A 57,339-nucleotide genomic window follows, 5' to 3' on the forward strand; every position below is an offset into this window, starting at 1 on the left:
TTTGTGAATGAGAGGCTCGCCGAAATGGCGGGCCTCTTTTGATGTGAGGGCGATTTTGCTGCTCGTGCAGACTGTCGCGCGCATAAGGGAAACTATCAAAGAATAATTGTTGGAATTCATTTTCTTAGCTTCTTTGAAAATGAGGATGTATTGTGTTCCATGCTGTGCTAATCGCAATTGCGAGTTGCTAATTTATTGACGCGTGATTACGTGTGCGGAGTTTGAAACAGGTAAGAAGGATCGAAGGACCATGCAATATTCGTTTATGACGAAGTTGGCTGCAGAATTTATTGGCACTGCTATTCTTATGATTTTTGGAAACGGTGCTGTTGCAAATGTTGAATTAAAAAATACTAAAGGACACCATGCTGGTTGGTTAAATATTGCCATGGGCTACGGTTTTGGCGTGATGTTCCCAGTGCTAATGTTCGGAGGAATTTCCGAAGCGCATATCAATCCTGCTATGACGATTGCGCAAGCTGCAAATGGAATGTTTGAGTGGCAAAACGTTGCGCCTTATATTGTAGCTCAGCTTTTGGGTGCGTTGGTTGGACAGCTTATTGTGTACGTAACGTATTTGCCGCACTACAACGAAACTGAGGAGCCTGGAGCTATTCTTGGCACTTTCTGCACTACGGACGCTTATAACAACAAGCTTAATTACTTCCTTAACGAATTCTTCGGCACGCTTGTGCTTGTTTTGGCAGCTCTTTGTTGCCTTAAGTCTCCATGGGGTGAGAAGAATTTGGCCGGTGCTTCAATCGTTGTTGGCTTCGTTGTTTGGGGTTTGGTGACTTCTATGGGCGGCCCAACTGGTCCTGCTTTGAATCCTGCGCGTGATCTTATGCCGCGTTTGCTTCACGCAATTTTGCCAATTCCACACAAGGGATCTTCTCGCTGGGGTGAAGCGTGGATCCCAGTTGTTGCTCCTACTGCTGGTGCAATCTTGGGCGTGCTTATGTACAAGTCGTTATTTGCATAAAGTAGTTGCCTTTAAATGTGATTGATTGCGGTTGATTGCGGTTGATTGCGATTGATTGCGGTTGTAAGAAGCGCGTAATGCTAGTATGAATGCGTTACGCGCTTTTGTTTTGCTTTTTTACTTATTAAGAAAGACGAAATCATGTTTTCTAAGTCAACTATTGCAATTGGTCGTTTTGCGCCGACTCCTTCCGGGCGTATGCATATTGGCAATATGGTAGCAATGTTGGCTGCTTGGCTTTCTGCAAAATCGCAGGGTGGCCACATGCTTTTGCGTTTGGAAGATCTTGATATTGCTCGCATGCCGAAGGATGCTAGCGCGCGAGTTATTGACGACTTGCATTGGGCTGGGCTTGATTGGGTTGGTGAGCCAACTTATCAGCATGAGCGCACTGCAATCTACCAGGAAGCTCTTGAATCGCTAGAATCTTTGCAAGATGCTGACGGAAATTCGTTAATCTACCCTTGTTTTTGCTCGCGTTCCGATATTCGCGCAATTGCAGCTCCGCAAGAAGGCGACGGTTTTATACGCTACCCGGGTACGTGCAGAAATCTTCGCAAAAACGCGCAAGGTTTGGCGCAAATTGAAAAGTGTTTGCAAAATAATCAGCAACATTCTTTGCGACTTGCGGTACCGCCTGCTGATTTGAGTCAAGCGAATGTGAGTTTTGAAGACGCGATTTTTGGGGAGCAATCTTTTAATATTGATCGCGATTTGGGAGATATGGTGATTCGCCGCGCAGATGGCGTTTTTTCTTACCAGCTTGCGGTTGTTGTTGACGACGTTTTGAGCGGAGTAAATGATATTGTGCGCGGACGTGATTTGCTTCGTTCGGCGGCGCTTCAAATTTGGATTGGTGAGCTGCTTGAAAAATCGGGATTTTTTGCGGCTCATGGTGTGCATTACGTGCGTACGCAATTTGCGCACTTGCCACTAATTGATAACGCACAAGGCGAGCGACTTGCCAAAAGTAAGCACTCGCTAGACGTTGGTGCGCTTCGTGAATCTGGCTGGAGTGCAGAGCACATGATTGGCTATTGCATGTATCTTTTGGGATACAAAAAGCCTGGTAAAAATCAGCCTGTAGATATGAGTGCCGACGATGCGCTTGCGTTGTTTGAAAGCGACGAAACGCCGTGGGATTCTGTTCGTGCAAACCTAGCCGACAAATCCGTGCCCTTCCTCGACTAAACTATGTATTTAGAATGATAGATTGGGGGCAATAAATGGCATATATGACGCAAAAAGATTTAGCGAATACTGAGGTCGATTGTGTTCGTGCGCGTCAAATTGCCGACGGCGTACACAGCGTGCAAGATGCCATTGCTCAAGTCGAATCGCATTATGGTCGCAAAGCTGGATCTGTTACACTACTTGCTGCAACTAAAACGCGCGATGTTGGCGAAATCATGGCAGCGCTTCGTGCCGGAGTGAGAGTAATTGGGGAAAATCGTCCGCAAGAAATAGTTGCAAAAGCCGAAATTTTACGTGCGGAAGCTGCTCGCGAGAATTTAAGCGTTGGTGTAAACGGCGAAATTCCGCTCTACTTAATCGGTCAGCTGCAAAGCAATAAAATAAACAAAGTTTTACCACTTGCAAATGGTATTCAGTCGGTTGACGGAATTGATCTTGCGCAAAAAATATCTGCTCGTGCGCAAAATTTGGGACTTTGCACAGACGTTATGTTGGAAGTGAACGTTTCGGGAGAAGCTGCAAAATCTGGATGCGCGCCAGAACGTGCGATTGACGAAGCACTCGCTATATCTAGCTTGCCGGCGCTTAATTTGCACGGATTTATGACGCTTGGAGCGCGAGTGGATGATGAAAAAATAGTAAGAAGAGGTTTTGCAAAGTTGAGAGAAATTAGAGATTGTGTAAGTGAACAACTCGCGCAAGATCATGATGGAAACTCTGCAAAATTAGAGCTTTCGATGGGAATGTCCGGCGATTTTGCGTGGGCGATTGCCGAAGGTTCAACAATGGTCCGAATCGGTTCGGCAATCTTTGGCCCGCGCGCATTTGTGTAGTATTAAGTTTTGTCTAGCTTCTGATTCTTATTTTTTACTTTTATTGCTGTTACGCGTGCATAATCACATTACGCAGAGACCCAATGCCATCTACGTGTACAATCGCTTCATCTCCAGCGCGTAAAGTTCCGGCTGGGTACGGAGTTCCTGTCAAAATCACATCTCCTGGAAGAAGTGTTGAGAAGCTTGAAATTGCAGCGATTTGCTCTGGGATACTGTGAATAAGTCGAGCTGTAGTGCCGTCAGCTTCCGGAACATTTTCGCCATTAAGCGTAAATGAAATATGTGCATCGCGCCAATTTAGCTCGGTTGTAATCCATGGGCCTAGTGGGCAAGAAGTGTCAAATCCTTTTGCGCGAGCCCACATTGGGTCACTTCCTGCGCAATCACGCAAAGTCACGTCATTTACGCAAGTAAAGCCAAGAACGTAGTTCATTGCGGTATCTACCGTCACATTTTTGGCGATTTTGCCCATGACGACAGCCACTTCTGGCTCGAAATTCATGTCGTTTGAGAAAGCAGGAATAACAATCGGATCGTCTGGACCGACTACAGAAGTACTTGGCTTTGTAAAAATAACCATATCTGCAGCAGTATGCGAAGTTGCCGCAGGAGAAGCGTCGCGCTCTTCAGCAGAACGCGCATCGTAGTTTTTTGCCAATCCGTAGACTTTTGAAGGAATTACCGGTGCAAGCAGGCGCACACCATCTGCGTCTAGCTTGTAGCGCTTGCCGGTTGGTTTAACTCCTTGAGGGCTTAATGGGTGGCCTTCCAGTGCTACTAAATAATCCTTGCCGTCTGTTTCGTCTTTTTGAACAAACGCGTATTGAGGAACTTCATTATAGGAAAAACGTGCAATTCTCATATTTTTAAGATTACGACATATTTGATACTTATTAATTTCTTGACTTTTATTTGAGACTTTAAATCTTTTAGATTTGATTTGGTAATTAACAAGTTCACGGCAGATAAGTTGCAAGCGGAAGGTGCATAAGGAAACGCCACAGATATCTTGAAAACAAAACTTGAGTGTAGTAGACTCAAGTTTTAGAAATTGACAGAATGTGATTTGAGTGCAATTGCAAAAAATTGCATAAGAATCACCTAAATCCGCTAGATAAGCGGTGCAAATAGGGGGTAGATATGGAACAAAAGTTTACAACCTTAGCGCAAGACGCATTAAGTGATGCTGTAGAAAGTGCAGCGGCAGCTGGCAATGCGCAAGTTGATACGTTACATTTGGCAGATGCATTACTTCGTCAAGAGCAGGGCGTGGTACGCGCGCTTATTGCGCAAACGGGGGCAGATGCGCAACAAATCGGTGCTGAAATTCGTAACGCATTAGTGGCATTGCCTTCATCTACTGGCTCTACTACGACTAAGCCAGATGCAAGTCGTCAGCTTTTGGCTGCGCTAAGCCAGGCAGAAAAAGAAATGCGCGCAATGGGAGACGAATACGTTTCCACTGAACATATGCTTGTTGGCATGGTTGCGAGTGCGCCGAATGCTGTTGCGGATATTTTCAAAAAGTACAATGTTAGCGCGAAGTCTCTGCGTGAAGCCGTACCAAAAGTACGCGGAGGCGCGAAAGTGACAAGTCCGGACGCGGAAGGCAACTACAAAGCTCTCGAAAAGTATTCTGTTGATATGACTGCGCGCGCTCGCGAAGGAAAGCTTGACCCTGTAATTGGTCGCGATCAGGAGATTCGTCGTGTAATTCAGATTCTTTCTCGCCGCACGAAGAACAATCCTGTGCTAATTGGCGAGCCGGGCGTTGGCAAAACGGCAGTTGTAGAAGGATTGGCTCAGCGAATCGTTGCAGGAGATGTGCCTACGACTTTGCAAAACAAGCGTCTTATCAGTCTCGATTTGGCTTCGATGGTTGCAGGTTCGAAGTATCGCGGCGAGTTCGAGGAACGCTTAAAGGCAGTGTTGAAGGAAATTCAACAATCAGACGGTCAAATTATTACGTTTATTGACGAAATTCACACTGTTGTTGGCGCTGGATCTGCAGAAGGTTCAATGGATGCTGGCAATATGCTTAAGCCAATGCTTGCGCGCGGTGAGCTGCGCTTGGTCGGCGCAACTACGCTTAACGAGTATCGCGAGCATATTGAAAAGGATTCGGCGCTTGAACGCAGATTCCAGCAAGTGTTTGTTGGCGAGCCATCTGTTGAAGATACGGTGACGATTTTGCGCGGACTTAAGCAACGTTACGAAGCACATCACAAGGTGACTATTAGTGACGATGCAATCGTAGCTGCAGCAACGCTTTCAAACCGCTATATTACCGGTCGTCAGCTTCCAGATAAGGCGATTGATTTGGTGGATGAAGCGGCAGCTCACTTGCGTATGGAGCTTGATTCTCAGCCAGAAGAGATCGACGAATTGCAGCGCAAAGTTACGCGTCTTGAAATGGAAGAAATGCAATTAAAGAAAGCGGAAGATGCTGCTGCTAAAGAACGCTTAGAAAAGTTGCAAGAAGAATTAGCAAACTCGCGCGAAAAGCTTACTGGATTGAAAGCACGTTGGGATGCGGAAAAGGCTGGTCACAACAAGGTTGGTGATTTGCGAGCGCAACTCGATGCTAAGCGCGTAGAAGCCGACAAATTCACGCGTGAAGGCAATTTGGAGCAAGCAAGCCGTATTTTGTATGGCGAAATCCCAAGCATTCAAAAAGCTTTGGAAGAAGCGGAGTCCGAGGCTGCTAACGCTAAGAGTGAAGCGAAAGAGCCGATGGTTCCAGACCAGGTTGATGCTGATTCTATTGCAGGAGTTGTTAGCGAATGGACTGGCATTCCTGTTGGTCGCTTGATGCAAGGCGAAAATGAGAAACTGCTAAACATGGAAAAGGAGCTTTCTAAGCGCGTTGTTGGCCAAAGCGAAGCAATTCAGGCTATAGCGGATGCTGTGCGCAGAAGCCGTGCTGGAATTGCAGACCCGAATCGCCCGACTGGTTCGTTCCTATTCTTGGGTCCTACTGGCGTTGGTAAGACGGAGCTTGCTAAGGCTCTTGCCGACTTCTTGTTTGACGACGAGCGTGCAATGGTTCGCATTGATATGAGCGAGTACATGGAAAAGGCTTCCGTTTCGCGTCTAATCGGTGCTGCTCCTGGTTACATTGGCTACGAGGAAGGCGGTCAGCTTACTGAAGCTGTGCGTAGGCGTCCGTATTCTGTAGTGCTTTTTGACGAAGTTGAGAAGGCGCATCCAGAAGTATTCGACGTTTTGTTGCAGGTTTTGGATGATGGTCGTTTGACTGACGGCCAGGGTAGAACGGTTGATTTTACGAATACGATTTTGATTATGACATCAAACTTGGGTTCGCAATTCCTTGTGCAAGAGGGCTTGGACGATGCTGCTAAACGCAAGGCTGTTATGAATGCTGTTCATGCTGAGTTTAAGCCAGAGTTCATTAACCGTTTGGATGAGCTTGTTATGTTCCATCCGTTGAGCCGCGAAGAGCTTGGTGGAATTGTGGATATTCAAGTTCGTCAAGTGGCTGCACGCTTGAGTGACCGCCGCATTATCTTGGATGTGAGTGACTCTGCTCGCGCTTGTCTTGCGGAGCATGGCTACGATCCAGTTTATGGTGCTCGTCCGTTGCGCAGATTGGTTCAAACAGAAATTGGCGACCAGCTTGCGCGATTGCTGCTTTCTGGAAAGGTGCATGATGGCGCTCGCGTAGTTGCGGATTGTGAGAATACTAGCGACCATGTGACCCTAAAGATTGCGTAGTGCCTGCATTCTTTAATGTAGTCAAATAAAACAAAGCGTGCTGTTTATTGGATTATTCCCCAGTAGACAGCGCGCTATTTTTTTATCTAAATAAAAAATATTTGTAGAATGAACTTGAAATAAAAAGGTGGAATTCCCCCTTAATTTTTCGAGTTACTGCTGATAATTGGCATTATCGAATATGCGTATCTTTTAAAATTTTAATTGGTTTTTGTAAAAATCTATTTTTTTTTATATGAATTATTATAAAATACGTGTACGCATTCAAGGCTGAATACGTTATGAAGCAGATTGAAAATGGAGATACGAATATGTTCGCAAAGGAAGGATTTGCAATAGTTGCGCGTTCTACTATTGTTTATGCTATGCCAATGTCAGCTTATGCTCAGATGAGTGGTTCTGTAGTTGGAATAGACAGAGAAAATATACGAAGTTGTAGGTAAGTAGTCTAGTTATTAAGTGGTGAGATATGCAAGAATCATATACGGGCTCAGGTGTGCAACTTGTTAATGTGAATTTTTCGTATGGGAAAAAACAAATTTTGCATAATCTTTCTATAGATTTATCTTTTGGCATATGTGGTCTTTTGGGGCCAAATGGTGCTGGGAAAACTACTCTGCTTAACGTTATAGCGACTATTTATGCTCCCTCTAGTGGAAAACTTTTTGTTCATGGCTTTGACGTAACTGATCGTGCGGAAATGGCTAAAGCTCGGTCAAATATTGGTTATTTGCCACAATCATTTGAACTTATGAATGCATCAAGTGTGTTAAAAAATGTTCAATATGCCGCATGGGCGCGAGGTTTATCGTGGAGCGCTGCGTATCAAGCTGCTTGGAATGCTCTCAAACAGGTTGGCTTGGAAAAACAAGCACATCGCATCGTTGCTAAAATATCAGGAGGTCAGCGTCAGCGTGCTGGTATTGCTTGTGTGATTGCTAGCCAGCCTGCAGTACTAATACTTGACGAGCCTACTGTTGGTTTAGATCCTGAGCAGCGTATTGATATTCGTAATTTTCTTAAGTCTTATTCGCAAAAGCATACTGTTATTGTCAGTACACATTTAGTAGAAGATTTAGCAGTAATTGCGGATCGGGTTATAGTTCTTAATGAAGGAATTATATTGCTTGATGGGAAAATGGATAATCTTCTTCAATATGCTAATCGTGAAGATCTTATGGTAACTCCATGGGAATCAGGGTATAGGCATTTGCTATCTAAATTTCATAAAAATTAGTAATAGCAGTAACTAGATATGTATAGTTTCTTATTTCGTTAATGTGGTAGCAAATAGGGATGTGATTAAATATGCGTCAATATTCTAACTTTTTAACTGAATTCAGATTTTTTACGAAAAGTCATAAGAAATGCACAATTATTTCACGTATTATGTACCCATTATCTCTAATAAGCAGTTGTATTTTTAGCTTATTTTTGATTGCATATCCTATTTTTTTGGGTGTGGCAAATTTTTTAGCGCATAATAATAATTATGCGCTTTGGTTAAGAATTGATGTCACGTGGATGCATTGTTTGTCTGATATTGTTGCTTGCATTTTTGGCGCATGGTGTTCATGTAAAGCTTGCTCGCCTAGATGTTTGGTTAATCCTGCGTGGTGTGCAGGAAAATCAGCCAGTCGTTACGCTATTCCTATACTAAAAGGCGCTATACTGTGCAGTTTGTTATATTGCGTAAGTATATTGCCAACAGTAATTCAGAGTGATGTAAATATTACAAATTTCCCGTATTTTCCACTATTATGTGGAGGCGTGACGCCAAGTGCATTTTTTGCAATTGGTTTTACTTTAGGAGTAATTATTGGCAATCGTTGGGCAATTGTATTCTCAGCTTTATTATCTTTTGCAATAATTTGGTGCTGTATTTATGGCGTCATTATAATGCGTAATGGCGCCATACCTCAAGGAGATATTTTTCCTAGATATTGGGGTAGCAGTTTATACGCAATACTTCCAGTGTCGGACGCTGATATTGGTGCTGAGCCTGGTTTGCGCATGAACCCATGGTTGGTGGGTTTGCGCACATTCTTTGTGTGTGTTGTTATCGTTTCATGCATTCTTTGTTGCGCGCATATTAGATATTTTTGGCAAAAGGGATCTTATTGGTGCATAAAAGCAATAAGTCTTTCTTTAATTATGCCAATAGTGTGCGCTTGTTGTATAGCTATGTGGGGTCCAAAACCTTGGATTCGCTCTGGACCTTTTGTGCCTCAGTGTACGACGTTTAAAGATACTGCTTTTTCTGTTTGTGTACATCCTGAAGAAGCTTATATTCGTAAACTTCGTGCTGTTAAACATTTGAAAACTGTTGCTTCTTGGTTTCCTAAGAATCAGAGAGATTCGCAAGGCAAAGGAATTGTGCTTGTGCTTGGAAATGCGTTTACTCCAACAAATACTGAAAAATCTTGGAATCTTACTAATAGTGGTTTAATAAAGTTACGTAATCTTAAAGCTACTGTTATTCAACAACAAACAGATACATTTGTTAGGCGTTCTGAGAAATATGGTGATATGACTGGTATCGCTCAAGAAGTGTTACAAAGATTTGTGCCTGCAAAATGTGCATCAAGTGCTATGAAAGAAGTATATGTAAAAAAGAATCTTGATTCAAACGCTTCTGTTACAGCATTTTTGCTTGCTCAGCTTCCTTCTCGTATAAGTAATGATGTGTATGGGTCATATGGATTTATTCCAGGTGAAGCAAACGATAAAGTGGCTATGAGTATTAATAATGCTGATGATGCTAAGCTGAAACAATTTGTAAAAAATCATGTTAAAGAACTTAATCAATGCCTCATAACTCCACAACAAGTCTTATCGGAACTTGGTGATAAGCATGAAAAATAATTTTCGCGCTTGGCTTGAAGGTAGGCATTATATTGTTGCAATCGTTGCAATTTTATTGTCCGTAGTCCTTCCCTCTTTAATGCTTGTTATATTCAGATCATTTGTAACGCAGTTGCCAGTTTATGTTGGTTATATTTGTTTGCCAGATTCTGCTAATGTGCATAATGCGGTAGAAGGTATAACGTTCCAATGTCAATCTGGTAGTAGTGCTGTTAATTTTGTTGTTACTCTGTATGAAGTTATTGTAGTTGGGCTTATTGCCGCGGCATTCGTTTGCCTTGCTCCGATTATGGTATCGTGGGAACGTTTCGTGATGAAAAGGCTGCGAATATATGCATTGAGTGCTGCTTTATTGTGTTTGTTTGTTTCATTCGGCGCTTCAGTGTTAATTGTTCGTATAATAGACCTGCAGATATTTAGTACATTGCAGATGATCTTAGGTAATGCGTGGATTGATATCGTGCTAATAAAGATTGGATTAGCCTGTTTTGGAAGGTTTTACGGCCTTGCATTTGGTGTCTTTTTAGCGGTGATGAATATTGCCACACAAGGTTTGCAAAGTAAAATTGGATTGATTTTGCGATGGTATCCTTCTGGAACTTTGCCTGTAATTCCTGGACAATCCATATTGTTATATGTCGTTGTTGTGCTTACTGTAATTGCAGTTTGCCTGTGGAGTGGCACGTGTGGACGTGGATTGCTTTATTTTGAACGTGCTTAAAAGACGTGTTTAATTATGTGTTAAAAGTCAACTCAATAGTGTTTAATAGAACGTATGTTCGATAATATTGTGATGTTTGTTTTAATGGTGGTTGCTGTTGTAATAACCGCCATTGTTGTGCTGGCTATTGTTAAGCACAACTCTGGAACGCAAGGCGCTAATGGCGTAAACCAGCGCGAATTTAACGAATTGCGCTCGCAGTATGAACAAGCGCGCGCTCAAGCTCAAGAAAATGGCAATCAAGCCATACGGTATCGCACGCAAGCAGAGCAGCTTGCTGAGCGATTAAAGTTTGTTGAAGCAGAACTTGCTAAGGCGCAGCAGGCAGAGCAATTGCGAGTGAATCGCGAAGAACAATTGCGAGCAGAGCGAGAAGAACGCGAACGGTTAAATCGTGAGAAAACTTTGAAAGAGCAAGGTAAAGTTTTGGAAGCGCTTGCTCCAGTAAAAGACAATCTCGAAGCATTGAAGAATAAAGTTTCGCAGATTGAAGAAGGGCGTAAGCAAGAAATGGGTGTGCTGAGCACTCAGCTTAAAGGCTTAAGTGAGCAGCAAACAAGGCTTGACCGCGAAACAAGTTCGCTTTCTGCAGCATTGCGAAATAATAAGGTTCGCGGAGCTTGGGGTGAGGCTCAACTAAAGAATATTGTGGAATCTGCGGGTTTGCTTGAGCATGTTGATTTTGATACGCAGGTTGTTGTAACGGGAGTAAATGGCGAACAGCAGAGGCCAGATATGGTTGTGCATCTGCCAGGAGGCAAAACAATTCCAGTTGATGCAAAAGTTCCGTATGCGGATTATCAGCGTGCTTGCGAAATCCCAGATAATGCAAGTGACGAAGAATTAGCTAGAAGGAGCGAGCTTCTAAAAGCGCATGCTAAGGCTTTGCGAGAGCACGTTAGAGTATTGGGAGCTAAAGCGTATTGGCAGGCTTTTGAAACAGCACCAGATTTTGTAGTTGCATTTATTCCAAACGAAGCGTTGCTTCAGGCGGCTCTTGAAGCGGATCCAACGCTTATGGATGATGCTTTTGCGCAAAAAGTAGCACTCACTTCGCCAGTTACTTTGTGGGCTGTGCTTAAGTCTGTTGCGTACGCATGGCAGCAGCAAAGTCTTACAGATGATGCAAAAGAACTTTTCGATTTATCTCGAGAATTGTACGATCGCTTTGCAGTTCTTGGAGAAAATGCTTCAAAACTTGGCGTATCTTTGGCAAGAACAGTTGCAGCTTACAATAAGTTTGCTTCTTCGCTTGAGTCGCGAGTGTTGGTAACAGCGCGTAAACTTCAGAAGTTAGACCAAAGTAAAGTTATTGCTTCAATAGATCTTATAGATTCTGATAAAGCTGATGTTAAAGAGCTGAGCGCTCCGGAAGTATCAGTAGAAGATCGTTAAGCATAAAAACATCAAAGCATCAAAAATTGAAGAACTCTAAACGCTAAGGAGTGTAATAATGACGGAATTACAAGAGGAACGCGCGGAACTTAAGCGCATGCTTTGTGCGGATATGAGTGCGAAACCATTTAGTGAACTGTTTTCTGTTACATTTGTTCAGCGCGGCTCTAAGCTGGTTGGTGATGTTCTTTTTGATGCAATTGAGAAAGCTGGGTATTCGTTAGAACGCGATGTTGACGCTATTGGTGCGTTAACTGCTGCTGCAGTGCCTATGGTTTTTGCGCTTATTCATGCTGCAGAACGTAAAGGAATTGCACTCGACGGCTTCGTTATGGATTTTGTTTTTCCTGCAACAAAAGGTCCGTCAGTTAAAGGCAAGCGAGTATTGTTACTTGACTCTTGGCTTTCTGAAAAATCGTATGTTCAAACTTCTTCGCTTGTGACTTTACGACACGGCAATGAATTAAGTCTTGATTTTGGCATTGTTAATCAGCAAGGCGCGCAAATTCTTGCTATAGTTGCATTAATTGGTGGTGTTGACGCCGACGAACAAGGCACAAGGCATCTTCAATTAGTAAATCCAATAAGTGAGGAGAGTACTAAAATGGCATTTGTTCAAGCTTTCGATGAAGAAGAATTACGTGCAGATGCAGATCACGACGATTGCTGCAATGACAACTGCTGTGGTGGTCATTGCGAGGTTAAATGCACGGGTGATTGTGCTCATGATGGTTGCACTGAGCCTTGCTGTGAAGACAATTGCTGCGGTGGCCATTGCAAAGTAGAGTGCACGGGTGATTGCGCTAACGATGGTTGCACTGAGCCATGTTGCGAGGATAACTGCTGTGGTGGTCACTGCAAGTCAGGTTGCACAGGTGACTGCGCAACTGACGGCTGCCAAGACTAGCTGCAATTACTAGCTGCCAATACTAAGTAAAAGTATTAAACGGAGCAAAACTCACACATGCACGAACCGAATCCAATTACTTTGGCTGCAAAAGCTTCCGATGAGCCAGAATTCCGACCTATAGGAGTTGGCTCGTGGGAAGAAGAGCATCCAGGTGAGCCTCGTCCAGATAATCCAGAATCGCCAAATTATGATGCGCGGTTTAGCGCTGAATTACTAGACGAAGGTGACCAGCGCAACGTCCTAGACCGCTACCGATACTGGAAAGTAGAAGCTATAAAAGCGGATCTCGATTCTAAAGGACGCCACGAGTTTGAAGTAGCTGTAGAAAATTGGACTCACGATTTCAACATAGGCTCTATGGTTCGCACCGCAAACGCATTTACTGCGAAAAAAGTGTATATTGTAGGGCCTCATAAATGGAATCGTAAAGGCTCGTTAATGACTGAGCTTTACCAATACGTTGAGTGCTGCCCAACTATTGAAACTCTAGTAACTAATTGGCGCGAAAATATAGCACGAGAAACAGAAGAAGCGCATCAACTTTTGCTTAAAGCGCAAGCAGAAGGCAATAAAGAAGCCGAAAAAATCGCAAATATTAAGGAACAAGACGCTAAAAACGCTCGCGTTATAGCGCTCGATATTATTCCAGGCGCAGTTGCTATGGAAAACTACAAGTTCCCTAAACGTTGCCTTATGCTTTTTGGTGCAGAAGGGCCGGGGCTTTCTAAAAAAGCGCTAGAAATGGCGGATGACGTTGTTTATATTTCGCAATTCGGCTCTGTTCGCTCACTAAATGCAGGAGCTGCTGCGGCTGTTTCCATGCACGCGTGGATTGCGCAACATGCAGCACCAAATTGCTGATACAAGCTACAAACAAGCAAATATAAACAAACAATCGCAAACAAACGATTGCATTACAAAACGTAGTAGTTTGTACTCATAAACACTTACATAAAATGTGTATTTTTTTTTAATAGTGATAATATTGTAATATGTTAGAATTCAAACATATTACAAAACGTTTTGGCGCAAAAACAGCGCTTGAAGACGTTTCTTTTGTCGCCGAAGACGGCAAAGTTACAGGCTTCTTAGGGCCTAATGGTGCTGGCAAATCTACCTCTATGCGTTGTGCGCTTGAGCTTATTCATCCTGATAACGGTATTGTTTTGGTTGACGGCAAGTCATATAAGCAGATCTCGTCTCCAATGACAGAAGTTGGAGCAGTACTTGATGCAAAGTCCGCTCATAGAGGTCGTACGGCTTACAATCACTTATACGCATTGGCTTTAACTCACGGAATATCAAAGAAACGTGTAGATGAAGTCATTGATATTACTGGTTTAACTAGCGTAAAAAAACGTAAGGCAGGCTCCTTCTCGCTTGGTATGAGCCAGCGTCTTTCTATTGCTGCAGCTCTTTTAGCAGATCCACACAATCTCATACTTGACGAGCCGATTAATGGTTTGGATCCAGAAGGCGTTAAGTGGGTTCGTGAATTATGCAGATATTACGCAAGCCAAGGTCGTGCAATACTTCTTAGCTCTCACCTAATGAGCGAGGTTGCTCTTACTGCAGATAACCTTGTGATTATTGCGCATGGCGAAATTTTGGAGCGTACAACAGTTAAAGATTTTGTTGATGCACATTCGCAGCACGCTGTGAGACTTGTGACACCTGAAGGCGAAAAACTAAAGCAAGTGCTTACACAAAATCATCCTGAATGCAGGATTTTGCCAGATAATCGCACTCCTCAAGATGCTCAAGGAGGCGAGCTTCTTAGAATAACAGGATGCGAGCTCAATCAGCTTGCTCGAGAAATTGCAGATAATCAGATTTTGGTATATCAGCTAAATCAAGAGCATGCGTCGCTTGAGGAAGCATATTTGGCTCTTACACACGGCCAAGAGCAGTACGTAACAAAAGCATTGCCAAATACTACTTCTGTGACTGGATCGCAATATGTATATGGAGGGAGCAGGAAATGAGTGGGCAAATTAATCAATCTGTTAATCAATCTGTTAATCCAGCAGCAAGCAGCTCTTATAAAACCGGAAGAAGCATGAACGCTCAGCACTTACGCCTTACATTTATGCACACGCTTAAATCTGAAATTGTTAAGCTGCGTGGACTTGCCTCAACATGGTGGTGCATGGCATTAACAATTGTTTTGCCAGTAATTTTTAGTTTTATTATCGCGCTTGTGCAGAAAGCAATGTCTAAAGCTGACATTAAGAATGGAGCAAGTCAAGGTAGATCAAGTGCTGCGATTACTGTTGGACCGAGCGGTAAAAGTGACCTTATTGCATCTCAAGAAAGCATTTTCCGCTTAGTTATTAGTTTTGCTTCTATATCTTTGATTGTTTTGGCGATTTTTGCAGTGCTTGCTATAACCGCGGAACATTCTACGACTTCAATTCAGGCTTCTCTTACGGCTGTACCTAAAAGGGGTGTGCTCTTTACGGCTAAGTTTATTGCTGTTGCAATCTACGTTTTTGTAGCCCAACTTATTGCAATGACAGTTTCGTTAGCTGCTGCAGAATTAGCTTTTGTAGGAGATAATGTTTCTGGATTATCTGGAAGCAACGTGTGGAAATTGCCTCTTATTCTGCTTCTTGGATCTCCTGCAATCATGGTTGTTGTGGCAGCAATGGCGTACGGTTTCGGCATGATTTGCAAGTCAACTGCTGGCGGAATTATGTGCGTTATTGGAGCCGTGATGATTTTGCCTACAGTTGTTAGCGTTATTATGATTGCGAGCAATTTCGCGAAGTGGACTTCAATACTTATGCAGATTTTGCCAGCCAATGCTGTGAGTCAATTCTTAGGAAGTTCTGCTAATTCGGGCCCACAACTTCCGCCAGACGCAGTTGTTTTCACATGGTGGCAATCAGGCTTAGTGGTTCTTGCTTGGGCCGTGATTATGTATGTAATCGGCCACTTAATTGAAAGTCATCGCGATATTTAAAAACAATTTAATTTCATCATGCTTATGCGTTATGAATCATAAAATTACATAAGCTTGATTATTAAGCTTGATTATTAATTGTTTTATAAAAATATAAAAGATATAAAGATATAAAAGATATAAAAATTGAGGTATCCTAAGAATTTCTTAAGATACCTCAACTTTTTTCTGGTTTTATTTTAGAACTATCTAGTAACTAATAAGTTACCAAAGAATCATTCCACTGCTAATTTTAAAACTATGAGTAGAAAAATCAAGAAGCATAAAGAATGTCTACCACAAAGTACAGTGTGGAGTTCGCAGGAATCGTTACTTTTCCTTGCGCATCCTTCTTGTCTTCCTTACCGTAACCATCTTCTGGTGGAATTACCAAAAGAACTCGGGATCCCACTTTCTTACCAGCTAAACCTTTAGTCCATCCTGGGATTACCTGTCCGTCGAGTGAGAAATCTGCAGGTGTTCCGCGTGTCCATGATGAATCAAACTGGTGTAGCTTGCCGTCCTTATCTGTAGTCCATCCAGAGTAATGAGCGCTGACTGTGCTTTTCGCGCTCACCTCTTTGCCAGTTCCTTCAATCAAAGTTTGAGAAACAAGCTTTCCGTCTGGCACGTAGTTATTTTTATCTAAGCTTGGGGCTCCAGATTTATCAAGAGTTACTTTCGGCAAATTTGCTGGAATATCGGTAACTGCTTTACCTTCTGCTTTAGTTAAAGATTTTTGAGTAGAAACAATCGTCAAAACTATTACGTAAGAAGGATTCTTACCCTCGCCTTTTATACCAAAAGCAATAGTGCTATTTATTTTTCTACCTTTAAGCAGAGCATAATATTGAGGACTCGTATAATTCTTTTTAATTACCAAAGAGCAATCTTGACCATTAGGCTTATCCCAAGTGCTCATTATTTTTTTGCCATCTTTAGCAGAATAAACAGTTCCCTGTGTGCAAACACGGTCGCCTTCGTTAATTGCTTTTCCGTTTCCCTTTTGCAAAATAGCATAGGAATTCTTCTCGAAATTAAGTGGAGTCTTTAAAGTAACCTCAGGCATTTTACCTAGGGTTCCTTTGGCCTCTACGCCTGACATCACGTGCATTCCTGCTGCGTCTGCCTTAGAATCGGATTGGCTATTATTATTCTCTCCGCAGGATGCTAATCCTGCACACATTACGACTGCGCTAAAAATTGCTACAGCGCGTGTAATCAAAGATTTTTGTATATTAGTTTTCTTCATAGGCTTCACACTACAGCGTGATATTGATTTTATGTAATAAATTTGATTCGTAATATGTTATGTCTACAAAATTTTAGAGAAAATAAATAAAATTAATTGAAGATATTTATATATTGAGTGAGTCGTGTAGCATAAATTAATACTTGCAAAATATGTGTAAAATATTGGTATTTTAAGTCTTAATATTGGGATTTTAAAACTTGAGATAAGTAATATAACAAGCAAAAAATACACATAATACGAAAAGATAGTAAAATAGAAACGATATGGCAATTTTGTAAAGCAATAACGAAAGAAAAGAGTATTTATGCAAAAAGTAACAATGCGCGCTAAGATCATGCGTGGGATTGTAGCTCCTCTTTTTGTTGCGCTTGCCATAGTGAGTATTGTTTTAGGCGTACTTAATTCAACTATCTGGAAGCCAGATCCAGTTATAAACGCATATGGTCACATAGTAGGTAAACGTTATATTATGACTGATCCTGGCGTTATGAATATGGTTGATAATCATGTGCGAATCGATGTTGCTGTAGAAGGTACGCATAAGCCTGTTTGTATTGCATCGGCTTTAGCGAAAGACGCGCGAGGATGGGTATCGGGGTATCCTGTTCAAAGAATTACGGGTTTGAAAGATTGGAATAAACTTTCTTCTATACCTCAAGATGCTGAGGGTGATAAGGATCCTAATTCAAATAATGATTCGTCATCAAATGTAAGTAAGAGCAAATCTGATTCTAAGGATTCTGCTTCAGATGCGTCTAATAAAAATAAGGATGTTTCCTTTGAGAATTCAGACTTGTGGGAGCAAAGATCTTGCCAAGCAGGTATAGCAAGATTATCTGTTAATCTTTCAGATTTTATTCAATCTCGTTCTGGCGTATATATGCATACTGAGTCAGGTAAGCGGGATGCAGATGGAGTCGAAGCCTCAATAAGCCAGAAAAGTGGACGTACAAATTCATCAGATAACACTAGTGCTTTGCGCTCGCAATTGTCTAAAAGAGTATTTCTTATTGATTTAGGAGATAACTCAAAGAATGCGTATATTGAAATGCGTTGGCGCAGGCATTCTGTTCCTAATTTTGCAACTCCTTTGTATTTTATTGGAGCTTTATTTATTGTTATGGCAGTGCTTTCTGCAACCTTATTCTCAATGGCGCCTCATAAAAGGCGTAATAAGCGCTTTGTTGCAAGCAGATCGGGAGCCTTGGAATCTGAAAATAAGCGTGAAGAAGTTAGTATTTCAGAAGCGTTTGCTGGTACTTTTGTTGAATTGTTTGGTTCGCGGCGAAAGAAGAAATCATCTGGTTCTCATGCGCGTCATGGTGCTCATGCTCGTAAGGGTAAGAGGAATAATGAAATTAGCGCGGATAAACAAGATGATTTGAAGTATTCAGTTGTGATTAGTGCTGATAATTCTTCTCTTAATAGTGAAAATAATGGTGCTAGTGGAGCTAGTGGAACTAGTGGGGCTAAAAAGTCTTCTGAGAACATTAATCCACATGATTTTAATGATGAAACGAAAGTTATAAGTAGGGATGAATTGCAATCTTACTTTGCTCGTTTTGCTCAGGAAACTTATGAGGATTCTAATACTGACTTTTCTGGGGAGGAAGAAACAGGTGAAAATGCTGTTATCGGTAAGGATGCTGTTCGTAAATTAGTTAATAATGCTGATTTATCTGTTATACAAAATGGCAATAACGGTAGCAATAATCTGAATGACGGCAATAGCGGTAATGGCGGCAATGGTGGAACCGACGATAACGACAATGATGAAGATAATGGCGATGCTTTAGACGATAAGTCTGAATCTGAGTCTGAATCTGATGATGTTTCTTCAAGGAATAAAAATAGCGTCAAAGATGGCTCGCAATACAGGTCAAAAAATAATTCCCGTAAGCGCGATAAGAAAATTCAGTGGCCTTCTAGAAAATACAATAGCTCAAGGCAAAATAACACTAGCGAAGATAAGCGCAACACTGGTGAAGATAAGCGCAATAATAGCGTGAATACAAGCAATACTAGTTCTTCAAATAATGATTCAGACAATCAGAATCAAAGGAATAATCGAAATAATCGACGTACTTTCGTTAAATACAGAAAAGATAATTACCGATTAAGAAATAAGCGTAGAAGCCGCAATTCATCAGAAAATGATGGGGAGTAGTTGAGTATGCGTAATAAAAAACAAGTTAATAACAATACATATGGAAATATATCTAAAAATATATCTAAAAATATTGTGAGTAAAGCGTTTTTTAGAACGGTTACTTCAGCTCTTGCTTCTTCATTAGTTTTGAGCCCAGTTTTATGCTTATCTGCGTGCGATGGTCAAGTTCCTAAGCCTGTAGAAAGTCAGACTTCTAAAGAGCAGCCTGATTTAACAATGATTAAGGAGAAAGACATACGTTTTCGTGTTTTGTGTGCTCTTGAGCGCGCAAACGATGAGAAAAATGTTGATGGCTTAGATGAATATTTAAGCGGACCTGCGCTAGATGTGCGTACAAGTGAATTAACAGTAGCTAAAAAAATAGGCAAGTTGGATCCTAAAACCACTATTCCTAGAGAAGTAGCTCAGACGATTGTTCCAACTAATTCTTCATGGCCACGCGATGTCATGACTATTACTACTACGACTAAAGATCAGCAATCTAAGAGACTTCTAGTATTTAGACAAGATCGTGCTCGTACGAATTACAAATTGTGGGCTGTTGCGCGATTATTCCCAGGCGTTCATTTGCCTAAATTTGCTGTACCTTCTATAGGCTCTTCAATGGGCAAAGAAAACGATTCGGGGTTGATTATGACTCCGCGTGATGCAGTTGCCGCATATGCTGATGTTTTGCAAAATAATGATAATAGTAAATTTGCTAAACGTTTTTCTAATGATTATTTACGTCAAAAGTTAACTGAGCTTTCAAAAACAGTTCAGGAAGGAATGGAACGTAATAAGGGCACGCAAAATCAAACTTTTACTCCTTCTGCAGACGTTATTAGCGTAATGCGTTCAACCGATGGCAGTGATTTAGTAGTTGCTAGGATTGATTCGGTATGGATTCGTAAAGCTGGGGAAGGAAGGGAATCGCGTCCTGCTTCAGATGAAGAAAAAGCGCTTTTCGGCAATTCTAATCCAAAAAGTACCATGCGGGTTACTTATGTGAATGTAATCGCGCTTGTTATACCTCCTGCTGGTTCAAATATGAAAATTACTCCTGTTGGTGCCGAGCGTCAGCCTATTAAGGTAGAAGCACTTTAGTTAAAAGTAAAATAGCTGTTATATGAAAACGAGGCAAATATGGTGAATGAGAATGCACAAGGTATGAATCCTGGCATGTTTTCGCTTGCTGGAGCAGTGGATTTAGAAGGTGTAAAACGTAGGGTTGAAGCTCAAGCAAAGCAGTCAGAAAAGTTGGCTGCTGGTGGAAGTGTTCCTAGTGCACCAAAAGCTGGTGGATATGTTATTGATGTAAACGATCAGTCGTTCCAAGCTATGGTGCAAACGTCTGTAAGTTTCCCTATTATTCTTTTGCTTTGGCAGTCAAATGATGAAGCTTGTTATGACGTTGCTTCTAAATTGGCAGATGCGGTTAATTCACTTGACGGCCGTATGCAACTTGCGCGAATTGATGTAGATGATTCTCCTTCAATTGCACAGGCTTTGCGCGCTCAAGATTTTCCTGCTGTGTATGGTTTAGTTGCTGGAAGGCCTATGCCGATTGTTCAAGGTTTGCCAACTGATGAGGAAATGCAGCAGATTTGCACTGTTATTTTGCCAAAGCTTGTGCAAGTTGCGGAACAATCAGGTGTTGCTGGAACGGCTCCGTATATGGATAATAATGCTTCGGATTCTGCTGATAATTCTGCTGATGCTTCTGGTAATGCTTCTGGTAATGCTGGAAATTCTGATAATTTTGGAAAATCGGAAGAATTTGCGAATTCAGAAGATGCGAATGATTCGGAAAATATTCCTCCTGCTCACGCTCGTGCTCATGAATTGGCTAAGCAAGGGGATTATGAAGCAGCTGCACGTGAGTATGAGAAGCTAGTTGAAGCAGATCCACATGATTTGTTGGCTTCCCGTGAACATGCTAAAGCATTGCTTTTGGCTCGCAATGTTAATACGAACGTTGCTGAAGTTCGTAAAGCTGCTGGAGATAATCCTGGATCTGTTGACGCTCAGTTAGCAGTTGCTGATGTAGATATGATTGACGGTCATATTGATGATGCTTTTGGCAGATTGCTTGATTTCTTAGCAGAAGGGCATAAATCTGATGCGGATACTATTCGTGCCAGAATGTTGGAATATTTTGCAATGTTGCCTGCTGATGATGAGCGTTTGAAGCGTGCTCGTCGCAGACTCTCAATTTTGCTTTATTAATAAGATAAGAAAAAGCCGAGAACCACAACAATCGTGAGAAATTTGTGTGATTCCCGGCTTTAGTAGCGGGGCATGGATTTGAACCATGGGCCTCTGGGTCTTCAGTCTTGTGACGTCTCGTGGTAGCCCATGCTTTTTTCTCTAATCGGGACAGCTCTCTGCGAGTAGGTTCGCGCCCATTAGCCGCAATAAATTCTTGTGTGAGCCTATTAAGCTTTTGTTCAATAGCAAAACTTCTACTACTGGTTGCTCGTATGAGCTCGTCAGGGATTTGTTTCATCTCCCAGACTTTAGTTTTAGGATTTATAATGCTATGTCGCTGCTCCCATTCAATCCCCATATCACGCCGTAGCATATCGCGTAAAATTTGGGAATGGTACACGTTGATAGACTCTTTAACCGCGAGAAGAGTCTGGCCATCCAGTGCGACTGCTTTACCATCTTCCCGCAATGCAATATTACTGATGACAGCGTGTGTATGGTAGTTGGCTTCGCCATTACGGTTGGTGTAATGATCGTAGGCTGCTATGGCAAAACCAGTAAGCTTCACATTAGCGGTGCCTCCATGTCCTACACGTCCATAGCATCCTTTTTCCTCTAACTGGTGTATTGCTTCCTCTAATGCTTTATTCCATATATGATCAAGTTCATTTCGTGTGGGTTCGTCAGCAAGAATCCAGTACAAGCTAAAACTTTTAGGAGCTGCAAAAGTGGCATCAATGCTTGTCACGGTAGAATGACTTCTAGGGTTGCGTGGGTCAGCAAGCTTCACACTAATATGAGGCGCAAGCTTTTGACCTGTGACAGGGTTTTCCATTTTCTCGATGAGAGAGTAGAGCTCATTCTTGCCAACGATATCTCCACTCGTGTGGTTCACGAGTTGTAGTCCGCTACCAAGCCACCTGCCTGGAGGATTACCCTCATGAGTGTAGTAGCCAGAAGCGCCACCACTTTTTTGCAGTCGCATCGTGTCATTGACTGCATCCTCGAGATATTGAGCAAATCCTGCGTGGATAAATTTCACTGTCATACTCATAATGGGTAACCCTCCTGCGTCGGTGAGATGTGATTTCTAATTGGAATATCCGGGAATGAAATCAGTTTCAGGTTGCGTAGGATTCTCTTTTGCTGGAGACACGCTGGATATAGTCATTGTGGAGCTTTGAGAATCAATTCTCTCGTGCGTGGTAGGAGTGGTTTCTACCTCATCCTGTAGAATCGTAGTATCCTTCATGCTTGTACGAATCTTCTGGGTTAGGTTATAGAGGCTATCAATATTATTCGCTTTAGCTTCCATAGTACTTACCCCTGATGCGATAAGCTCATCGTACGCGTCTTGGTAATCACGCATAGATTTTTCGATTCGAGTAGCAATCTGGGTAAGCTTCTTTTTGTGCGTGTTAAATGCTGAGCGTTGAGCTTCCAGAGTTTTAATCTTGCTTTCCAACTCCTGCTTATAGCGGGCAATCTCTTCATCAAAATTGAGAACCATAATCTGTTACTCCTTAATCAAAATTTTATTATTGTATTGTCTACCATGGCAAATAATCAGCATCATTATCGAACTGAACAGGCTGTGTATTCTGTTCGTATTCTTGCTGCTCTTGAAGAAGTGTTGCCGTTTCATTCTGAATTTCTAGCGATGGCTTGTCAATAAAAGAGATGGGAACTGGTTTTAATAATTTGTCCCAATCCACATCTGATTCTTTGAGCGTATTCATCCAGTATGATGCCATGGTGCTGTTCTCATTGATAGTCAGGTAGCCTGTAGAAATCATACGTGGCAGTGTGATTTCAAGGAGAGAGATGAACTCTCTATCGGCGAGGGCTTGTGCTTCTAACTGCTCAACATGTTCACGTAAAGCTTTGAAATCTTTTTCTCTTTCATAATCTTTGAGAGTGAGTTGAGCATACGCATAATCGCGCGCCTGATCGCGAAGACGCTGAGTGCGTTCTTTGCATGCCATTACACGGCAGTAGCCACTACAAAACTTCTTATGCTTTGCGCGCTTATCAGTGATAGTGAATGATTTGTTACAGCGTTCACACTGACGAGTAATAGGTTCCATTTTCTCTCCTAAAGTGCTCATTAGTCCTCCTTTCTCTACCTGTACCTACTTAATAATGAGAAAGTAAAAAAGTTTTCTTTGATATAAAGAAAATCTCAAAGGCGTTATATAACGCCTTAAAACTCTTAAAGCCTTGAAATTATTGGCGTGAGCCAATAAAAACACCCGAAGGGTGCATTGGTTCCTTAAAATTAAAAAACTTTTATTTTTATGTTTCTGAAGAAAAATCTGTGGATAGTTTTAAGAAAAAATGGGTTAAAGTGTGGAGTGATTTTATGAAAAATTCTTAGAAGAATTTTTCATAAAAGAGAAGAAAAATTTTTGAAGAACCCTAGAACCTTTTTATGAAAACAGTGCCACGGAAAATCACGCGCACAAGAAACCACAGAGCCAAGCAAAACACGAGCAAAAATTTTATAGGGATAAAAGAAAATTGCCTCGACTTGTTTACTAAGTCGAGGCAAAATAAGATTTTTGTTTTTACAGTTCGTCGAGTTCATTCATGTGCTGTGCCATGTAGTCAGCGAGCCAGTTCATGCCGTAGGCTTCTTCAAAGGATTCGAGCAAGAGTGATAAGTCTGTATGGAATCCGTAACTGTGGAGAGTATCTTGTGCTTGTTTTACTGATGTGAGTTTGAGCCTGCGAATAATTTCAGCGCTATCGTGTTTGTCTCTTTCTCTGCCACTTTCTAGTTTCATACCAAGGATATAATCAAGCGGCGGCATGAGCACGGTAAGATGAGAGAATTGAAAAACAGGAGTGCAAATTTTGCGCGGTGGGATGCGGTTCATGTTCGCAACAGAATTATTAAGCCATAATTCATCTGGCTCGTTCGCGTTATATTTCTCACCGACCTGTTGAATTATGTTTCTGATTTTTTCATTTTCTGTATAGAAGGCATCAACGTCTTGCGTGCCTCGAAGATTGTAATACTCAAGAACGAAACCACCAGCACAAATAATTTCGAGTGTGATATTTTCGTTCGCAAGATTGTCATTGAGTTCAGCGAACAGTGGTGTCTTGTCCATAACGTCCTTCTTTGAAAAGTTGCAGAATATTTTTTGGTTGTGCTTTACGATTCGCTTGGAGCACGTGCTCTCTTGTGTGTGTGCCGTCAGTGAGTGCGTCTTGCAATGTTATTTTTTGGAAGGGAGTCAGCACGGTGCTGTTGAGTAACCGTGTGACATCATCACTGGTGAGTTTCGTGCCATTGTCTTGAATAACTTTGTACAGGTAGCGGAACCATAAATCCCCATCTCGTTCGCTATTCTTACTTGCTTGAATCATATACTCGTACCACGTGTGCATGTGTCGTCTCCTTCTGTGTATTACCTGATTCTTATTCTAATCGGACAACACACAAACTTTTAGTATGCTAGGCATAGGCATAAGCCGCTTGCCTTATCGAAGGTGAATGCTCTGCCACCGTCTTCAACTTCGGAACAATTCTGGGCAAGAAGTTCAATATCGATACTGTGATAGAGAAGCGAATAAGGAAGCTCACTATGCTGGGCAAGTTTGGGAGTTATCCACGTCTCGCTAAAGTCTTCAAACCATTCTTCGACATCGCACACGGTAAAGCAGTCAATTTCGTCAATGGTGTGGTGCGCGTCGAACCAATCTTTGAATTGTGGATATTCTTCGAGTACGTTTTCGATGTCGCTCCCGTCATACCATGTGCACATTTCATCTCTCCTTTTCCTCGGGGTGTCTGTGACATTTTTTTGTTCAAGTTCCTTGAACACTGAAGACATATCGCCGTGAAGTGACGTAGCGCATAAGCTGCGCGTGGACCTTTAGGGACATCGCGGGCGTTGCGTGGAGGAACGTGGCGATAGGATCGTAAGTGTCAAGGAAATTGACAAACCTTAAAGAAAATTTTTTGTACACCGCAGGTGTTCCATACGAAAAAGAATGGTTGTACACGCTTTAGCGTGTGCAACACAATATTCCTGTCTATTGAGTCGTCAAGTACATACGAAATAGGGGTGAAGAATATGAATCCTTCACCCCATGTGCTTTTATAGGTTTTAGTCTGTGGTGGTGTAATAGTAGTCAAGCTGGTCGCTTGTGAAGTTATCTTCGCACCATGCTGCCAGGGTCGTATACAGGTCGTTGTATACACGTGCTTTATCCTCGTTGTAGAAATGGTATTGCCAGATTTTATTGTTCAACACCATGACAAGCTCGGTCATCATTTTGTAATTGCTGTGCCACTCATTAAAAGCGCGCTGGTAAGTATCTTCGATAGCGTCGAGACCAAATGCTTCTGCTATGGTGAAGTCTTCCCAGAAAGTAGTGATTGGCGTGTACCCGTAGTCTTTGAGTGGATTGTAGATTTGTGGCATAGTGATTGTGGTGCTCATTGTGTTTTCCTTTCAAAAAGTGGGGAGAAGAGGCTTTTCTCTTCCCCGTTGTGTTTGTTTTGATGATTGCGTTTCACGTCCTGCCGGTGGATGCGTTTCACACCCTCGGGGTGCTTGACCCAGCTCGCGCGGCCGAAACAATTTATTGTTGAGAGACGCTCGGATGGGTTGACATGCGTCCGCTGGTAGGGCGAGCATTCATCGGTAAAACAAACACGGGTAGAGAAAACACGTGCTCCAGCTATGAAAAGGAAAAGAGTGAGCAGTCGCTCTTACTGAATGCGCATAATCTCCTCACTCTTATAAGTACACGGGCAGAGTAGCTGATGGTTTTGCGAAGGATAATAGTGCAGAGGATTGTGTGGTAGAAAAAGATTGTGTTCCATGCGTGCAGGGGTGGGTGCGGCTCATACACGTGTGATGGAGAGTGAATGTGTAGAAACTATTCTTCTGGCACCACTCTTACCAGTAGCGCGTAGACGTGTATGCGTGTGCTCAACCTATCGGTTGTGGGGTGTGCTTGTATATCCATCTGTATGAGCGTATTAATAGTGCATGGTTCCAGGTCTTTGGCTTATCGTCATGGGCATTCTTGTGAGAAGAAAACCGACACGAAAGCGTAGGCTGGCTTATACAAGAGAAATGAAAAGGTGGTGGAGCACCCACCTTTTTCGTGAGTGTTCCACCACGAGGGCTTTAGTGACCCATGTTGATAGACCAGTAGCGTTTCTCGTCTTCACGAGCATGCGTGCCTTGAGGGTCGTCAGGATTGAAGTACGCGTTGCTGAAGGTATTGATGCGCACACCGTACCGGCCTGGAATGTTCGTGTAATAGCCTGGCTGGGTGCGCTTACCCTTGAGCAGCGTATGGTGGCGCAAGTCGAAGAGAGTGACTGTTTTAGAGGTGACGTGAATGACTTCGTAATAATCCCAGTTGGTTTGGTCATACCCCCATGTTGCGACGAGGATGTCACCTTCCATAGCGCCGTGCACGTTAATGGAGTTGCGGGTTACTGGTGCTTCGAGTGTGGTAGTCATAATAATCCTTTCCGTTAAAAGTGAAACAGTGGTTGTTTCGCTTGGGTTTTCTTTTGTTGATGATTGCGGTTCACGCTACGACTGGCGGCATATGTCACACCCCTTGTGGGTGCGTGACCTGGCACGCGTGGCTGCAACGTAAGTGAAAGACACGACGGACAGGTTGACATATGTCGCTAGGCGCAGCGAGCATTCATCGGTAAACAAAAGAAGGCCTAAGCGGTAAACAGCCACTCACATTTTTTAAGGAAGGAAGTATTGTCTTACCACACGAGGCGCCTCGTATGCGTAATCCTTAGCTAAGTGCATAGATGCAAGGAAAAGGCCATGTCAGCGTGTGGGGTGTGAGAGAAACTATCAAGATGAGAAAGTAAGAAGGGCTACCCTAATGGGTAACCCTTCTAGTGGTATAGCGGTGCGTTTAGATGTGGTAGTCGCCGGTTACTGTAGTCATGATGTACAGGTCACGATAGTGAGGGTCGAGATAGTCAAGGCTACTTTCAAGGACTGTCCATGATAAGTTTGACGGGTTCATGATGATAATACGAGTAGTCGCATACGGTTGTGTAAGACGACGGTAGTCACGCATGACATGCCTGTCTAGCTCACTGTGCGCACCGTAGTGTGGCATGTACCCGTAATCGGTTACGATTCGTGCAGCGTGGTGGAATGTTTCCGCAGCTTCATGTGCAAGACTATTCATCTTTTCACTATCAGCGTGTAGGTGAACGATACCGTCATTCTTACTGGTAAGCGTGTATGGCATGTACTGTATTTCCAAGTCGACGATATCGCGTGGATTGTTCCATGTGTCGATGAAGTCAACATAGTCAGCTTCATCGGCTATGTCTTTTTCGAGGGTAAGGGGATCGACCGACTGGAGAAAAGTGGCGATGAGGTTGTCGTAGCTGGCATATTTTTTGAGTGCTTCGATAGCGTCTTTTTCACTGGTGAACGAGTAGAGAATGCTGGAGTGTCCCATAATAATTGTCCTTTCTTATGTGTGTCACTGTGTGCGTGACAAGCGTTAAGCAGCACACAACCCGTTGCCATAAGACACTCCGCCACCCCTCTAAAAATGATATGGGTTCTTGTGGGGCGCGCCCACACCCGTGGAAAGGCTTCCCTGTCTGCAATTTTTGCAGGCATGGGGAGCCTGAAAAACGATGGTGTCTGGCGCGAACTGCAAGAATCCTTATCGGGGTGGTGTGTGTGGATTGTGGTGGGTGTGTGCTTGTCTTGGCGCTGGCACGCACAAAGCTCATGTGGGGCGGCCGTGGTGCAGCATCTTTGCTGCACCCGTGTCATACAGACAACCCTTTAAGGGTTGGCATTAGCCCCACATGATATATAGGTCAGGAATATATGAGTAATGGTCGATCTCACGTGCGGTAATGTCGACCATTTCCATTTTGGTGGTGGTTGGTTTTCTATCAAAGGACAAGCCAACCACCCGATTTTTGGTCCCTTAGAGGGTGTTTACGCGTATGCAGGTTCTTTATATACTATGCCTTCTTTGTTCTTGTGATCTTTGGATGTTTCCTCTTCGTTTTCCTCTAGTGGACGTAGTGAGAGACTAAACCCGAGATTGTCAAGAACACGCATAAGAGTATCTAAACGTGGGTTGCCTTTGCCGGAAAGGATTTGATACAAGCTTTCGCGTGGAATTCCGGAACGCTGCGCAAGCTTTGTCATTCCCTCAGATTTTGCTACTTCGCCTAGTGCTTGAGTAAAGAAGTGCGCATCGTTAGCTTCTAATGCCGCATTAAGGAAATAAATGATAGATTCTGGGTCGGTTAGATAGTTTTGAATATCGAATTCTCGTGTCTTTACCATTGTCCTGCTTCTTTCATGTCTTTAAGGAGAGCGTCTGCTTTCTTGATATCCTTGTCTTGTGTGGATTTGTCTCCACCAAAGACAAGGAGAACTATCTTGTCTTGTTTTTGGGCGAAATACACGCGATACCCTGCATCGATATGGAATCGTGCTTCTTTGAGTTCGCCATGTATGGTTTTAACGTCTCCGAAAACCATGCTCTCATTTTTCCACTGGAAGAGTCGAGAGCCGATAGCTAGTTGAGCTCGTCTATTTTTAAGCTTTTCTAGCCATTTTGTAAATTCTTCTGTTTCTATTATTCTCACGCATCAATTGTAAGATATTTCTTACAGTTTGTCAATCTGAAGCAATAAGAGCGCGGGTCTCTCTACCTTTCTTCTAGGTAGAGAGACCCGCACTCTTTAACTTAAACTACAGCCTTTAGAATGGCATATCACCTGGGTCGTAACCAGTCATCCAATCGTCCTCTGATGAGGCTGGTTGTTCTGGAGCAGCTACAGGTGTGGTGTCGCGGTTTTGCCGCATAGCGAGCAGTGCGATATTGGTTGTAAGGTTTTCAGCATTAAAACTGACTTGGGCGTGGGCTTTGCCGTCTTTGCCTATCCATGCGGATGGGCGTGGATCGAACCGGCCTATCGCAATGACGGGCATGCCTTTACCCAGTTGCCCATTGTTCCATAGGGTTTCGAGGATTTCCGCAGACCTACCGAATATTTTTACCTGGATGAAGTCTGCTGGTCCGTCGACCCACTGCCCATTTTCCTGGCGTCTGTTTTGTGATGCGATGGTCAATTGGAGCATAGCGCGTTTACGGTCTGCTGGCGGGAAGTAGGTGTGATTGTCGGTGAGGTTTCCTTCGATAGTTTGAGCGATGGTCGTTTTCATCATTGTTCTCCTTTTTAGTTGAGGTTGTTGAGGCTTATTTCTGTGACTGGGTTTAAGACTTCGGGTAGGTTTTTGAGCTCATCGAGTCCGAATTGGCTTGTGATACGGTCCAGATCGTATGTGTCGGTCGCGTTGATGATCCACAGGACGCCTTGCGTGTTTCCGAGTTTGGATGCGCGGAATGCTTCAAGACGGTTCAGGATTGCCGCGATGTTTTTCGCTTTTTCTGGGGTGAGGATACTGGTTTTGATGAAGCTTAATTGTGGTGTCCACCCGTTACTGTCATTCATGTCTACGGTGTGGGTGATACGGATGACGAGGCGGACTTTACGTTCTTGTTCACTCATTGCAAGTCTTCTTTCGTCTTATTGTGGTTACTGGTGTATGGTTCTATTCCGTGTGTGGCTGCTATTTCTTTGAGGGATACCCGTTTTTCTGGTATCCAGGCTTGGTAGAAGTAGTAGTGGGCAAAGAATACCATCATACCGATGACACTGATTGAGCTAAAGATAATAAAGGTTTGCGTGTTTGTAGGGAGAAAACTGTTATAAAGCGCTGCTGCCAGTACGAGGGTTATGGTTACTGCGAGAACGCTTAAGAGTACTGTCCATGCGCGAATAATTGTCTGGTGTTGGCAATTGCGTACTCGACTGCTGTCTTTCCATAATCTATTTGTTTCTGTGTATGCTGTAGCAAGGAGGATCCAGCATGAGATGATACTTGCGAGTATGATTGCCCACTGTGGCATGCCGTGGCCTATTTGTGAGCATAAGGCAGGGGCAGCGGGTGCTAAGACGAGCCATAGAAGGTCACGCTGCCCGTTGTCTAGTGTAAACTCCATGATAATTCTCCTTTTAAGATTCTCTTGTTTTGATGAAGCTTAATTGTGGTGTCCACCCGTTACTGTCATTCATATCGATGGTGTGGGTGATACGGATGACGAGACGGACTTTACGTTCTTGTTCACTCATTCTTGTTCTTTCTTTTCGTTGCTCGTTTTGATTTTTTGATACATGCCACCTGAAAAGTTGCCGATAAGAAATGCAAAGGCTGCGAGAGTAATCGTTCGTATAGTCTGGTTGTCTGATAGTGTTTCTACGAGTACGCAGACGGTCACACTGGTAAAAATTAGTGCGAGTGTGAGTTTTTGCCATCGTGTTTTTGGCGTATGTGTCTTGTTCGCGCTCTCTTGCATGAGATGTGCCATGTAGGTTACAAGACCGCTGTATGCAATAAGTGCATTTATTAGGATGAATGCTGCGAGTATACGAATGAGCATAAAAGACCTTTCTTTGTTGTAGTTTTGGTTATTCTTGGAATAAGGCGGGCTCTAGTTGGGAGACATAGTCTTTATCGAGTGTCCAGTTGTGGATGAAGCGTAGGTCGCACGAGTTTTCGTATGTGTTTTCAAGCTCGCTTATGGGGTGGATGGTGTATCCGGTTTTTTGCGCGTCTTGCTCATCTTGTGTGTTTTCGCAGATGTAGATTTTGTGGCATCCGTCGTATGCGAAGCTTGTGCCGGTGACTGGCTTGCTGTTAATTTTCATTCTTGTTTTCCTTTCTACTTGTATATGATTTTTCTTATGGTTTGGTTTTATATAAAAACCCTGGTGTGATTATTTTTCGTTCGTGTTGTTGAACACTGGAAGGGACAAAAACGGAATGCGCTGGAGCCAACCCCTTGCGGGCCCTAGCTTCGCGCGTGTCCGTAACGCGAGTGGAGGACGCGGGGAAGTTGGCGGAAGTGACCCGTTTTTTAGAGTGGGAAGTGTCAAGAACACGTCATAAAAAGCAAAAAATGAGAGTACACCGCAGGTGTTCCATGCGATGATAATGGGTCTGCCGCCATGATAGTGGTGGCAGATTCTTTGTCCTGCTGGTGGCGGCTGGTTCACACATCTTTGTGTGAACTTATGGAAGCATAGTAGCCACCCTTCTCGCGTGGTAATAGCGCGGCTTGCTCCTGGGGGTAATGCCCTAAAATTTATGGAATTTTGTTCAGGGCATGCCCTAGGGGTAAGACGCGCCCCGCGCGGGAGGGTGGCTGCGATAAGCCACCAGGGGCTGGCAGAAAAAGTTGCGCTTCTTTTTCTGCCAGCAAACCCTCTGCTTACTTCTGGCACCAGTGGGGTGTGATGTGGTGAAGGAGCGCTGTAGTAGTGATGCGTGCAAGCCCGTACTTCTCGTCTATCGTGAGTGCTTTCTGGGCTGTGATACGAGCGTTTGTCGTGTCATTTTTCAGCCAATACAAGTATGACAGTGTGCCATAGACTGTGACAGTTTCCCTCTGACTTAATCCTTTAAGTTCCAGCATGGTGGTCAGCAGTGCTATTGCACGATGGATGCGCCGTGTGTCGAGGGTGAAATTGTCATCTCTAAAAACCAGGTCGAGGCTTGAACGCACATAGTGGACAGTTTTCTCAGCGAATGGGTGCTCAACGTTATCGAGGAAGTCTTGCATGGTGCAGCCATGGAAACTATCAATAAGGAACATGTCACGCACGATGAGGAGACTGCTTAATGCTTGGATACCGTAGCGTAGTGTGTTCTCGTCCAATCCTTTCGTGGTAAAGCCTGCTAGGTAGTTGTGGAATGCTACGAGAGCTTCTACCTCTCCTATTAGGAGTGTGACCGTGTGGTCGCTGTTGATGGTAACCATTTTTTTTTATCCTTTCCTTGTGTGTTGGTAGTTCCAGGGCAGGCACACCCGTAAACCCACAAGAACACTCCCAGTCCTTGTGCGACGCTCCAGGCTCGACTCCGGTCAGCCCGTGGAACATGTTGTGGAATGGGCTGGCAGGGGTGAGCTTGTTGGGTGGCGTGACAAGGCTGGCGTGTGGTCTTTGGACTGGGTGTGCTAGCCTCTGGGCTACCAACACGAGAAAGTGGGGGCGGCGACCGGTGGCAGCATTCTTGCTGCGCCACAACAGTACAGTCTCCACGAGTGAAACTCGTGGAGACAATAGCCGCCCAGACTTTTTAGTGGATCCGGGTATGGTGCTGATATTTCTTTTAATTCTCATGATGTTAGTCAAAAGAATTTACAGACGGGACATCAGTTATAAATATCCTAGATATAGATGTTGGTGCTATTTGCTCACGGCACAAATGAACACTCTATGACAGATAAAGTATGGTTCACTCGGTTAACTTAGATGTCTGAATTGAAAGCGTTCTAATTTAAAAATAAGCTGCGCTGTGAAACTTCTGTAGTGAACTTTCACAGCGCAGCTTGTAGTTGTGCTCGTATTTACAATATTTATTGCATCTTATTCTGCTTTAATTGAACGCAATCGCTTATCGAATATGCAGATAAGCACCAGTATAAAGTGGATAAGAGCAGCTATGACAATTATTCCTGACTCTGCATGTAGAGATGGAATGGTCATGTGGGAATAAGCGTAATCCCATAGCGGATAGCTTACTGCTCCTATAGCGGCAACAACTGAGATGAATACAGACATTACCTGTCCAACGAGATTATCATCTACTGCATGAATAAATACTGTTTGGAATGGTGGATTTACTACTCCTTGGAAGAAAGCAAAAAGGAAACCAAACACGACTGCTGCTATAGCGTTAGGCGCTAATGCCAGTCCTATTATAGAAAGAGTCACTAGTATATGTGAAAGAGTGAGTAGCATAGAGAAGGACATTTTGCTGGACACTTTTGGCGCGATGAGATAGCTGAGGGCATACCCAAGTGACATTGCGCTTAAATACCAGCCATATCCTTCTGCACTATGTAGAACCATTGAGAATAAGAGGACTCCAGCAAAGCTTATGCCAGTAGATGCGATAGCTTCGAGTATTGCAAATGGAGCTAAAGTCCTGTACGTTTGGTTTTTTACAAATGTTGCCATTCCCCTAGCCCAAGTTGCCAAAAAGCCTTGAGAATATTCTGGATTTTCATCTGCGACGTCTGAAGTATAAATTCCGGTTCTAACTGCATGCTTGTAAATAAAATAAATAAAAATTATTATTCCTGCTAATGCGATAGTTTCTGTAAATAGAATTGGAATGTATAAATATTTACTACTCGCAAAACCTGCAACTGCTGGTCCTACTAATGTACCCATGAGGCTTGTAAAGCGAAGAAGTGAAAGAACATTAATAAGATCATCATTTTTTGTTACACGATTAACAAAGGAAGTAATAGCAGGAAAATAGAAAGTATCACATGCTGTCGTAACCATTACAAGTATACAAACACACCAAAATAGGAGCAACTTGTTAGCAGATGGGGTTGAGAAGGATACCGATACAATTGCGATAATACATAATCCCGCAATCATTCTTGCTAAGCATGCAGCAACTGTTGTCCTGAAAATTCCTACATGCTCAGCTAGTGCTCCTGAGAAAAGGCCTGCTACTAATTCACTTATTGCAGTGAGGGTGAGGTAAAGCGATAAATAATGGCTTGACTGCTGAAAACCGATAAAAAGTGAGTTCAATAGCCATAATTGAATAGTAGTTGAGGCTAGTGTAGTTGCATAGTTAGAAAGAAAATCACTAGCTGCTAAACGCAGATATCCGCGGTAAGGTTTAAATAGATTCGTCAAGGTTTGCTCGTTTCGTGAAATTACATTGCCAAATTATTGCTTGAGAGATGCTATCGGCACTAGTAGTGAAGTATGTTGTAAAGTCGTCGTTATCCCAAATCTGTTGCTGTAGGTTCTTGTCATCACGCACTGTGCTAAAGAGTTGAATAATCTGCTCGACGCAAGATAATGTTTTCTTTATATAGAAGTATTGTTGTGCGAAATCGACTTCTACTTGCTCTCCAGGGATAGTCGTATGTATTTCTTGGAATGTCCGTAGCAAATCAATTGTTTTAATAAGCGATATTTTACATGTCTCGAAATATTCTTGTATTGAATGGATGGTGGATGTTTTCGCTGTGTTTGTACTGACGATAGTGGCTTCAAGTGCAGCATTTGCTTTGAAAAAATATTCTGTTGCTTCAAATAGAGAAGCGCAATATGCTGCACTTTATTTCACATACTCATCAAACATTTCTTCGTACGAAGTCATGTTCATTATTAACCTTTGGTGTGAATATGTGCGGATAAATTATGCCTAAATCATATGAGGATATGGTCGAGGTCGTGGGTTGATTCCGCCGCGCTTGCTATTCTTGTTCATCTTTGCCTCCTTCATAAGAACAATGCTGTATCTTATTTGCATCTTCATCTATGAAGATACAAATAATCCTAATACAGGATTCGCATTCTTTCCAAGTGTGTCTCTTATTGTGGAATAATTTTATATAAAAATTAGTAGTACATTATTAGACCTTAACTATTTACCAGTCTCAGCTCGTAGTACGTGTTTTCTGATATCCCTACTGTTTGGCAGAGTCCGGCTATTCGTATGTCAGGATTCTTTCTGTGGAATTGGTGGATAAGGTGTAACGCTTGGCTTCAATCAAAACCCTCAACTCTGCTCGCCATCTGGTCGAGGAATATGCTGACTTGCTTGTGTACTTGTTCTGGCATGCCGGACTGTGTGTAGTCGGTGTTTTCCCGCCTGTTGATGCAGCGTTCAATCCTTTTGCGCCCGATGAGGGTGGACGGCATTCCAGTCTGTGCAAAAATAACAGACGGTCTGACACCGTTATCGTATTGCTGGACAGCGTCTTTGTGGAATTGGCTTGTGTAGTAGATTCGTGTGGCTGTCGCGTGTTTGATAGCTGGAAGACTGTTGAGATAAGCACGTTGACTAGGGGTAAAGGCTGTGTCTTTTCTACTCATGAGTATGAACCGTTACGTGTGAAAGATTAATAAGAAATCAATAGAGGAAGAAGAAAATATAGAGTGGGGGGCCACGCCATTGCACGGAGATAGTCCCGTGTGCATGTGCGACCCCTCGCCAGTTAATACTAAGCGTGTTTACGGGTTAATGCTTACGAGCATTTTCCTTGTTACGCTTAGTGATCATGATGCTTGCTCCTGCGCCCAGGGCTGCAAGAGCAGCGATAGCGATAGACACGACCGCGCTACCAGTCTGAGCCAATGGTGCAGCAGTAACACCGTTCCAATCATCAGAATCTTCGACTGGAGTGTCATAGCACACACCCGTATTACCACCATTACCATTATCTCCACCGTTTGGGTCGAATGGGTGATCGTTATGGGATGCGCATGGCACGATAGGTGTACCAGTCGTGTGACCACGGTCGGTATGATTCATCGTGTTCATACCAGTCAACGTGCCCTTGACTTCTACGTATTCGCCAGGCTTTAATACCAGGTTAGACCAGTTTGCTGGATACTCCAGATTAGTTACCGTACCGGAGCCTGCGATAGTCTTATCATCTAACGTGATCTTGGTCAGGTTGACTTTACCGGTGTTGATGATACGGAACACAATCTTGGTGCCGTTCTTGGTAGACTTCAAGGCTTCGCTTGGTGTGTTACGGTCTCCCGCTTCAAGACCAGATGCTGCGTCGTACTTGATGAGTTTAATAGCAGGGGTCTGGTCTGGGGTCTTGGTCCACACCATATTGGATTCGCGTTCAACATCATTCATGGTTTCCACGAACGTGTTTTCTACGCGATCGCTTACGCCCAAACGGGTCATTTGCACGTACGCTGTCCAGGACAAGTCACTATCCATAGCAGATGCAATATCAAGGAACTGTTGTGTTGCCTCTACAGTAAACGCACCATTAGCCTCGGTGAAAGTGAAATATCCGGCATCAACACCGCTACCGTCGATACGGCTACCCTTGGAGATCACAGTGCCGTCAGCGAGCTTAATGTCGTTGTTGACATAGACTGCCCACTGGCCGGTTAGCTTGTCAAACTTTTCATCATAATCATCCACGATGCGCCAATTCTTGATCTGCTTGTAGGCACGGTTACCAGCGATCTTGGAGCTATCGAGACGATACAAGAACTGATGATCCTTATAAATACTCTTACCATTCGCACTTTCGCCATTAACCTTAACAGTCACATCCTTCTTCGGGTTAATAACCTTTAACGGGTTAGTTACCGTGTTCGTTACATCCTTGCGATCGTTTGTAATCTGGGTGGCAGTGTTCTTCACTACATACCCGTCCTTGACCTGCTTGACTGTCATAGGAAGCACGATGGTGTAATCCTGACCAAGGAGAGACTGGTCGATTGCAGGATCCTTTGTCACATCCAATACCTTGCCAGCGTAGGCCTTTAAATCTGTTGGTTGTGGATCCCCTGGAAGAATATCTCCGAGATACTCCGTGTCTACGGTCTTAGCGAACACGTAGACGACACCATCCTTAACCTGGATATTGAACTTGTTGGTGACGTCCTTACCGGCTGCGTCTAGGATTTCGATATTCTTGTCATTGAGCTGCAAGTACTCATCATCATAGTCATCGATCATGCCGAGACGGTAGTTGATGCCTCAGGGATTGGAGCAGCATACACATGCACATCACTCATATCTGGATCCCACAAATAGTCAGCAGCCGTGTAATCATCAGACAGGGTGAATGTGTCGAGGCTATCTCCCAGGTTCTCGCCCAAGCTACCGTTAACCACAGAGCCGAGCTTGTCACCATCAAGGATGGTTTGGGTGTCTGCACCGGTGGTGTTGGTATGCTTCGCATCAATAACGGTTGCCCATTTGCCGTTAGAGTATTTTACCCAGGACTTATCAGGGGTAAAGTCCCACAGTTTAGGCTGGTCTTTTGCAAGAACGATAACAATCAAATCAGTATTTGGCGTACTCATACCCTGAGCAGCGAATGAAGCGAGTGTATTAGCTGAATCAATATCATCAAACACTGTGTATTCGCTACCGCCGTGATTATATTTTCTGGTACCGTTCTGTGTTTCGTTGTTCCATGCTGATAACCATTGAGCGCCAGTTGCTTGCGCGCTAGAAGTATTGTTATATTCCGGTTTTGTGATTCCTGGTCCTGCTGTTGTTGCGGTGAAGCCTACACCCCAGATGCGGCAGTCTGCCGAACCAGTGCCACCTCGCGCAGTATACTCTGTTTCACAATCACCGCGAGCCTTGGATAATGCAGCGTTAATTTGCGCTCTAGCTGCTGCTTCGCGGGTAGCAGAGCTACCGATGGCTACACCTTCTGATTGGATAGCGCGCACCACTGCTTCATTATCTGATGCGGAACCTAGGTTATCATCGGTAACCCAGAATGTATTCGATTTATATGTGCCAGATCCGCCAGTGTTTCCACCTGTCCATCCGGCACCGCCAGCGGCAAATGCGGATCCTGTCAACATTGTTGATGCGACAACGATACCAGCAAGAGCGCGATGTGAACCTTGTCGGATCTTGTCTCTCATACTTTTATGCTTAGCGAAAAGCGACATAAAAGTCTCCCTTTTTCAAATTGCTTATTATGAAATGCGAAACCAAAAAGTTTCACATTCAGTAATGAGAAAATGAAAAAATTTTATTTTATATCAATAAAAATTTGGTATTGATAAAAATGGTTGGTTTTAGAAGTCGTCTAAAACCAACCACTATGTAAAGGGAAAATGAGTAAAGATGGAAACTATTTGCTATTAGTTACATCACCGTCACCATCTGGTGTTCCATCGGTATTCCATCCAGTGCCACAGCGATAGATATATCGACATTGATTAGGTGTTCTATGTAATTCATTATATGCTTTCCCGTCAGCAAGGTATTTATCCCAGTCGACCGCACCCGAATTCTTATTCTGTGCTGGCGCACTATAAGAAGACCCACCACGAGTACTTGAACGAGGAGCTCCCGAGCTAGTACGAGCCGCAGACTGGGAACGAGCCTGCGGAGCTGCTTGCGCCGCAGGCGCTGCGGCAGCGTCTGCCTGCTGCTTCGCTTGTATACTTGCGTTTACACTGTCGATTGCGCCTTGGACTGGCTCAAGAGCCTTAGTCAAAGACTCGACGGTTGCTTTCTTATCATTCAACGCTGCGGTAAGCGTGTTTATCTGGTTTTGCAGGTTATCACGAGTAGCATTATCAGCCACTTGACCGTCTGATGAGGAGAGCAGATTATTCATCTCATCAAGCTTCGCCTTCACCATATTCTTAGCATTTTCAAGATCCTTCACATTCTTCGACTTTGTGACCTGAACGACTGAGTTTTTCAGAGCCTTAGTGGTCTTATTAAGCTGTGCTGTAGTCTTATCAAGACTAGACATGGTCGCGTTGAAAGCCTGAGTGTAGGAGATAGCACAATTCAAAGACTGCGCCTTACTTACCTTTTTACTCTTAGCATGCTGGGCTGTGAATGTGGTGTAGGTTTTAGCGTTTGCAACCTGCTCCACACTAGTCACAGTCTTAGCAGTTTCATCAGCATCCTGGCGTGTCTTCTCGTACTGTGCCCACGCTTTGGCGTACGCACTGTTTGCCTGGATGCACGCTTGAGTCTTGGAATCTCTTAAAGACTTCACACCCAGCATACTCGCAACCAGCAAAGCTATAACTACAACAACCGCAGTAGCAATGATGATAAGCTTACGCTTCTTCTTGCTCCCTGGCTTCTGGTCACCGCGACCAGAAATAGCATCTAGTCTCGTAATCTCGGTTTCTTGTTTAATAATCTGATTTTTATCCATATTAGCCATAATTATCCTTCGTCTTTCTATCTATGTTTTTACTATACGTAAATATTCAGGTGAAAGATATATACATACTTAGTGTCGTTCTAATTTTTCTTTCCTAATCTCGATAACTTTTGCTTTATACATAGTAGTGAGAATACGATTGGCAACTTTTTGATATAAAGTCAATATGCTCGTGTGCTCCCCTCATATTGTCTTGTTTTAGAGGCGAACAGCTTCTGTAATGGCACTGCTATCAGGGAATGTGAGACTGATATATATTTGAGTGGTTTCTACACTAGCGTGGCCAAGGAGTTTAGATACTAAGAGAAGGTCGTGTGTACTTTCATATGCCTTAGTGGCATATCGATGTCTGAGACTATGTGTGGAGTATCCGTTACCAAGAAGCTGAGAGATGTGATGCGCAATATAGGATGCTTCGACGTGACCGGTCCATCTGCCAGGAAACATGTATCCATGCTTGTTGGCGATGATTTGTGCGAGATCTGGCGCGATGGGGACAGTGCGTTCTTTGCGTCCTTTACCGTGTACAAGAAGCTGGGGATGAGTATTAAGCATCATAATATCGGATGAAGATACTTGTGCTATCTCACTACGTCGTAATCCACATTCTGCCCCGAGCCTGAGCATGGCTTCATACTCCTTGTTACCTCTAACTCGGGCTAAAGCACCACGAATGATGTAATCAGGAAATGGATGAGGTATTGCGTATTCTTTACGAATTTTAGGTAACTTTACTGTTGGATTGACATCAATAATTTCTTCTTCAATCATGTATGAGTAAAACGAGCGTATTGTTGAAGAATAACCTTTGCGCGTTTCTCGTTTCCAGTCTTGGTGTGCAAAAAGCTCAACAAGTTGTTGTCCTGTAATATCTTCTGGTGGCTGATTAAGTAGGCGTGCAAGCCGACTGATTTTGTAGTAGCGGCATCTAATCGTATCTTCTGTATATCCACTTGCTTCAAGATATTCCAGCCAATGTGTAACATATGTTTCCCAACTATTAGGGAGTAGTTTTCTTTTGATTTTTAACATAAAAACATAGACTAGAATACGTAGAGAAAAGATTTTACGTATTGTTTCGTTACACGGTTTCAAGTCCGTTTTTTTTTACAAATACATAATATGTGATATACTATATATGTAACTAACCGATAGGATGAAAAGGCTAGTTGGTTTTAGGAAAGAAAGATGAATGATAATGGATTTGACATTGAATCAGATTGTGACAATGAATATTCGTATGCTTTTGGCGGGTCAAAGACGTACGCAAAATGAATTGGCGGAAGTATTAGATATGACACGACCGTCGGTCAATATGAGATTAAATGAAGCCACTCCATGGCGTGTTCCGGAAATAGAAAAGGCCGCAGAATTCTTAAAAGTAGAACCTACGACCTTATTCGTAGCGGGGCATGGATTTGAACCATGGACCTCTGGGTTATGAGCCCAGCGAGCTACCGAGCTGCTCCACCCCGCGTCGGCTGATTTAAACAGCTCTATCTACAATAGGTGCAAATTTTGATTTGTCAAGTTTTTGGCGTGTTTTTTATAAAATATTTGTAAAAATGTAAACAAATGTGTTTTATAATAAACATATGCCTATTAAAATTCCTGAGGGTTTACCAGCCAGAGACATACTTGATTCAGAGCGTATTTTCGCGTTGGAGCGTCCTGAGGCTGAGCGTCAACGTGTCAGGCCTCTGCGTGTTTTAATTCTGAATCTTATGCCGAAGAAAATTGAAACAGAAACTCAATTGCTTCGTTTAATTTCAAAATCACCATTGCAAGTAGACGTTGATTTTATGAAAACATCAACGCATGTTTCTACGCATGTTAGTGCAGATCATTTGGTGAAATTCTATGAAAATTTAGAATCTCTTAAAGAAAATTACTACGATGGATTTGTTGTCACTGGCGCGCCTGTTGAGCATATGGAATTTGAAGAAGTTGATTATTGGCAAGAATTTACGAAGATTCTTGATTGGTCATATACCCACGTATTTTCAACAATGTATTTATGTTGGGGTGCTATGGCAGCTTTATATCATCGTTATGACGTACGTAAGCATGTATTAGATGAGAAAATTTTTGGCGTTTTCCCACAATTCCTACAAGATGAATACTGCTTTTTGACTAATGGATTTGATGAGATTTCTTTGCAGCCGCATTCGCGTATAGCAAGTGTTGATTTAGATGATATTAAAGAAAATAATAATTTGCAGATTCTTACATCTGGTTTTGAATCAGGACCTGGGTTAATTGCTACTAGAGATTTCTCTGAGGTTTTTGCTCTTGGACATTGGGAATATGGCAAGATGACTTTAGCGGATGAGTATAAAAGAGATATGAATAAAGGATTAAGTAACGTTCATCTGCCGAAGAATTATTTCCCGAATGACGATTATCGTTTAGAGCCTGTTTTTTCTTGGAGAGCGCATGCAAACTTATTGTGGAGGAACTGGCTTAATTGGGTTTATGAAACCACTCCGTACGATCTTAATGACATACCTAAATTGCGTTCTGCTGGAAAGCTCGGTACTGACAGATCCATACGGCATGCTCCTGCTAGTCCTCGTTTAGATTCCTATTCGATATTTACCGAGGTGGGGTACGGTTTGAGGTACTAAAATGAACATTTCCTGATGAACAATTTTTAGAAGGATAGTGGTATTTTTACGAAAATTAATGGCTTTACCTTAAAAAATTACGTATTTTATTAAATTTCATTGAAAAATAAATAAAGAGTCTAGTGTTGAAATGTGATAAAATGCAGGAGGTATAAGTTATGTACAATCCACGAGTAGAATCGAAATTCGAAAGCCGTATTTTCGAGTTGTGTATGCAATCTACAAAGACGGATTCGTGAAAAATGCAGCTCGTTTTATTCAAGGTGTGTCAAACTAGGAGGCGTCAATGATTGGAGTCATTGGAGGCTTTACTAATGCTGTTGCATTAGCGGCGAGTAAGCCGGAATTGCCTAGCATTAATGATTTTTTGCCTCCAGAGATTTTGTTCCCTGGTACTCCGTTTGCAATGAATCGCATTATATTAGTTCGAGTATTAATGACGATTATTGTTATGCTTGTATTCGGCATTAGTGCTATTCGCGCGAAGTTAGTTCCGTCTCGTTGGCAGAGCTTGATTGAAACCTTAATGGATTTCGTGCGCTATAACATTGTGTATGAGATGATTGGTGAAGAGCGCGGTAAGCGTTACATTCCTATGATGTCAACGTTATTCTTAACAATCTTCTTCTTCAACTTATGCTCTGTTATTCCAGGTTTTAATATTGCTGCAACAGCATCTATTGCCGCTCCTTTGGTTTTTGCTTTATGGGTTGTGTGCCAGTATCTTTATGTCGGCATACGAGAAAAAGGATTCCTAAGATTCTTCCGTGAAGCGTTATTCCCAGCTGGGGTTCCTTGGCCTATTTACTTCATTCTTTCGCCGTTGCAATTAATAGAGCTTATAATCGTGCGACCACTTTCTCTTACAATACGTTTGTTTGCGAATATGGTAGCAGGGCATTTACTTGTTGCTACATGCTTAGTTTTCACTAATTTTTACGTAGTTGATTCAAGTAATAAGCTTCTTGCTTTAGGCGGCGTTCTGTGGCTATTAGGCGGAATCTTATTCACAGTGTTTGAAATTCTGGTTGCAGGATTACAGGCATTTATCTTCACAGTGCTTGCATCCGTTTATGTTTCTGAAAGCTATCCAGAAGAGGAAGAAAAGAACGCGGTCGAAGCTGCGTAGATTTGTTTACAAAGTAGCGTTACGCGTTTAATGATTAGGTTTGATAAAAATTAATATTTTGAACTGATAAAAGTTGCAATAACTTGAAGCAGTTTATAAAGAAAGGATCAAAAAAATGAATACTATAGTTGCTCTCGCAGGTTTGACTGGTAACCTCAGCATTCTTGGTTTTGCTATTGCAACCATCGCTCCTGCTCTTGGCATGTCCTTCGTGGTATCCAAGGCTATGGAGTCCACTGCTCGCCAGCCAGCTGTTGGTAACCGTGTACAGCTGTTTATGTTTGTTGGTTTGGCATTTATCGAAGTTTTGGGCTTGCTCGGCTTCGTTTCATACATCATGGGTATGAACGCCTGATTAAGACTTTTATGTGCAAACACAAAAGTGTAATAAACAATAAAGAAAGGACAAGCCATGGCTTTTGCAGCCGGAGATAGTAAATTGGCATTGTTCTTGCCTGAAGCTTACGACCTTGTTTGGTCTCTAATTATCTTGGTGATTCTGGCCGTATTCTTCTACAAGTTTGTTATGCCGAAGTTCCAAGCGATTTTCGACGAACGCGCTGAGAAGATTGAAGGCGGAATTGCTAAAGCTGCTGAAACGCAGCGTGAGGCGGATGAGCTTAAAGAGAGGATTGAATCTCAAGTAGCTCAAGCTCAAGCTGATGCTGCAAAGACTCGTGAGCAGGCTCGTGCGCAGGCTTCAAAAATTATTGATGAAGCTCGTCAGCGTGCTGAACACGATGCTGCAAAGATTATTAGCGAAGCACAAAGTTCTATTGAAGCTCAACATAAGCATGCTATGAATAGCCTTCAGGGCGAGGTTTCAGTATTGGCCGCTGCCTTGGCTGGTAAGATTCTTGCATCAAAATTGGATGATGAAAAAGTGAGCGCTCAGATTCTTGACCATGTTATTGATGATGTCGAGAATTCAGAAAATTCAGATCACGAGGAGTAGGAGGTAAAAGATGCAGGCAAAGGCATCGCGAGTTAGTGAGAACCTATCTCGTACTTCGCTTGTGCAGGCCATTACGGATGCACATGATGAAGCGCAACGTATTGCCGATGAGTTGTCATCTATAGTTGAAACTCTTGATCAGTATCCTGAGCTTTCTGACGCAATCACCGATCCGAATAGATCTTCGGATGATAAGTCTCGTCTTATTGACGAACTTATGAGTGATAAAGCACATCCAGTTGTGTTGCGTATACTGCATTACCTAGTTGGTTCATGGCATGGCGGCGAAGATACTGGTAAGAAAGGTAGCTTTGGTGGAGCGTGGTCTGGTTTCGAACGCGAAGCTGGAGAAACGCTTGTTACCGTTACAACAGCTCAGCCGCTTACAGATAAGCAAATCAAGAGGTTAATTGAGATTTACACTAAGAAATTGGGGCATCGCGCTTATATAAACCCAATTGTTGATCCCAATGTGCTCGGCGGTATGCGTATTTGCATAGGAGACAAAGTAACTGATCGAACGATGCTCATGCAGTTGAAGCAATTACAGCGTTCAGCTCGTAATGGTGCATGGACTCAGGCGATTAAATAACGCTTATAAAAAAGTTTTCTTGTAATATTCGCGTTATTGTTTATAAAAGCTGAATCTTAGAACTAATTAATTCTAAGAACGTACATAATGTACATAAGGAGAATTATGGCGGAACTATCTATTGATCCCGCCCTGATACGCAAGGCACTCGACGGTTTCGTTGAATCGTATAAGCCGACAGATATGCCAACTCAAGAAGTTGGATATGTTGTTACGGCAGGCGATGGCATTGCTCACGTGGCTGGTTTAACTGGCTGCATGGCAAACGAGTTGCTTACTTTTGAGAATGATACCTTGGGTCTTGCGTTTAACCTTGATGCTCATGAAATCGGCGTTGTTATTCTAGGCGATTTCACAGGTATTGAGGAAGGGCAGGAAGTGTATCGCACCGGTGAGGTGTTGTCCGTGCCAGTGGGTGATGCCTACCTTGGTCGTACCGTTGATCCTCTGGGTAAGCCTATTGATGGATTAGGTGCTATTGAGTGCAAAGAGCGTCGTATTCTTGAGGCTCAGGCACCAGACGTTATTCACCGTCATCCTGTTGATGAACCACTTTCTACTGGTTTAAAGGCTATTGACGCAATGACACCAATTGGACGTGGTCAGCGTCAGCTTATTATTGGTGATCGTCAGACTGGTAAGACTGCAATTGCTATTGATACTATTATCAATCAGCGCGCTAATTGGGAAACTGGAGATCCAAAGAAGCAGGTTCGATGCATTTATGTAGCAATCGGTCAAAAAGGTTCGACTATTGCTGCTGTGCGCCAAAGCCTTGAAGAAGCAGGAGCTATGAAGTACACGACGATCGTGGCTAGCCCAGCTTCCGATTCTGCAGGTTTTAAGTATATTGCGCCTTACACCGGTTCTGCAATCGGCCAGCATTGGATGTACAACGGTAAACATGTTTTGATTGTTTTCGATGATTTGTCGAAGCAAGCAGAAGCATACCGTTCAATTTCCTTGCTTTTGCGTCGTCCACCTGGGCGTGAAGCTTACCCTGGTGATGTGTTCTACTTGCATTCTCGTCTGCTAGAACGTTGCGCAAAGCTTTCCGACGATTTGGGTGGCGGTTCCATGACCGGCTTGCCAATTATCGAAACTAAGGCAAATGACGTTTCTGCTTACATTCCAACCAACGTGATTTCTATCACTGATGGTCAGATCTTCTTGCAGTCTGATTTGTTCAACGCAGGTCAGCGTCCAGCAGTTGACGTCGGTATTTCCGTGTCTCGTGTTGGTGGAGCTGCTCAGGCTAAGGCCTTGAAGAAGGTTTCCGGCATGTTGAAGATTTCCTTGGCTCGCTATAAGTCTTTGGAATCCTTCGCAATGTTCGCTTCAGATTTGGATGCAGCTTCAAAGGCACAGCTTACTCGCGGTGCTCGTTTGACTGAATTACTCAAGCAGAAGCAATTCTCTCCTCGCTCTATGGAACAAGAAGTTGTTTCTGTATGGGCTGGTACACACGGAAAGCTTGATGATATTCCTGTAAAAGATGTTTTGCGTTTTGAAAGCGAATTATTGGATTACCTTGATAAGGGAACCGATATTTTGCAAGTAATTCATGACACAGAAGATTTTACTAAGGAAACTGAAGCCAAGCTTGATGCTGCTATTGATGACTTCCGCAGAACATTTAAGACTTCTGCAGGTAAGCCTTTGATTGTAAAGGATTCGTTGCCACCTGCTGAAAATCCTGCTCCAGTGGAAAAGGAACAGCTCGTAGCTAAGAAGTCTGAGCAGCATAAGTCTGATACCAAAAAGTCTGGGGAGAAGTAACTTATGTCCTCCCAACTTGCATTGAAATCGAGAATTATTTCCACTCAGTCTTTGGGTAAGATCTTCAAAGCTCAGGAAATGATTGCATCATCACATATCGCTAAATCTCGCGATATCGCTTTAAATGCGAAGCCTTATAGTGATGCGATTTTCGATGCCGTGCAGGCTCTGGTGGCTCATCATGAGGAAAATATTAAGCATCCTATCTTTGGTAAGGAACATCCAGGTAATCGTGTAGCGGTGCTTGCTTTAACTTCTGATCGTGGCATGGCTGGTGCTTTTACGTCTTCGATTATTCGTGAGACGGAAGCATTGCTATCCAAGCTAGATTCTGAAGGCAAGCATGCTGAGCTTTACGTTTATGGTCGCCGTGGAGCAACTTATTACAAGTATCGCAATAGAGATGTTGCTGGTACTTGGGAAGGCTCTACGGATCATCCTGATGTGACTATTGCAGAAAAAATTTCTGATACCTTGATGGATGCTTATATGAAGCCAGAAGATGAGGGCGGTGTTTCTGAACTGTATATCGTTTTCACTGAGTTCATCAATATGGTGAGGCAGAAGGTGCGCACTTTGCGTATGCTTCCAGTGGAATTGGTTCCGTTAAAGGATGGCGAAGAGTTTTCTATGCACCGTCCTGATTACGAGGCAGCTTCAGGTCCATCTGCATCTCTTTCTTCTACTGGTGCAGTGAATGCTCGCGTAGAAGCAGTAAGTCGTAGTAATCCTGATGCAGTTGAATATTGCTTTGAACCTAGCTCAGATGAAGTTTTGGACTCTGTTTTGCCAAAGTATATTCAATCGCGTATTCATGAGTGTCTTTTGACTTCTGCTGCTTCAGAAACTGCAAGTCGCCAGAATGCTATGCATACGGCTACAGATAACGCACGTAATTTAGTGGAAGATTTGACGAGGAAACTTAATGCTTCTCGTCAGGCTTCTATTACGCAGGAACTTACCGAGATTATCGGCAGCGCAGATGCGCTGAATAATGAGGAGGATTAGGGGCAATGGCTGAAGATCAGACCACAGCACCTCCAGAGGCTAAAGAGGAAGTCGACCCAACGGCCGGTCACGTAACGCGTGTGCAGGGTTCCGTTATTGACGTTGAATTCCCAGTCGGCTATCTGCCAGATATTTATAATGCTCTCAAGGTTGATATCGCCACCGTTGGAAATACGGAGGGAGATACCGTTCATGAGATTACTTTGGAAGTTGAGCAGCACCTTGGTGATTCCACTGTACGTGCAGTAGCTTTAAAGCCTACGGATGGTTTGGTTCGTGGAGCTTTGGTTCGTGACACTGGTGGTCCAATCTCTGTGCCGGTTGGAGATGTTACTAAAGGTCACGTTTTTGACGTTACTGGCAACATTTTGAATGCTAAGCCTGGCGAAAATATTGAGGTGACCGAGCGTTGGCCAATTCACCGCAACCCACCTGCTTTCGATCAGCTTGAGTCTAAGACTCAGATGTTTGAAACAGGTATTAAGGTTATCGATTTGCTTACACCTTACGTTCAGGGTGGAAAGATCGGTCTGTTCGGCGGTGCAGGCGTTGGTAAAACCGTGTTGATTCAGGAAATGATTCAGCGCGTTGCACAGAATCACGGTGGTGTGTCTGTGTTTGCTGGCGTTGGCGAACGTACTCGTGAAGGTAACGATTTGATTGGCGAAATGGCTGAGGCTGGCGTTTTGGAGAAAACAGCGCTTGTCTTCGGTCAGATGGATGAGCCTCCTGGGACTCGTCTTCGTGTGCCTCTTACTGCTTTGACTATGGCTGAGTACTTCCGCGATGTGCAGAATCAGGATGTGTTGCTGTTTATTGATAACATATTCCGCTTCACTCAGGCTGGTTCTGAGGTTTCCACTTTGCTTGGTCGTATGCCTTCTGCAGTGGGTTATCAGCCAAACTTGGCTGATGAAATGGGTGCGTTGCAAGAGCGTATTACTTCTACTCGTGGCCATTCCATTACTTCGCTTCAGGCTATTTACGTGCCTGCAGATGATTACACTGACCCTGCTCCTGCAACAACATTTACGCACTTGGATGCAACTACCGAGCTTTCGCGTGATATTGCTGCTAAGGGTATTTACCCGGCTGTTGATCCTTTGGCTTCTACTTCGCGAATTCTTGATCCGCGTTATGTTGGACAGGCTCATTACGATTGCGCAAACCGCGTGAAGGCTATTTTGCAGCGCAACAAGGAGCTTCAGGATATCATCGCTTTGATTGGTATTGATGAGCTTGGTGAGGAAGATAAGACTACTGTGAGCCGTGCTCGTAAGATTGAGCAGTTCCTTGGTCAGAACTTCTACGTGGCTGAAAAGTTCACTGGTCGTCCAGGTTCTTATGTGCCAGCAGACGAAACAATCGAAGCATTTACGCGCATTTGCGATGGTGTTTACGATGAGATTCCTGAGCAGGCGTTCTCTGGTATTGGTGGCATCGATGATCTTGAGCGTCGTTGGCACGATATGCAGCAAGAGTTTGGTGCGTGATTATGGTAGATAAGCAAGTAAAAACGCTGCACATTAGTGTGGTGGCAGCCAGGCATCCTGTGTGGGAAGGTGAAGCTAAGTTTGTGGTTATTCCTTCAGTGAATGGCTCAATGGGTATACTTCCTGGGCATGAGGCTGTGCTTGCGTTAATTGATCACGGTTTAGTGAAAGTCGATGATGCAGAAGGCGAGCATCATGTTTTTAATGTGACTGACGGCTTCTTCTCTGTTGACTCTGATCACATAACGATTGCTGTTGAACACAGTTGCAACGTTGATAAAGACGGCAACGTTTTGCCTAACGCTAAGGTGATTTAAGAAGCTTACGTATAAATAAAGTAAGCTACTGAAAAGGCAGGAGTTTGGGTATTCTCAATCTGGGTATTCTCAGGTTGGATATTCTCAAGCTCCTGCCTTTTGCTTTATTTTGTTGTTAAATCTTGTATTGATACTTACGTTGTTCGCATTTTATTTTTGGGAATTAATCCTTTATTTTTCTTTTTATTTAGCGGCTTTGGGGCCTGATTCTCGTTTGTGAATATCTTGATTTATTAAGAATTATTTTATAGACAAAATTATATACATACATTACGGGGGTAGGGTATCTGTATACTTAGTGACGATTTAATTTAAGACTAAGTTGAATTAATTCTTATGCTGTTTTGTAAACGGTCTCCTCGCGCGATAATTCGCGGCAGGGGAAAGGAAAAGTATGTTCAATAAAAAAGCGATTGCCGCATTTGCAGCGGTGGTGACTTTGGCTTCGGGAATTGCATTCGCTGTTCCAGCTGTTGCTAGCAATGATCCTAAAGTTCAGAAGAATGGCACTGAAGAATCTGCTAAACTCTCTCCTCTAGATACACTTAAAAAACGTGTGAACGGTTCTCGTCTTCTTAAAAGTGAAATTGATGAGATTTTAAAATATGTCAGCAAAAACGAGTCGAAGGTTACCGGTCATGGTGACGATAACGCTCTTGTTGTTAAGCACGTAGACGACATGATTGTTAAGTATCGTGCTAGGCATCTCGATGTTATTGGTTTGCATAAGCTTGCTAATGAGATGCGTAATGCTAAAGGCTTCAATTCGGCGAATGAAATTTTCTACGGTAGTAAAAATGAGCGCAATAAGGCTCAAAGCGCATACGTTAATGGCAAAGCTGCTTTAGCTAAAAAAGCTGAAGATGAGGGTCTTACTTTAATTGCTAACAAGATTAAAGAATCTAATTACAGTTCTTTAGCTTCTTTGGAAAATTTGCTTAATGAATCAGAGAAGTATGCTAAGGAAGATTTAATTAAGCAGGCAAAGGCTAAAAATTTCCACTTTACTGCTAAGCTGATTAGCAAATCTGCGACTTTTAGTGGCGCTCGTGCTTTGTTTAATGAAGCTCAAAAAACAATTACAGATAGCGCAATTAAAGTCATAGTAGACCTCGGAACATCAGAGGAAGATTTTCTGGAGTATTTAAAAAAAGTTGGTAAAACGGCTACGCCTTCCCAGATTGAATTATTCAGAAAAGAATCGCAGAAGCGTCGCGCTGCACAAGAAAAATCTTATACTGATGCTGTTGAATTAGCTCAGATAGCTAACGCAGGAATGTTTACTGCTACTGGCGGTGAAAAGGCTGCGATTGCAAAGTTCCTTGCCGTTGTAAATAGTTTTGGCAATAAGACTTTCGAAAAGTTTAATACTGCTGAAGCAAATCGAGCTGGTGCTGCTGCCGTAGAATTTAATAATAAGATTTCTGTAAATCTTAAGAACGCTATTAAAAACTACAAGGAAGAAAAGGAAAAGTTAGCTAAGCTGGCGGAGGATGAAGATTTAAGCTTTATAGCTAATTTGATTCGCAACTCTAAGAAGTCTAGATTGGTTTCTTTTGAGAATCTTATTTCAGAAGCTAAGAAGAGCAAGAATAATAATTCACCAAAAAATCCTGGTGCCGAGAATATTCCATCAGTGCCTTCATCTCCAAATCAGTCTGAAGGCTCATCTGACAGCAAATCTGCTGGTCAGTCCGTAGAAAAAGCTCCAGCTGCTCCTGCAGGTCCTGATGCCAACGTTACTTCAAAGACTTCTTCTAAGACTGGATTAGCAAAGTCTGAGTCTGCTACAAAGACTGAGTCTGCTACAAAGTCAGCTCAAACTAAAGCTGTAGTTCCTGCTGCTCCTAAGACTGTTAATGATCTTAAGCCAGAGGTTAAGGGCAAGATTACTGTCAGCAATAATAATGTTGCTAAGGCTGGCGTATCTAACAGGGTTACTGTTCATGTTGATGATGCTAGGTTTAATGCTGAGTTGAAGGAAAAGGGTTCTGTTAAGGCTTACGCGTTCATTTATTCCACTCCTAAGCTTTTGCGTAGTGTGGATGGTAGTGATTATGTGACTGTTAAGCTTGGTTCTGATGGTGTTCCTTATTTTGATGCTAAGTTCCCTGATGGTTATTCGGGTAAGCATACTGTTGTTCTTGTGGATGAGAAGGGTAATCAGCTTGCTTGGACGAATATTACTGTGGTGAATAATGCTGTTAAGACTAGTGTGACTACTGCTGCTTCTAATGTGAATGCTTTGCCTGCTACGGGTTCTAGTGTGGTGTTGGCTGTGTTCGCTGTTGTTGCGTTTGTTGCTGCTGGTTTTACTTTGCGTAAGGTTCGCCGTTAGTAATTGGCTTACTAGCTTACTAGCTGAATAACTGAATAACTAACTGATATTGCTGTTATGTGTTAGTGGCAATAGTTTATTAAGGGCTTTCGTTCGTGCTCGCTTGTTTGCGTTCGCGCGTGAAGGCCCTTTTATATTGCATGCTGTTGTTTGCTCAGTCTGCGTTAAGCAGCCATTGAGCTATGTCTATTACGCGGATTCCTTCAATGTCGTAAGAATCGTGTCTAGTATTTGCGAGCAGGATTTTAGGATAAGAATCTTTTATCGCTTTTAGTGGCGAAAGTTCGCGCTTCAACGTGGAATCGTCGTTAATATTGTCTGAAACTTGAATATAAAGCTTCTCACTCGCTTTTACTGCCACAAAATCTACTTCTTTTTGGTAAAGTTTGCCAACATAAATTGAGTATCCTCTTCGCATAAGCTCAAGTGCAACAATATTTTCGTATGCTCTTCCGTAATCCATGTTGCGAGTTCCCAGAATTGCGTAGCGAAGTGCAGTGTCTGCCAAGTAGTATTTTTCGTTTGTTTCTAAGTATTTTTTGCCGCGAATATCGTAACGTTTTACTTTATAAAACATGAATGCATTGCATAAATATTTTAGATAATTCCCAACTGTTACGTGCGTTGTTTCAATCTGATTCTGCTTAAGTATTGAGCTTACATTGTTTGCGGTTGTGAGATTCGCAATATTGTCCATTAAAAATTCGCATATTGAGTCAAGAAGTGATACTTCCGATATTGCGTATTTGTCTACTAAATCGCGTTTAACAAGAGTTGTATACACGTTTTTTATGTACACTTCCGCATCGTCTTGATTTGCGTAAACGTATGATCCTGCAAGCCCGCCCTGTTGTAAATACTTTTGCAGAGCATCGTTAAAGTTGCTTGTGATTTCAAAGTATTCGCAATATTCTGCAAAACTAAACGGGAATACTGGTATTTCAATGAATCTTCCACTGAACAGTGTTGCAAGGTCCGAGCTAAGTAAGAATGCGTTGGATCCAGTTAAATAAATATCGTATTTATTGCTATTGTGAAGGCTGTTAATCGCAAGCTCAAATTTTGGGCATAATTGCACTTCGTCAATCATAAGAACGTTGTACGCTTCGGGCACGTAACGGCTTTCAACGTATGCAAAAAGGCTTTTGTAATTTTTTAGATTTTCATAATTTAGGTTATTAAAGTCGATGCTGATTATGTTAAGTTGCTGGTTGTTTGAATTATCTTGTTGTTGTAGTGCGTTTGGCTGCTGTGCGTGTTTGGCTGATGCGTAAAGTTTGCTACTCTGATTGCCATAAGTGTTTTCTAAATACGTACGGTAAGCGCGCAACAACTCCGATTTTCCACTGCGCCGAATACCAGTAATGATTTTTATATCTGGCGTGCCTTTAACGCGTTTGAGGCGATTTAAGTAATCTGTTCTCTCAATGAGCTTCATTGCAATCACCTTTTGTCTTCAAAATCGTAGTATTTTTCACTTTTGAAAGCAAACACGTATTTCTACTTTCAAAACTTTAATTTTATTTTACTTTTGAAAGTATTATATCATTTTCACTTTCAAAACTGTAATATTTTTTCACTTTTGAAAGTGTAGAATCTTTTTGCTTATAGTTTTGCGAATCTTTACTTTTGTGTGTGCCAAATCGTGATTATCTTTACTTTTGATGTTGATTATGGGAAAATAAGTAAAGATTTTAGTGCGTGAGTATTTAGATTCGTCATGATTTATCTCAATTAAAACTATGCAAGCGGAAGAAAGAGAACCGTTAAAATGTATGATTACACGGGATTTAACAACAGGCTGCGAGAAAAAGGCGTTAAAAAATCTCAGTTAGCAGCCGAGCTGCATATTTCTTCTCGTACGATTGCAAAAATCTCAAAAGGCGAAAAACTGTCAAATTTAGTAATTGCGAAAATCAGCAACTATTTACAATGCAAGCCTAGAGAATTGTATCGCGTAATCTCTGGTAACCCTATTTTGCAACGGCTTAGGGAAGAGAAGGAGCATCGTATTCCAGGCGGAATTTACCACGAGCTTCAAATTCGCATGACGTACAACTCGAATCATATTGAAGGCAGTCAGCTAAGCGAAGATCAAACTAGGCGAATTTTTGAAACTAACACTATAGGTTCCGAAGAAAAAGTGGATGGTGTAGTTGATGGCGCGGATTCAAGTGTTGGTGTAGTAGAGAACACAAGTATTAAAGTTGACGACATTGTTGAAACAGTGAATCATTTTCGCGCGATTGATTACTGCATTGACGTTGCTGAAGAGCCTCTTAGTGAAGAAATTATTAAGCATTTACATTTGCTACTTAAGCGCGGAACAAGCGACGAGCTTCTACCTTGGTTTAGTGTGGGTGATTACAAGTTGCGTGCGAATGTTGTAGGCGGTGTGCAAACTTGCGAGCCGCAAAAAGTGCATGGTGAGATTAGCAAGTTGTTGGCAGAATATCTTGCTAAAACTGATTTGTGCCTAGAGGATATCGTTGATTTTCATTACAGGTTTGAGCGAATACACCCATTTCAGGATGGCAATGGCAGAGTTGGGCGTTTGATTGCTTTTAAGGAATGCTTAAAGCATAATATCGTGCCCTTTATTATTGAAGATCGAAAGAAATATTACTATTATCGCGGTCTTAAGGAATATAGCAATGAGCGTGGGTTTCTAGTTGAAACTTGCTATGACGGTCAAGATACGTTCCGTGCGTTGTTGAAGCTTTTTGGGTTGTGACGCGTTCTGCTTATTGGGTTTTTAGGCTTGTGTGAATATCGTTTCATTTCGCAAAATTAAAAAATTTTCAAATTTGCGAAATGGGATTTGTGTGGTTTTAGTTATACTAGAAGTAGTGGGAGGTGTGCTATGAAGCTAATTGACAGGGATTTTTACTTAAATAGGCTGCAAGAACTTAAAGATGTACCAGACATAAAGGTCATTACGGGAATTCGTAGAAGTGGTAAATCTAAACTGTTAGATGCTTTTAGTTCACGTATCCAACAAGATGCTAATGCGAATGTAATTCGAATAAATCTAAATCAGAAAAAGTATCAAAAACTTTTAGAAGAGGATGCTTTATATAACTATATTGAAGAACATTGTGTTGAGGGGAAATCAAATTATCTTTTTGTAGACGAGATTCAACTTTGCAATGGCTTCGAACGTGTGATTAATAGCATTCATGATGAAGAATTATGTGACATATATGTTACTGGCTCTAACGCTTTTCTGCTTTCAAGTGATCTTGCTACTTTGTTTGGCGGTAGGGTATTTGAAATTAGCATGTACCCATTTTCTTTTGCTGAATTTTGTAAATATTATTCAAAAACAGATAATGATGAAAATTATATCGATAAGAGTGATATAGATAAGTATTTCGATGAATACTATGTACGTGGCGGAATGCCTGGATCTTACTTATATAACAAAGATTACGATGCGCGAAAGTATGTTGAAGGAATATATCGTACAACTATAGTAAAAGATATCGTGCAAAAATATGGCATAGAAAATGAAGATTTACTTGTTATGATTGCGAATTTCCTTATGGACAATGTTGGTAATTGTACTTCGATTCGCAATGTTGCTTCTGTACTAACGTCAAAAACTTATAAAACTAATGATAAAACAGTTGGTGCTCATATTAGTTATTTATGTAAATCATTCATGTTCTATCCAATACAACGTTATGATATTAAAGGCAAAAGGTACCTTGAGTCAGATAAAAAGTACTATCTTGCCGATTTATCATTTAGGTTTTCGGAATTAGGTACTAGATATTCTGATGTTGGACATTTGTATGAGAATCTAGTGGCTATTGAACTTTTAAGACGCGGGTATGAAGTGTATGTTGGCAAGCTTTATACTAAGGAAATCGATTTTGTGGCAAAGAAGGACGGAAAGCTGACTTATATTCAAGTTTCTGACGATATTTCGCGCGATGAAACTTTTGAAAGAGAAATTAGTCCGTTGTTATCTATAAAAGACGCTTACCCAAAGATGATTATTGCTCGTACTCGTCACGATGAGATGGAAAAAGACGGTGTAAAAATAGTTGATATAGCGCGATGGTTGTATGAGCGATGATTTGGACTGAATGCGCGTAATAAGGCTATTTTGTTCTTACACTATTCTTCTCTTTCGCATATGGTTTAGATTATTAGGAGGGTTTATTTCGCAAAATTAAAAAATTTTCAAATTTGCGAAGCGGGATTTGATTGGTTTACGAAGTGGTATTTGCTCGGTTTTAACGCGCGCAAAACATATTACACTGAAACGAGTGGCGTGATGTTGCCGATGCTTTTTGCGTTTGTGTGGATTCGTCAAATCGCAAAATGTGCTGTAAGCAAAGTGTGCAGTAAATAAACTGTGCTGTAACAAAAATATGCCATAAGTAAAATGTGCCATAAATAAAGCGTGCCGTAAATAAAATGTTCTGTGCCGTAACGGAAATGTTTGGTAATCAAAATGTATTGCGCATAGTAAAATAGTTAACAGTTGTTTTTGATTTGGGTGCGTGTGTTGGTAGGTAGAAGAAATGATTGATAAAGAAACGCAAAAGTTCCGACTAGAAAACGTTGCAATAGCATTATCTTCAGCAAAATTAGAAGGTGGCACTGTATCTTCTGCATGCTTGGCTGATACAAGAAAATATATTCGCGGTTCTATAAGCGCAGATGAGCTTATATCTCTAACTCGTAAGCGTTACGGTCTGAAATAATCAATCCTAACTTGTTTAAGTATTAATTATGGTTGATGAAGTTTTTGACCCATATCTTATTCCTCATACGCGAGTGCTGAAGAACAAACTGAATTTACAAACTCAGGAAAATCTTGATTTCTTTGAAAACGATTTAGTTTCAGTTCGTAGCTATAAGTTGTACGAAAACTTGCCACATGCTGAAGGAACTGTTAAGCAATTGCAATGGATTCATCATTATCTTTTTCAGGATGTTTACGATTGGGCTGGTCAGATTCGCACTATAGACATGACTAAAGGCGGCGGCGAGCCGTTTCATCCGCTTGAATACATGGGCGTTGGGATTCGCTACTGTGAGCAAACGCTTAAAAATGATAATTTATTGCAAGGTTTATCTATTGATGAGTTTATTAGTAAGCTAAGTGTAAATTACAATAATTTTAATGTTTTACACCCATTTCGTGAGGGAAATGGTAGAACACAGCGCGTTTTTTGGGATATAGTTGCGCGAGATGCTGGGTATCATTTCGATTGGGGATTAATAACTCAGAGAGTTAACGATGAAGCTTCAATCCAGGCTAAAGACACTAACGATACAAAGCTTCTTGAAGACATGTTCCGCATTATTACAAAGCCTTTGCAGGTTGAGCTTTTAGCACAGCAGCAGTTTGCGCATCTTGTTGAAGAGGAATACGAATACGCGCCGAATGTGGCTAGTGTTTTGCAAGATAAGGATTATGCTGCGTATAAAACGCGTTATGGCATAGATTGAATTTAGCGATTGCGTATTGTTATAGTGTGCAATCTAAACTTCTAAAAATACAAAGTTTGAGTTATTGATAACCTAAACTTACGAAAAATAAAAGTTTAGGTCATGAATGACTTAAACTTGTAAAAAATCGAAGTTTAAGTCATAATATTTATAAGATTCGTAAGATTGTAAGATTAATAAAATTTATGACTTTGCAATTTTGTGACTGTGCAATCAACGTAAGCATTGTTTTAAGAATTCCTAAACTATCTAAAGCGGAGTAGAGGCTTATTATGGTAAATTCGCAAGATCAGCTACTTGAAAGCGCAAATATGCCAATGCATAGTAATCGCCCTGCTATAGTCGGCAAAAATATTAAAAATCGCGATATTTATCTTAATCAGCTTATAGCTTTCAAAGATACAGAACCTGTGAAAGTTGTGACGGGCATTCGTCGATGCGGCAAGTCAACTTTGCTTAAGCTCATGCAAGAATACCTTATTAACTCTGGAGTTGAGCAAAATCAAATTATATCTATAAACTTTGAGTCGCTCGAGTTTCAAGATATGAGTTATAAGGACTTGTACAATTACGTTAAAAATAGGATTGAATACAACAGTATTGAATCTGCTGATAGTGAATCTTCTAGTGTTAAGCATACTAAAAAAACGT

The 57,339-nt window shown here is 42.3% G+C and carries 57 protein-coding genes and 1 tRNA gene (1 of these 58 running past the window's edge); 34 read left to right on the top strand and 24 right to left on the bottom strand.

Annotated features, from left to right (window positions below; genetic code table 11):
- The first annotated feature begins 250 nt into the window (after window positions 1-250).
- From BFS05_RS02255 to BFS05_RS02265, 3 genes are all read left to right on the top strand, one after another.
- Complete coding sequence (locus BFS05_RS02255; protein WP_103084423.1) at window positions 251-982, top strand: MIP/aquaporin family protein; 732 nt, start codon at window positions 251-253, stop codon at window positions 980-982.
- Between the two features lie 141 nt (window positions 983-1,123).
- Window positions 1,124-2,173, top strand: a complete 1,050-nt coding sequence (locus BFS05_RS02260) for a glutamyl-Q tRNA(Asp) synthetase (RefSeq protein ID WP_103084424.1) — start codon at window positions 1,124-1,126, stop codon at window positions 2,171-2,173.
- A gap of 35 nt (window positions 2,174-2,208) precedes the next feature.
- Entirely contained in the window at window positions 2,209-3,009 is an 801-nt protein-coding gene (locus BFS05_RS02265) for a YggS family pyridoxal phosphate-dependent enzyme (RefSeq protein WP_103084425.1), read from the top strand.
- Window positions 3,010-3,058: 49 nt separating this feature from the next.
- On the opposite strand, the gene BFS05_RS02270 is transcribed toward BFS05_RS02265, so the two are convergent.
- Window positions 3,059-3,874, bottom strand: coding sequence for a fumarylacetoacetate hydrolase family protein (locus BFS05_RS02270; protein WP_103084426.1), 816 nt, complete (start codon window positions 3,872-3,874; stop codon window positions 3,059-3,061).
- 278 nt (window positions 3,875-4,152) lie between these two features.
- Here BFS05_RS02270 and clpB point away from each other — a divergent pair, with 278 nt between their 5' ends.
- The 10 genes from clpB to BFS05_RS02320 all read left to right on the top strand — a co-directional run bounded on the left by clpB (window position 4,153) and on the right by BFS05_RS02320 (window position 15,603).
- Entirely contained in the window at window positions 4,153-6,747 is a 2,595-nt protein-coding gene (clpB, locus tag BFS05_RS02275; RefSeq protein ID WP_103084427.1) for an ATP-dependent chaperone ClpB, read from the top strand.
- A gap of 281 nt (window positions 6,748-7,028) precedes the next feature.
- Window positions 7,029-7,190 carry a hypothetical protein gene (locus BFS05_RS02280; RefSeq protein ID WP_019260604.1) on the top strand — a complete coding sequence of 54 codons (162 nt, stop codon included), beginning with the start codon at window positions 7,029-7,031 and terminating at the stop codon, window positions 7,188-7,190.
- Window positions 7,191-7,216: 26 nt separating this feature from the next.
- Complete coding sequence (locus BFS05_RS02285) at window positions 7,217-7,984, top strand: ABC transporter ATP-binding protein (RefSeq protein WP_103084429.1); 768 nt, start codon at window positions 7,217-7,219, stop codon at window positions 7,982-7,984.
- A gap of 533 nt (window positions 7,985-8,517) precedes the next feature.
- Window positions 8,518-9,612 carry a hypothetical protein gene (locus tag BFS05_RS02290; RefSeq protein ID WP_103084603.1) on the top strand — a complete coding sequence of 365 codons (1,095 nt, stop codon included), beginning with the start codon at window positions 8,518-8,520 and terminating at the stop codon, window positions 9,610-9,612.
- Entirely contained in the window at window positions 9,602-10,333 is a 732-nt protein-coding gene (locus tag BFS05_RS02295; RefSeq protein WP_103084430.1) for a hypothetical protein, read from the top strand. Before BFS05_RS02290 ends, BFS05_RS02295 begins: the two co-directional genes overlap by 11 nt.
- A 54-nt stretch (window positions 10,334-10,387) precedes the next feature.
- Window positions 10,388-11,728, top strand: coding sequence for a DNA recombination protein RmuC (locus BFS05_RS02300; RefSeq protein WP_004105862.1), 1,341 nt, complete (start codon window positions 10,388-10,390; stop codon window positions 11,726-11,728).
- Between the two features lie 58 nt (window positions 11,729-11,786).
- Complete coding sequence (locus BFS05_RS02305; RefSeq protein ID WP_103084431.1) at window positions 11,787-12,635, top strand: hypothetical protein; 849 nt, start codon at window positions 11,787-11,789, stop codon at window positions 12,633-12,635.
- A 57-nt stretch (window positions 12,636-12,692) separates the two neighbouring features.
- Window positions 12,693-13,499, top strand: coding sequence for a TrmH family RNA methyltransferase (locus BFS05_RS02310; protein WP_103084432.1), 807 nt, complete (start codon window positions 12,693-12,695; stop codon window positions 13,497-13,499).
- Between the two features lie 131 nt (window positions 13,500-13,630).
- Window positions 13,631-14,623: an ATP-binding cassette domain-containing protein gene (locus BFS05_RS02315; protein WP_103084433.1), complete on the top strand. Its 993-nt coding sequence runs from the start codon at window positions 13,631-13,633 to the stop codon at window positions 14,621-14,623.
- A complete protein-coding gene (locus BFS05_RS02320; protein WP_103084434.1) occupies window positions 14,620-15,603 on the top strand; it encodes an ABC transporter permease subunit in 984 nt (327 codons plus the stop codon). The genes BFS05_RS02315 and BFS05_RS02320 overlap by 4 nt, the downstream gene beginning before the upstream one ends.
- A 253-nt stretch (window positions 15,604-15,856) precedes the next feature.
- Here the strand turns inward: BFS05_RS02320 and BFS05_RS02325 are convergent, their stop codons facing one another.
- Complete coding sequence (locus BFS05_RS02325) at window positions 15,857-16,834, bottom strand: FKBP-type peptidyl-prolyl cis-trans isomerase (RefSeq protein ID WP_103084435.1); 978 nt, start codon at window positions 16,832-16,834, stop codon at window positions 15,857-15,859.
- Between the two features lie 307 nt (window positions 16,835-17,141).
- Between BFS05_RS02325 and BFS05_RS02330 the strand changes: the two genes are divergently transcribed.
- Genes BFS05_RS02330 through BFS05_RS02340 form a run of 3 tightly spaced genes read left to right on the top strand, consistent with a single transcriptional unit; the run spans window position 17,142 to window position 21,215 of the window.
- On the top strand, window positions 17,142-19,004 hold the full coding sequence (locus BFS05_RS02330) for a hypothetical protein (protein ID WP_103084436.1): 1,863 nt from the start codon (window positions 17,142-17,144) through the stop codon (window positions 19,002-19,004).
- Between the two features lie 6 nt (window positions 19,005-19,010).
- A complete protein-coding gene (locus BFS05_RS02335; RefSeq protein ID WP_258004198.1) occupies window positions 19,011-20,093 on the top strand; it encodes a DUF8094 domain-containing protein in 1,083 nt (360 codons plus the stop codon).
- Between the two features lie 39 nt (window positions 20,094-20,132).
- Window positions 20,133-21,215, top strand: coding sequence for a tetratricopeptide repeat protein (locus tag BFS05_RS02340; protein ID WP_103084437.1), 1,083 nt, complete (start codon window positions 20,133-20,135; stop codon window positions 21,213-21,215).
- Here BFS05_RS02340 and mobF read toward each other — a convergent pair.
- From mobF to BFS05_RS06955, 15 genes are all read right to left on the bottom strand, one after another.
- The gene (mobF, locus tag BFS05_RS02345) at window positions 21,118-22,251 is read right to left on the bottom strand and encodes a MobF family relaxase (RefSeq protein ID WP_103084438.1); all 1,134 of its coding nucleotides are present in this window, start codon (window positions 22,249-22,251) and stop codon (window positions 21,118-21,120) included. The two genes, BFS05_RS02340 and mobF, sit on opposite strands and share 98 nt — an antisense overlap.
- Before the next feature lie 36 nt (window positions 22,252-22,287).
- A complete protein-coding gene (locus BFS05_RS02350) occupies window positions 22,288-22,707 on the bottom strand; it encodes a hypothetical protein (RefSeq protein WP_016637683.1) in 420 nt (139 codons plus the stop codon).
- A gap of 40 nt (window positions 22,708-22,747) precedes the next feature.
- Window positions 22,748-23,305, bottom strand: coding sequence for a hypothetical protein (locus BFS05_RS02355; RefSeq protein ID WP_016637682.1), 558 nt, complete (start codon window positions 23,303-23,305; stop codon window positions 22,748-22,750).
- A 459-nt stretch (window positions 23,306-23,764) separates the two neighbouring features.
- Window positions 23,765-24,313, bottom strand: a complete 549-nt coding sequence (locus BFS05_RS02360) for a DUF6036 family nucleotidyltransferase (RefSeq protein WP_016637681.1) — start codon at window positions 24,311-24,313, stop codon at window positions 23,765-23,767.
- Complete coding sequence (locus BFS05_RS02365; protein ID WP_009994584.1) at window positions 24,288-24,593, bottom strand: hypothetical protein; 306 nt, start codon at window positions 24,591-24,593, stop codon at window positions 24,288-24,290. Before BFS05_RS02365 ends, BFS05_RS02360 begins: the two co-directional genes overlap by 26 nt.
- A 59-nt stretch (window positions 24,594-24,652) precedes the next feature.
- The gene (locus BFS05_RS02370) at window positions 24,653-24,970 is read right to left on the bottom strand and encodes a hypothetical protein (protein ID WP_009994582.1); all 318 of its coding nucleotides are present in this window, start codon (window positions 24,968-24,970) and stop codon (window positions 24,653-24,655) included.
- A 345-nt stretch (window positions 24,971-25,315) separates the two neighbouring features.
- Window positions 25,316-25,651 carry a hypothetical protein gene (locus BFS05_RS02375; protein ID WP_009994580.1) on the bottom strand — a complete coding sequence of 112 codons (336 nt, stop codon included), beginning with the start codon at window positions 25,649-25,651 and terminating at the stop codon, window positions 25,316-25,318.
- A 696-nt stretch (window positions 25,652-26,347) separates the two neighbouring features.
- Window positions 26,348-26,689: a hypothetical protein gene (locus BFS05_RS06775; protein ID WP_162037913.1), complete on the bottom strand. Its 342-nt coding sequence runs from the start codon at window positions 26,687-26,689 to the stop codon at window positions 26,348-26,350.
- A gap of 421 nt (window positions 26,690-27,110) precedes the next feature.
- A complete protein-coding gene (locus BFS05_RS02385) occupies window positions 27,111-27,671 on the bottom strand; it encodes a hypothetical protein (protein ID WP_009994577.1) in 561 nt (186 codons plus the stop codon).
- 497 nt (window positions 27,672-28,168) lie between these two features.
- Window positions 28,169-28,525: an addiction module antidote protein gene (locus tag BFS05_RS02390; protein ID WP_009994576.1), complete on the bottom strand. Its 357-nt coding sequence runs from the start codon at window positions 28,523-28,525 to the stop codon at window positions 28,169-28,171.
- Window positions 28,519-28,830 carry a type II toxin-antitoxin system RelE/ParE family toxin gene (locus BFS05_RS02395; protein WP_009994575.1) on the bottom strand — a complete coding sequence of 104 codons (312 nt, stop codon included), beginning with the start codon at window positions 28,828-28,830 and terminating at the stop codon, window positions 28,519-28,521. Before BFS05_RS02395 ends, BFS05_RS02390 begins: the two co-directional genes overlap by 7 nt.
- Window positions 28,831-28,945: 115 nt before the next feature.
- Window positions 28,946-29,413: a single-stranded DNA-binding protein gene (locus BFS05_RS02400; RefSeq protein ID WP_013399328.1), complete on the bottom strand. Its 468-nt coding sequence runs from the start codon at window positions 29,411-29,413 to the stop codon at window positions 28,946-28,948.
- Window positions 29,414-29,424: 11 nt separating this feature from the next.
- Complete coding sequence (locus BFS05_RS02405; protein ID WP_009994572.1) at window positions 29,425-29,757, bottom strand: hypothetical protein; 333 nt, start codon at window positions 29,755-29,757, stop codon at window positions 29,425-29,427.
- 960 nt (window positions 29,758-30,717) lie between these two features.
- A complete protein-coding gene (locus BFS05_RS02420; RefSeq protein ID WP_013399326.1) occupies window positions 30,718-30,957 on the bottom strand; it encodes a hypothetical protein in 240 nt (79 codons plus the stop codon).
- Between the two features lie 563 nt (window positions 30,958-31,520).
- A complete protein-coding gene (locus tag BFS05_RS06955; protein ID WP_230454556.1) occupies window positions 31,521-32,069 on the bottom strand; it encodes a hypothetical protein in 549 nt (182 codons plus the stop codon).
- A gap of 79 nt (window positions 32,070-32,148) precedes the next feature.
- Here BFS05_RS06955 and BFS05_RS06960 point away from each other — a divergent pair, with 79 nt between their 5' ends.
- Window positions 32,149-32,271 (top strand): hypothetical protein, encoded by a 123-nt coding sequence (locus BFS05_RS06960; RefSeq protein WP_255358933.1) that lies wholly within the window; start codon window positions 32,149-32,151, stop codon window positions 32,269-32,271.
- 408 nt (window positions 32,272-32,679) lie between these two features.
- On the opposite strand, the gene BFS05_RS02435 is transcribed toward BFS05_RS06960, so the two are convergent.
- Window positions 32,680-33,972 carry an MFS transporter gene (locus BFS05_RS02435; protein ID WP_009993952.1) on the bottom strand — a complete coding sequence of 431 codons (1,293 nt, stop codon included), beginning with the start codon at window positions 33,970-33,972 and terminating at the stop codon, window positions 32,680-32,682.
- Between the two features lie 855 nt (window positions 33,973-34,827).
- On the opposite strand from BFS05_RS02435, the gene BFS05_RS06785 reads away from it, so the two are divergent.
- The gene (locus tag BFS05_RS06785; protein WP_162861110.1) at window positions 34,828-35,193 is read left to right on the top strand and encodes a hypothetical protein; all 366 of its coding nucleotides are present in this window, start codon (window positions 34,828-34,830) and stop codon (window positions 35,191-35,193) included.
- A 115-nt stretch (window positions 35,194-35,308) separates the two neighbouring features.
- Here the strand turns inward: BFS05_RS06785 and BFS05_RS06965 are convergent, their stop codons facing one another.
- The 4 genes from BFS05_RS06965 to BFS05_RS02465 all read right to left on the bottom strand — a co-directional run bounded on the left by BFS05_RS06965 (window position 35,309) and on the right by BFS05_RS02465 (window position 40,013).
- Complete coding sequence (locus BFS05_RS06965; protein ID WP_258004201.1) at window positions 35,309-36,781, bottom strand: LPXTG cell wall anchor domain-containing protein; 1,473 nt, start codon at window positions 36,779-36,781, stop codon at window positions 35,309-35,311.
- Window positions 36,778-37,737 (bottom strand): hypothetical protein, encoded by a 960-nt coding sequence (locus BFS05_RS06970; RefSeq protein ID WP_258004202.1) that lies wholly within the window; start codon window positions 37,735-37,737, stop codon window positions 36,778-36,780. Before BFS05_RS06970 ends, BFS05_RS06965 begins: the two co-directional genes overlap by 4 nt.
- 185 nt (window positions 37,738-37,922) lie before the next feature.
- Window positions 37,923-38,981, bottom strand: coding sequence for a GumC domain-containing protein (locus BFS05_RS02460; protein WP_103084442.1), 1,059 nt, complete (start codon window positions 38,979-38,981; stop codon window positions 37,923-37,925).
- 198 nt (window positions 38,982-39,179) lie between these two features.
- Window positions 39,180-40,013: a tyrosine-type recombinase/integrase gene (locus tag BFS05_RS02465; RefSeq protein WP_103084443.1), complete on the bottom strand. Its 834-nt coding sequence runs from the start codon at window positions 40,011-40,013 to the stop codon at window positions 39,180-39,182.
- Between the two features lie 166 nt (window positions 40,014-40,179).
- Here BFS05_RS02465 and BFS05_RS07140 point away from each other — a divergent pair, with 166 nt between their 5' ends.
- Window positions 40,180-40,425 (top strand): helix-turn-helix domain-containing protein, encoded by a 246-nt coding sequence (locus tag BFS05_RS07140; RefSeq protein ID WP_226988350.1) that lies wholly within the window; start codon window positions 40,180-40,182, stop codon window positions 40,423-40,425.
- On the opposite strand, the gene BFS05_RS02470 is transcribed toward BFS05_RS07140, so the two are convergent.
- Window positions 40,385-40,458, bottom strand: a tRNA-Met gene (locus BFS05_RS02470). The genes BFS05_RS07140 and BFS05_RS02470 overlap by 41 nt on opposite strands.
- A 118-nt stretch (window positions 40,459-40,576) precedes the next feature.
- Between BFS05_RS02470 and BFS05_RS02475 the strand changes: the two genes are divergently transcribed.
- The 10 genes from BFS05_RS02475 to BFS05_RS02520 all read left to right on the top strand — a co-directional run bounded on the left by BFS05_RS02475 (window position 40,577) and on the right by BFS05_RS02520 (window position 51,219).
- A complete protein-coding gene (locus BFS05_RS02475) occupies window positions 40,577-41,608 on the top strand; it encodes a homoserine O-succinyltransferase (protein WP_103084444.1) in 1,032 nt (343 codons plus the stop codon).
- A 286-nt stretch (window positions 41,609-41,894) separates the two neighbouring features.
- Window positions 41,895-42,737: a F0F1 ATP synthase subunit A gene (gene atpB, locus BFS05_RS02480; protein ID WP_103084445.1), complete on the top strand. Its 843-nt coding sequence runs from the start codon at window positions 41,895-41,897 to the stop codon at window positions 42,735-42,737.
- 115 nt (window positions 42,738-42,852) lie between these two features.
- Window positions 42,853-43,092, top strand: coding sequence for an ATP synthase F0 subunit C (locus BFS05_RS02485; protein ID WP_075523893.1), 240 nt, complete (start codon window positions 42,853-42,855; stop codon window positions 43,090-43,092).
- A gap of 57 nt (window positions 43,093-43,149) precedes the next feature.
- On the top strand, window positions 43,150-43,692 hold the full coding sequence (locus BFS05_RS02490; protein ID WP_103084446.1) for a F0F1 ATP synthase subunit B: 543 nt from the start codon (window positions 43,150-43,152) through the stop codon (window positions 43,690-43,692).
- Between the two features lie 10 nt (window positions 43,693-43,702).
- Window positions 43,703-44,284, top strand: a complete 582-nt coding sequence (locus BFS05_RS02495; protein ID WP_103084447.1) for a F0F1 ATP synthase subunit delta — start codon at window positions 43,703-43,705, stop codon at window positions 44,282-44,284.
- 105 nt (window positions 44,285-44,389) lie between these two features.
- Window positions 44,390-46,063, top strand: a complete 1,674-nt coding sequence (gene atpA, locus BFS05_RS02500) for a F0F1 ATP synthase subunit alpha (RefSeq protein WP_103084448.1) — start codon at window positions 44,390-44,392, stop codon at window positions 46,061-46,063.
- Between the two features lie 3 nt (window positions 46,064-46,066).
- On the top strand, window positions 46,067-47,071 hold the full coding sequence (locus BFS05_RS02505; protein WP_103084449.1) for a F0F1 ATP synthase subunit gamma: 1,005 nt from the start codon (window positions 46,067-46,069) through the stop codon (window positions 47,069-47,071).
- A 5-nt stretch (window positions 47,072-47,076) separates the two neighbouring features.
- Window positions 47,077-48,564 carry a F0F1 ATP synthase subunit beta gene (atpD, locus tag BFS05_RS02510; RefSeq protein ID WP_103084450.1) on the top strand — a complete coding sequence of 496 codons (1,488 nt, stop codon included), beginning with the start codon at window positions 47,077-47,079 and terminating at the stop codon, window positions 48,562-48,564.
- Window positions 48,565-48,566: 2 nt separating this feature from the next.
- On the top strand, window positions 48,567-48,881 hold the full coding sequence (locus BFS05_RS02515) for a F0F1 ATP synthase subunit epsilon (protein WP_103084451.1): 315 nt from the start codon (window positions 48,567-48,569) through the stop codon (window positions 48,879-48,881).
- A 394-nt stretch (window positions 48,882-49,275) separates the two neighbouring features.
- Window positions 49,276-51,219, top strand: coding sequence for a hypothetical protein (locus BFS05_RS02520; RefSeq protein ID WP_103084452.1), 1,944 nt, complete (start codon window positions 49,276-49,278; stop codon window positions 51,217-51,219).
- A 154-nt stretch (window positions 51,220-51,373) separates the two neighbouring features.
- Here BFS05_RS02520 and BFS05_RS02525 read toward each other — a convergent pair whose 3' ends face one another.
- A complete protein-coding gene (locus BFS05_RS02525) occupies window positions 51,374-52,657 on the bottom strand; it encodes an ATP-binding protein (protein ID WP_103084453.1) in 1,284 nt (427 codons plus the stop codon).
- 333 nt (window positions 52,658-52,990) lie between these two features.
- On the opposite strand from BFS05_RS02525, the gene BFS05_RS02530 reads away from it, so the two are divergent.
- The 5 genes from BFS05_RS02530 to BFS05_RS02550 all read left to right on the top strand — a co-directional run.
- Window positions 52,991-53,953 (top strand): Fic family protein, encoded by a 963-nt coding sequence (locus tag BFS05_RS02530; protein ID WP_103084454.1) that lies wholly within the window; start codon window positions 52,991-52,993, stop codon window positions 53,951-53,953.
- A gap of 129 nt (window positions 53,954-54,082) precedes the next feature.
- Window positions 54,083-55,303: an ATP-binding protein gene (locus tag BFS05_RS02535; protein WP_103084455.1), complete on the top strand. Its 1,221-nt coding sequence runs from the start codon at window positions 54,083-54,085 to the stop codon at window positions 55,301-55,303.
- A gap of 451 nt (window positions 55,304-55,754) precedes the next feature.
- Window positions 55,755-55,937 (top strand): antitoxin VbhA family protein, encoded by a 183-nt coding sequence (locus tag BFS05_RS02540; RefSeq protein ID WP_103084456.1) that lies wholly within the window; start codon window positions 55,755-55,757, stop codon window positions 55,935-55,937.
- A 28-nt stretch (window positions 55,938-55,965) separates the two neighbouring features.
- The gene (locus BFS05_RS02545; RefSeq protein WP_103084457.1) at window positions 55,966-56,688 is read left to right on the top strand and encodes a Fic/DOC family protein; all 723 of its coding nucleotides are present in this window, start codon (window positions 55,966-55,968) and stop codon (window positions 56,686-56,688) included.
- A 272-nt stretch (window positions 56,689-56,960) separates the two neighbouring features.
- Window positions 56,961-57,339, top strand: the 5' end (the start) of a protein-coding gene (locus tag BFS05_RS02550; protein WP_219726416.1) for an ATP-binding protein. It continues 1,082 nt past the right edge of the window; only the first 379 of its 1,461 coding nucleotides appear in the window; it begins with the start codon at window positions 56,961-56,963; the stop codon falls past the right edge of the window.

It is taken from the genome of Gardnerella coleohominis (assembly GCF_002896555.1).
In the GTDB taxonomy this organism is placed as follows: domain Bacteria; phylum Actinomycetota; class Actinomycetes; order Actinomycetales; family Bifidobacteriaceae; genus Bifidobacterium; species Bifidobacterium vaginale_F.

Excerpts from the sequence above, each read along its gene's own strand:
- BFS05_RS02545 (WP_103084457.1), top strand. The coding sequence starts at position 55,966 with ATGGTTGATGAAGTTTTTGACCCATATCTTATTCCTCATACGCGAGTG.
- BFS05_RS02260 (WP_103084424.1), top strand. The coding sequence starts at position 1,124 with ATGTTTTCTAAGTCAACTATTGCAATTGGTCGTTTTGCGCCGACTCCT.
- BFS05_RS02465 (WP_103084443.1), bottom strand. The coding sequence starts at position 40,013 with ATGTTAAAAATCAAAAGAAAACTACTCCCTAATAGTTGGGAAACATAT.
- BFS05_RS02520 (WP_103084452.1), top strand. The coding sequence starts at position 49,276 with ATGTTCAATAAAAAAGCGATTGCCGCATTTGCAGCGGTGGTGACTTTG.
- BFS05_RS02475 (WP_103084444.1), top strand. The coding sequence starts at position 40,577 with ATGCCTATTAAAATTCCTGAGGGTTTACCAGCCAGAGACATACTTGAT.
- BFS05_RS02255 (WP_103084423.1), top strand. The coding sequence starts at position 251 with ATGCAATATTCGTTTATGACGAAGTTGGCTGCAGAATTTATTGGCACT.
- BFS05_RS02320 (WP_103084434.1), top strand. The coding sequence starts at position 14,620 with ATGAGTGGGCAAATTAATCAATCTGTTAATCAATCTGTTAATCCAGCA.
- BFS05_RS02540 (WP_103084456.1), top strand. The coding sequence starts at position 55,755 with ATGATTGATAAAGAAACGCAAAAGTTCCGACTAGAAAACGTTGCAATA.
- BFS05_RS02495 (WP_103084447.1), top strand. The coding sequence starts at position 43,703 with ATGCAGGCAAAGGCATCGCGAGTTAGTGAGAACCTATCTCGTACTTCG.
- BFS05_RS02490 (WP_103084446.1), top strand. The coding sequence starts at position 43,150 with ATGGCTTTTGCAGCCGGAGATAGTAAATTGGCATTGTTCTTGCCTGAA.
- BFS05_RS02295 (WP_103084430.1), top strand. The coding sequence starts at position 9,602 with ATGAAAAATAATTTTCGCGCTTGGCTTGAAGGTAGGCATTATATTGTT.
- BFS05_RS02485 (WP_075523893.1), top strand. The coding sequence starts at position 42,853 with ATGAATACTATAGTTGCTCTCGCAGGTTTGACTGGTAACCTCAGCATT.
- BFS05_RS02405 (WP_009994572.1), bottom strand. The coding sequence starts at position 29,757 with ATGAGTGAACAAGAACGTAAAGTCCGCCTCGTCATCCGTATCACCCAC.
- BFS05_RS02325 (WP_103084435.1), bottom strand. The coding sequence starts at position 16,834 with ATGAAGAAAACTAATATACAAAAATCTTTGATTACACGCGCTGTAGCA.
- BFS05_RS02365 (WP_009994584.1), bottom strand. The coding sequence starts at position 24,593 with ATGCACACGTGGTACGAGTATATGATTCAAGCAAGTAAGAATAGCGAA.
- BFS05_RS06955 (WP_230454556.1), bottom strand. The coding sequence starts at position 32,069 with ATGGTTACCATCAACAGCGACCACACGGTCACACTCCTAATAGGAGAG.
- BFS05_RS02525 (WP_103084453.1), bottom strand. The coding sequence starts at position 52,657 with ATGAAGCTCATTGAGAGAACAGATTACTTAAATCGCCTCAAACGCGTT.
- BFS05_RS02400 (WP_013399328.1), bottom strand. The coding sequence starts at position 29,413 with ATGATGAAAACGACCATCGCTCAAACTATCGAAGGAAACCTCACCGAC.
- BFS05_RS02305 (WP_103084431.1), top strand. The coding sequence starts at position 11,787 with ATGACGGAATTACAAGAGGAACGCGCGGAACTTAAGCGCATGCTTTGT.
- BFS05_RS02460 (WP_103084442.1), bottom strand. The coding sequence starts at position 38,981 with ATGGCTAATATGGATAAAAATCAGATTATTAAACAAGAAACCGAGATT.
- atpD (WP_103084450.1), top strand. The coding sequence starts at position 47,077 with ATGGCTGAAGATCAGACCACAGCACCTCCAGAGGCTAAAGAGGAAGTC.
- BFS05_RS06970 (WP_258004202.1), bottom strand. The coding sequence starts at position 37,737 with ATGTCGCTTTTCGCTAAGCATAAAAGTATGAGAGACAAGATCCGACAA.
- BFS05_RS02530 (WP_103084454.1), top strand. The coding sequence starts at position 52,991 with ATGTATGATTACACGGGATTTAACAACAGGCTGCGAGAAAAAGGCGTT.
- BFS05_RS02385 (WP_009994577.1), bottom strand. The coding sequence starts at position 27,671 with ATGGGACACTCCAGCATTCTCTACTCGTTCACCAGTGAAAAAGACGCT.
- BFS05_RS02505 (WP_103084449.1), top strand. The coding sequence starts at position 46,067 with ATGTCCTCCCAACTTGCATTGAAATCGAGAATTATTTCCACTCAGTCT.
- BFS05_RS02340 (WP_103084437.1), top strand. The coding sequence starts at position 20,133 with ATGGTGAATGAGAATGCACAAGGTATGAATCCTGGCATGTTTTCGCTT.
- BFS05_RS02265 (WP_103084425.1), top strand. The coding sequence starts at position 2,209 with ATGGCATATATGACGCAAAAAGATTTAGCGAATACTGAGGTCGATTGT.
- BFS05_RS02515 (WP_103084451.1), top strand. The coding sequence starts at position 48,567 with ATGGTAGATAAGCAAGTAAAAACGCTGCACATTAGTGTGGTGGCAGCC.
- atpA (WP_103084448.1), top strand. The coding sequence starts at position 44,390 with ATGGCGGAACTATCTATTGATCCCGCCCTGATACGCAAGGCACTCGAC.
- BFS05_RS06775 (WP_162037913.1), bottom strand. The coding sequence starts at position 26,689 with ATGACTACCACACTCGAAGCACCAGTAACCCGCAACTCCATTAACGTG.
- BFS05_RS02355 (WP_016637682.1), bottom strand. The coding sequence starts at position 23,305 with ATGAGCACTTTAGGAGAGAAAATGGAACCTATTACTCGTCAGTGTGAA.
- clpB (WP_103084427.1), top strand. The coding sequence starts at position 4,153 with ATGGAACAAAAGTTTACAACCTTAGCGCAAGACGCATTAAGTGATGCT.
- BFS05_RS02330 (WP_103084436.1), top strand. The coding sequence starts at position 17,142 with ATGCAAAAAGTAACAATGCGCGCTAAGATCATGCGTGGGATTGTAGCT.
- atpB (WP_103084445.1), top strand. The coding sequence starts at position 41,895 with ATGATTGGAGTCATTGGAGGCTTTACTAATGCTGTTGCATTAGCGGCG.
- BFS05_RS02535 (WP_103084455.1), top strand. The coding sequence starts at position 54,083 with ATGAAGCTAATTGACAGGGATTTTTACTTAAATAGGCTGCAAGAACTT.
- BFS05_RS02280 (WP_019260604.1), top strand. The coding sequence starts at position 7,029 with ATGAAGCAGATTGAAAATGGAGATACGAATATGTTCGCAAAGGAAGGA.
- BFS05_RS02375 (WP_009994580.1), bottom strand. The coding sequence starts at position 25,651 with ATGAGCACCACAATCACTATGCCACAAATCTACAATCCACTCAAAGAC.
- BFS05_RS02285 (WP_103084429.1), top strand. The coding sequence starts at position 7,217 with ATGCAAGAATCATATACGGGCTCAGGTGTGCAACTTGTTAATGTGAAT.
- BFS05_RS02390 (WP_009994576.1), bottom strand. The coding sequence starts at position 28,525 with ATGGTAAAGACACGAGAATTCGATATTCAAAACTATCTAACCGACCCA.
- BFS05_RS02315 (WP_103084433.1), top strand. The coding sequence starts at position 13,631 with ATGTTAGAATTCAAACATATTACAAAACGTTTTGGCGCAAAAACAGCG.
- BFS05_RS02310 (WP_103084432.1), top strand. The coding sequence starts at position 12,693 with ATGCACGAACCGAATCCAATTACTTTGGCTGCAAAAGCTTCCGATGAG.
- BFS05_RS02270 (WP_103084426.1), bottom strand. The coding sequence starts at position 3,874 with ATGAGAATTGCACGTTTTTCCTATAATGAAGTTCCTCAATACGCGTTT.
- mobF (WP_103084438.1), bottom strand. The coding sequence starts at position 22,251 with ATGAGTATGACAGTGAAATTTATCCACGCAGGATTTGCTCAATATCTC.
- BFS05_RS02335 (WP_258004198.1), top strand. The coding sequence starts at position 19,011 with ATGCGTAATAAAAAACAAGTTAATAACAATACATATGGAAATATATCT.
- BFS05_RS02370 (WP_009994582.1), bottom strand. The coding sequence starts at position 24,970 with ATGTGCACATGGTATGACGGGAGCGACATCGAAAACGTACTCGAAGAA.
- BFS05_RS02360 (WP_016637681.1), bottom strand. The coding sequence starts at position 24,313 with ATGGACAAGACACCACTGTTCGCTGAACTCAATGACAATCTTGCGAAC.
- BFS05_RS06965 (WP_258004201.1), bottom strand. The coding sequence starts at position 36,781 with ATGATCGATGACTATGATGATGAGTACTTGCAGCTCAATGACAAGAAT.
- BFS05_RS07140 (WP_226988350.1), top strand. The coding sequence starts at position 40,180 with ATGGATTTGACATTGAATCAGATTGTGACAATGAATATTCGTATGCTT.
- BFS05_RS02300 (WP_004105862.1), top strand. The coding sequence starts at position 10,388 with ATGTTCGATAATATTGTGATGTTTGTTTTAATGGTGGTTGCTGTTGTA.
- BFS05_RS02420 (WP_013399326.1), bottom strand. The coding sequence starts at position 30,957 with ATGAAAATTAACAGCAAGCCAGTCACCGGCACAAGCTTCGCATACGAC.
- BFS05_RS02350 (WP_016637683.1), bottom strand. The coding sequence starts at position 22,707 with ATGGTTCTCAATTTTGATGAAGAGATTGCCCGCTATAAGCAGGAGTTG.